Origin of the sequence: Loktanella sp. DSM 29012 (assembly GCF_900110705.1) — a bacterium.
GTDB lineage: Bacteria > Pseudomonadota > Alphaproteobacteria > Rhodobacterales > Rhodobacteraceae > Loktanella > Loktanella gaetbuli.
On the sequence record NZ_FOEJ01000001.1, the window covers coordinates 517905 to 571606 of the forward strand.

66 protein-coding genes and 1 tRNA gene (1 of these 67 only partly in view) are annotated in these 53702 nt (G+C 60.2%); 42 read left to right on the forward strand and 25 right to left on the reverse strand.

Features of this window, described 5'->3' with window-relative positions; translation table 11 throughout:
- Nucleotides 1-99: 99 nt before the first annotated feature.
- From BMX27_RS02520 to BMX27_RS02530, 3 genes are all read right to left on the reverse strand, one after another.
- The gene (locus BMX27_RS02520; RefSeq protein WP_177172628.1) at nt 100-1752 is read right to left on the reverse strand and encodes a sensor histidine kinase; all 1653 of its coding nucleotides are present in this window, start codon (nt 1750-1752) and stop codon (nt 100-102) included.
- Nucleotides 1753-1853: 101 nt separating this feature from the next.
- Nucleotides 1854-2408: an RNA polymerase sigma factor gene (locus BMX27_RS02525; RefSeq protein ID WP_371260057.1), complete on the reverse strand. Its 555-nt coding sequence runs from the start codon at nt 2406-2408 to the stop codon at nt 1854-1856.
- Nucleotides 2405-2563 (reverse strand): NepR family anti-sigma factor, encoded by a 159-nt coding sequence (locus BMX27_RS02530; protein ID WP_090158322.1) that lies wholly within the window; start codon nt 2561-2563, stop codon nt 2405-2407. The genes BMX27_RS02525 and BMX27_RS02530 overlap by 4 nt, the downstream gene beginning before the upstream one ends.
- A gap of 103 nt (nt 2564-2666) precedes the next feature.
- On the opposite strand from BMX27_RS02530, the gene BMX27_RS02535 reads away from it, so the two are divergent.
- Nucleotides 2667-3485: a response regulator gene (locus tag BMX27_RS02535; RefSeq protein ID WP_056030466.1), complete on the forward strand. Its 819-nt coding sequence runs from the start codon at nt 2667-2669 to the stop codon at nt 3483-3485.
- On the opposite strand, the gene BMX27_RS02540 is transcribed toward BMX27_RS02535, so the two are convergent.
- Nucleotides 3486-3947, reverse strand: coding sequence for an Lrp/AsnC family transcriptional regulator (locus tag BMX27_RS02540; RefSeq protein ID WP_090158323.1), 462 nt, complete (start codon nt 3945-3947; stop codon nt 3486-3488). It abuts the gene before it with no gap.
- Nucleotides 3948-4081: 134 nt separating this feature from the next.
- Here BMX27_RS02540 and ald point away from each other — a divergent pair, with 134 nt between their 5' ends.
- Entirely contained in the window at nt 4082-5200 is a 1119-nt protein-coding gene (gene ald, locus BMX27_RS02545) for an alanine dehydrogenase (protein ID WP_090158722.1), read from the forward strand.
- On the opposite strand, the gene BMX27_RS02550 is transcribed toward ald, so the two are convergent.
- Together BMX27_RS02550 and BMX27_RS02555 are read right to left on the reverse strand one after the other, a co-directional pair.
- Entirely contained in the window at nt 5190-6437 is a 1248-nt protein-coding gene (locus tag BMX27_RS02550) for a DUF2254 domain-containing protein (RefSeq protein ID WP_090158324.1), read from the reverse strand. The two genes, ald and BMX27_RS02550, sit on opposite strands and share 11 nt — an antisense overlap.
- Nucleotides 6438-7334, reverse strand: a complete 897-nt coding sequence (locus BMX27_RS02555) for a mechanosensitive ion channel family protein (protein ID WP_090158325.1) — start codon at nt 7332-7334, stop codon at nt 6438-6440. It abuts the gene before it with no gap.
- Between the two features lie 267 nt (nt 7335-7601).
- Here BMX27_RS02555 and BMX27_RS02560 point away from each other — a divergent pair, with 267 nt between their 5' ends.
- Both BMX27_RS02560 and BMX27_RS02565 read left to right on the forward strand, forming a co-directional pair.
- The gene (locus BMX27_RS02560) at nt 7602-7823 is read left to right on the forward strand and encodes an HVA1 family protein (protein ID WP_319004464.1); all 222 of its coding nucleotides are present in this window, start codon (nt 7602-7604) and stop codon (nt 7821-7823) included.
- The gene (locus BMX27_RS02565) at nt 7823-8830 is read left to right on the forward strand and encodes a DNA topoisomerase IB (RefSeq protein WP_090158326.1); all 1008 of its coding nucleotides are present in this window, start codon (nt 7823-7825) and stop codon (nt 8828-8830) included. The genes BMX27_RS02560 and BMX27_RS02565 overlap by 1 nt, the downstream gene beginning before the upstream one ends.
- Here BMX27_RS02565 and BMX27_RS02570 read toward each other — a convergent pair whose 3' ends face one another.
- Both BMX27_RS02570 and rpsU read right to left on the reverse strand, forming a co-directional pair.
- On the reverse strand, nt 8831-9559 hold the full coding sequence (locus BMX27_RS02570) for a Crp/Fnr family transcriptional regulator (RefSeq protein WP_090158327.1): 729 nt from the start codon (nt 9557-9559) through the stop codon (nt 8831-8833).
- Between the two features lie 146 nt (nt 9560-9705).
- Nucleotides 9706-9912 (reverse strand): 30S ribosomal protein S21, encoded by a 207-nt coding sequence (rpsU, locus tag BMX27_RS02575; protein WP_056030482.1) that lies wholly within the window; start codon nt 9910-9912, stop codon nt 9706-9708.
- A gap of 108 nt (nt 9913-10020) precedes the next feature.
- On the opposite strand from rpsU, the gene BMX27_RS02580 reads away from it, so the two are divergent.
- Both BMX27_RS02580 and BMX27_RS02585 read left to right on the forward strand, forming a co-directional pair.
- Nucleotides 10021-10716 (forward strand): COQ9 family protein, encoded by a 696-nt coding sequence (locus BMX27_RS02580; protein WP_371260080.1) that lies wholly within the window; start codon nt 10021-10023, stop codon nt 10714-10716.
- Nucleotides 10713-11687: an NAD(P)H-quinone oxidoreductase gene (locus BMX27_RS02585; RefSeq protein WP_090158329.1), complete on the forward strand. Its 975-nt coding sequence runs from the start codon at nt 10713-10715 to the stop codon at nt 11685-11687. Before BMX27_RS02580 ends, BMX27_RS02585 begins: the two co-directional genes overlap by 4 nt.
- A gap of 52 nt (nt 11688-11739) precedes the next feature.
- On the opposite strand, the gene BMX27_RS02590 is transcribed toward BMX27_RS02585, so the two are convergent.
- The 3 genes from BMX27_RS02590 to BMX27_RS02600 form a co-directional block, all read right to left on the reverse strand.
- Nucleotides 11740-12363, reverse strand: coding sequence for a trimeric intracellular cation channel family protein (locus tag BMX27_RS02590; RefSeq protein ID WP_090158724.1), 624 nt, complete (start codon nt 12361-12363; stop codon nt 11740-11742).
- Between the two features lie 23 nt (nt 12364-12386).
- Nucleotides 12387-12839, reverse strand: a complete 453-nt coding sequence (gene rnhA, locus BMX27_RS02595) for a ribonuclease HI (RefSeq protein ID WP_090158330.1) — start codon at nt 12837-12839, stop codon at nt 12387-12389.
- A gap of 79 nt (nt 12840-12918) precedes the next feature.
- Nucleotides 12919-13359: a DUF3429 domain-containing protein gene (locus tag BMX27_RS02600; RefSeq protein WP_090158331.1), complete on the reverse strand. Its 441-nt coding sequence runs from the start codon at nt 13357-13359 to the stop codon at nt 12919-12921.
- Between the two features lie 173 nt (nt 13360-13532).
- On the opposite strand from BMX27_RS02600, the gene BMX27_RS02605 reads away from it, so the two are divergent.
- Complete coding sequence (locus BMX27_RS02605) at nt 13533-13964, forward strand: cupin domain-containing protein (protein ID WP_090158332.1); 432 nt, start codon at nt 13533-13535, stop codon at nt 13962-13964.
- Nucleotides 13965-13976: 12 nt separating this feature from the next.
- Here the strand turns inward: BMX27_RS02605 and ispH are convergent, their stop codons facing one another.
- Both ispH and BMX27_RS02615 read right to left on the reverse strand, forming a co-directional pair.
- Entirely contained in the window at nt 13977-14927 is a 951-nt protein-coding gene (ispH, locus tag BMX27_RS02610; RefSeq protein WP_090158333.1) for a 4-hydroxy-3-methylbut-2-enyl diphosphate reductase, read from the reverse strand.
- Between the two features lie 132 nt (nt 14928-15059).
- Nucleotides 15060-15638, reverse strand: a complete 579-nt coding sequence (locus BMX27_RS02615) for a LabA-like NYN domain-containing protein (RefSeq protein WP_090158334.1) — start codon at nt 15636-15638, stop codon at nt 15060-15062.
- 114 nt (nt 15639-15752) lie between these two features.
- On the opposite strand from BMX27_RS02615, the gene folK reads away from it, so the two are divergent.
- The 13 genes from folK to BMX27_RS02680 all read left to right on the forward strand — a co-directional run bounded on the left by folK (nt 15753) and on the right by BMX27_RS02680 (nt 25370).
- Nucleotides 15753-16343, forward strand: a complete 591-nt coding sequence (folK, locus tag BMX27_RS02620; RefSeq protein WP_090158335.1) for a 2-amino-4-hydroxy-6-hydroxymethyldihydropteridine diphosphokinase — start codon at nt 15753-15755, stop codon at nt 16341-16343.
- Between the two features lie 88 nt (nt 16344-16431).
- On the forward strand, nt 16432-16785 hold the full coding sequence (gene rpoZ, locus BMX27_RS02625) for a DNA-directed RNA polymerase subunit omega (protein WP_056030505.1): 354 nt from the start codon (nt 16432-16434) through the stop codon (nt 16783-16785).
- A 40-nt stretch (nt 16786-16825) separates the two neighbouring features.
- Nucleotides 16826-18949 (forward strand): RelA/SpoT family protein, encoded by a 2124-nt coding sequence (locus tag BMX27_RS02630; RefSeq protein ID WP_090158336.1) that lies wholly within the window; start codon nt 16826-16828, stop codon nt 18947-18949.
- 62 nt (nt 18950-19011) lie between these two features.
- A complete protein-coding gene (locus tag BMX27_RS02635) occupies nt 19012-19620 on the forward strand; it encodes a DUF2062 domain-containing protein (protein WP_090158337.1) in 609 nt (202 codons plus the stop codon).
- A gap of 29 nt (nt 19621-19649) precedes the next feature.
- On the forward strand, nt 19650-20393 hold the full coding sequence (locus BMX27_RS02640; RefSeq protein ID WP_090158338.1) for a pyridoxine 5'-phosphate synthase: 744 nt from the start codon (nt 19650-19652) through the stop codon (nt 20391-20393).
- Nucleotides 20390-20857, forward strand: a complete 468-nt coding sequence (locus BMX27_RS02645) for a nucleoside deaminase (protein WP_090158339.1) — start codon at nt 20390-20392, stop codon at nt 20855-20857. The genes BMX27_RS02640 and BMX27_RS02645 overlap by 4 nt, the downstream gene beginning before the upstream one ends.
- A complete protein-coding gene (gene acpS / locus BMX27_RS02650) occupies nt 20854-21270 on the forward strand; it encodes a holo-ACP synthase (RefSeq protein WP_090158340.1) in 417 nt (138 codons plus the stop codon). Before BMX27_RS02645 ends, acpS begins: the two co-directional genes overlap by 4 nt.
- 56 nt (nt 21271-21326) lie before the next feature.
- On the forward strand, nt 21327-22163 hold the full coding sequence (lepB, locus tag BMX27_RS02655; protein WP_177172629.1) for a signal peptidase I: 837 nt from the start codon (nt 21327-21329) through the stop codon (nt 22161-22163).
- Nucleotides 22160-22840, forward strand: coding sequence for a ribonuclease III (gene rnc, locus BMX27_RS02660; protein WP_090158341.1), 681 nt, complete (start codon nt 22160-22162; stop codon nt 22838-22840). The genes lepB and rnc overlap by 4 nt, the downstream gene beginning before the upstream one ends.
- Nucleotides 22837-23751, forward strand: coding sequence for a GTPase Era (gene era / locus BMX27_RS02665; RefSeq protein ID WP_090158342.1), 915 nt, complete (start codon nt 22837-22839; stop codon nt 23749-23751). The genes rnc and era overlap by 4 nt, the downstream gene beginning before the upstream one ends.
- 3 nt (nt 23752-23754) lie before the next feature.
- Complete coding sequence (locus BMX27_RS02670) at nt 23755-24081, forward strand: DUF1491 family protein (protein WP_090158343.1); 327 nt, start codon at nt 23755-23757, stop codon at nt 24079-24081.
- Nucleotides 24082-24090: 9 nt separating this feature from the next.
- The gene (recO, locus tag BMX27_RS02675; RefSeq protein WP_090158344.1) at nt 24091-24816 is read left to right on the forward strand and encodes a DNA repair protein RecO; all 726 of its coding nucleotides are present in this window, start codon (nt 24091-24093) and stop codon (nt 24814-24816) included.
- Between the two features lie 59 nt (nt 24817-24875).
- Nucleotides 24876-25370, forward strand: coding sequence for a DUF421 domain-containing protein (locus BMX27_RS02680; RefSeq protein ID WP_090158345.1), 495 nt, complete (start codon nt 24876-24878; stop codon nt 25368-25370).
- On the opposite strand, the gene BMX27_RS02685 is transcribed toward BMX27_RS02680, so the two are convergent.
- The gene (locus BMX27_RS02685) at nt 25371-27056 is read right to left on the reverse strand and encodes an acyl-CoA dehydrogenase family protein (RefSeq protein WP_090158346.1); all 1686 of its coding nucleotides are present in this window, start codon (nt 27054-27056) and stop codon (nt 25371-25373) included.
- A gap of 147 nt (nt 27057-27203) precedes the next feature.
- Between BMX27_RS02685 and BMX27_RS02690 the strand changes: the two genes are divergently transcribed.
- Entirely contained in the window at nt 27204-27974 is a 771-nt protein-coding gene (locus tag BMX27_RS02690) for a sulfite exporter TauE/SafE family protein (RefSeq protein ID WP_090158347.1), read from the forward strand.
- A gap of 3 nt (nt 27975-27977) precedes the next feature.
- On the opposite strand, the gene BMX27_RS02695 is transcribed toward BMX27_RS02690, so the two are convergent.
- Both BMX27_RS02695 and BMX27_RS02700 read right to left on the reverse strand, forming a co-directional pair.
- Entirely contained in the window at nt 27978-28511 is a 534-nt protein-coding gene (locus BMX27_RS02695; RefSeq protein WP_090158348.1) for a DUF3859 domain-containing protein, read from the reverse strand.
- A 38-nt stretch (nt 28512-28549) separates the two neighbouring features.
- Entirely contained in the window at nt 28550-30148 is a 1599-nt protein-coding gene (locus tag BMX27_RS02700) for a phosphoenolpyruvate carboxykinase (protein WP_090158349.1), read from the reverse strand.
- 290 nt (nt 30149-30438) lie between these two features.
- Between BMX27_RS02700 and BMX27_RS02705 the strand changes: the two genes are divergently transcribed.
- The 7 genes from BMX27_RS02705 to BMX27_RS02735 are packed head-to-tail and all read left to right on the forward strand — an operon-like array spanning nt 30439 to nt 35761.
- On the forward strand, nt 30439-31140 hold the full coding sequence (locus BMX27_RS02705) for a response regulator transcription factor (protein ID WP_056030551.1): 702 nt from the start codon (nt 30439-30441) through the stop codon (nt 31138-31140).
- Between the two features lie 4 nt (nt 31141-31144).
- Nucleotides 31145-32854 carry a sensor histidine kinase gene (locus BMX27_RS02710; protein WP_090158350.1) on the forward strand — a complete coding sequence of 570 codons (1710 nt, stop codon included), beginning with the start codon at nt 31145-31147 and terminating at the stop codon, nt 32852-32854.
- Between the two features lie 25 nt (nt 32855-32879).
- Nucleotides 32880-33299, forward strand: a complete 420-nt coding sequence (locus tag BMX27_RS02715) for an HPr kinase/phosphorylase (protein WP_090158351.1) — start codon at nt 32880-32882, stop codon at nt 33297-33299.
- Nucleotides 33292-34218 carry an RNase adapter RapZ gene (gene rapZ / locus BMX27_RS02720; protein WP_090158352.1) on the forward strand — a complete coding sequence of 309 codons (927 nt, stop codon included), beginning with the start codon at nt 33292-33294 and terminating at the stop codon, nt 34216-34218. The genes BMX27_RS02715 and rapZ overlap by 8 nt, the downstream gene beginning before the upstream one ends.
- The gene (locus tag BMX27_RS02725) at nt 34215-34607 is read left to right on the forward strand and encodes a PTS sugar transporter subunit IIA (protein ID WP_090158353.1); all 393 of its coding nucleotides are present in this window, start codon (nt 34215-34217) and stop codon (nt 34605-34607) included. Before rapZ ends, BMX27_RS02725 begins: the two co-directional genes overlap by 4 nt.
- Before the next feature lies 1 nt (nt 34608).
- The gene (locus tag BMX27_RS02730) at nt 34609-34878 is read left to right on the forward strand and encodes an HPr family phosphocarrier protein (protein ID WP_056030568.1); all 270 of its coding nucleotides are present in this window, start codon (nt 34609-34611) and stop codon (nt 34876-34878) included.
- Entirely contained in the window at nt 34871-35761 is an 891-nt protein-coding gene (locus tag BMX27_RS02735) for a lysophospholipid acyltransferase family protein (protein ID WP_256212372.1), read from the forward strand. Before BMX27_RS02730 ends, BMX27_RS02735 begins: the two co-directional genes overlap by 8 nt.
- Here the strand turns inward: BMX27_RS02735 and BMX27_RS02740 are convergent.
- Nucleotides 35728-36603, reverse strand: coding sequence for a 3-hydroxybutyryl-CoA dehydrogenase (locus BMX27_RS02740; RefSeq protein WP_090158726.1), 876 nt, complete (start codon nt 36601-36603; stop codon nt 35728-35730). The two genes, BMX27_RS02735 and BMX27_RS02740, sit on opposite strands and share 34 nt — an antisense overlap.
- Nucleotides 36604-36749: 146 nt before the next feature.
- Here BMX27_RS02740 and BMX27_RS02745 point away from each other — a divergent pair, with 146 nt between their 5' ends.
- Entirely contained in the window at nt 36750-37601 is an 852-nt protein-coding gene (locus BMX27_RS02745; protein WP_090158355.1) for a DUF6473 family protein, read from the forward strand.
- A gap of 54 nt (nt 37602-37655) precedes the next feature.
- On the opposite strand, the gene BMX27_RS02750 is transcribed toward BMX27_RS02745, so the two are convergent.
- From BMX27_RS02750 to BMX27_RS02775, 6 genes are all read right to left on the reverse strand, one after another.
- A complete protein-coding gene (locus BMX27_RS02750) occupies nt 37656-38582 on the reverse strand; it encodes an electron transfer flavoprotein subunit alpha/FixB family protein (RefSeq protein ID WP_090158356.1) in 927 nt (308 codons plus the stop codon).
- The gene (locus BMX27_RS02755; RefSeq protein WP_090158357.1) at nt 38582-39340 is read right to left on the reverse strand and encodes an electron transfer flavoprotein subunit beta/FixA family protein; all 759 of its coding nucleotides are present in this window, start codon (nt 39338-39340) and stop codon (nt 38582-38584) included. The genes BMX27_RS02750 and BMX27_RS02755 overlap by 1 nt, the downstream gene beginning before the upstream one ends.
- 140 nt (nt 39341-39480) lie before the next feature.
- Entirely contained in the window at nt 39481-40053 is a 573-nt protein-coding gene (locus tag BMX27_RS02760; RefSeq protein ID WP_090158358.1) for a cob(I)yrinic acid a,c-diamide adenosyltransferase, read from the reverse strand.
- Between the two features lie 2 nt (nt 40054-40055).
- Nucleotides 40056-40259 (reverse strand): twin transmembrane helix small protein, encoded by a 204-nt coding sequence (locus BMX27_RS02765; protein WP_056030581.1) that lies wholly within the window; start codon nt 40257-40259, stop codon nt 40056-40058.
- Nucleotides 40260-40316: 57 nt separating this feature from the next.
- On the reverse strand, nt 40317-41141 hold the full coding sequence (locus BMX27_RS02770) for an SDR family NAD(P)-dependent oxidoreductase (protein ID WP_090158359.1): 825 nt from the start codon (nt 41139-41141) through the stop codon (nt 40317-40319).
- A gap of 38 nt (nt 41142-41179) precedes the next feature.
- Entirely contained in the window at nt 41180-41740 is a 561-nt protein-coding gene (locus tag BMX27_RS02775) for an SH3 domain-containing protein (RefSeq protein WP_177172630.1), read from the reverse strand.
- Between the two features lie 142 nt (nt 41741-41882).
- Between BMX27_RS02775 and BMX27_RS02780 the strand changes: the two genes are divergently transcribed.
- The 3 genes from BMX27_RS02780 to BMX27_RS02790 all read left to right on the forward strand — a co-directional run bounded on the left by BMX27_RS02780 (nt 41883) and on the right by BMX27_RS02790 (nt 46093).
- A complete protein-coding gene (locus BMX27_RS02780; RefSeq protein WP_090158361.1) occupies nt 41883-44225 on the forward strand; it encodes a DNA topoisomerase IV subunit A in 2343 nt (780 codons plus the stop codon).
- 122 nt (nt 44226-44347) lie between these two features.
- Complete coding sequence (gene tuf, locus BMX27_RS02785; RefSeq protein WP_090158362.1) at nt 44348-45523, forward strand: elongation factor Tu; 1176 nt, start codon at nt 44348-44350, stop codon at nt 45521-45523.
- Between the two features lie 123 nt (nt 45524-45646).
- Entirely contained in the window at nt 45647-46093 is a 447-nt protein-coding gene (locus tag BMX27_RS02790) for an acyl-CoA thioesterase (RefSeq protein ID WP_056039502.1), read from the forward strand.
- Between the two features lie 58 nt (nt 46094-46151).
- Here the strand turns inward: BMX27_RS02790 and BMX27_RS02795 are convergent, their stop codons facing one another.
- Nucleotides 46152-46652, reverse strand: coding sequence for a ferritin-like domain-containing protein (locus tag BMX27_RS02795; protein WP_090158363.1), 501 nt, complete (start codon nt 46650-46652; stop codon nt 46152-46154).
- Nucleotides 46653-46794: 142 nt separating this feature from the next.
- Between BMX27_RS02795 and BMX27_RS02800 the strand changes: the two genes are divergently transcribed.
- The 7 genes from BMX27_RS02800 (at nt 46795) to rplA (ending at nt 51053) form a co-directional block, all read left to right on the forward strand.
- The gene (locus tag BMX27_RS02800; protein WP_143056773.1) at nt 46795-47763 is read left to right on the forward strand and encodes a hypothetical protein; all 969 of its coding nucleotides are present in this window, start codon (nt 46795-46797) and stop codon (nt 47761-47763) included.
- 62 nt (nt 47764-47825) lie between these two features.
- Nucleotides 47826-47901 (forward strand) — tRNA-Trp (locus BMX27_RS02805).
- 21 nt (nt 47902-47922) lie between these two features.
- Nucleotides 47923-48834, forward strand: a complete 912-nt coding sequence (locus BMX27_RS02810) for a hypothetical protein (protein WP_090158365.1) — start codon at nt 47923-47925, stop codon at nt 48832-48834.
- Nucleotides 48835-48889: 55 nt separating this feature from the next.
- Nucleotides 48890-49087 (forward strand): preprotein translocase subunit SecE, encoded by a 198-nt coding sequence (gene secE / locus BMX27_RS02815; protein ID WP_056039512.1) that lies wholly within the window; start codon nt 48890-48892, stop codon nt 49085-49087.
- Between the two features lie 201 nt (nt 49088-49288).
- Nucleotides 49289-49822 carry a transcription termination/antitermination protein NusG gene (gene nusG / locus BMX27_RS02820; protein ID WP_056039550.1) on the forward strand — a complete coding sequence of 178 codons (534 nt, stop codon included), beginning with the start codon at nt 49289-49291 and terminating at the stop codon, nt 49820-49822.
- 104 nt (nt 49823-49926) lie between these two features.
- On the forward strand, nt 49927-50352 hold the full coding sequence (gene rplK / locus BMX27_RS02825) for a 50S ribosomal protein L11 (protein ID WP_056039517.1): 426 nt from the start codon (nt 49927-49929) through the stop codon (nt 50350-50352).
- Complete coding sequence (gene rplA, locus BMX27_RS02830) at nt 50352-51053, forward strand: 50S ribosomal protein L1 (RefSeq protein ID WP_056039520.1); 702 nt, start codon at nt 50352-50354, stop codon at nt 51051-51053. The genes rplK and rplA overlap by 1 nt, the downstream gene beginning before the upstream one ends.
- A gap of 54 nt (nt 51054-51107) precedes the next feature.
- On the opposite strand, the gene BMX27_RS02835 is transcribed toward rplA, so the two are convergent.
- Complete coding sequence (locus BMX27_RS02835) at nt 51108-51761, reverse strand: MarC family protein (protein WP_090158366.1); 654 nt, start codon at nt 51759-51761, stop codon at nt 51108-51110.
- 383 nt (nt 51762-52144) lie between these two features.
- On the opposite strand from BMX27_RS02835, the gene rplJ reads away from it, so the two are divergent.
- From rplJ to rpoB, 3 genes are all read left to right on the forward strand, one after another.
- Complete coding sequence (rplJ, locus tag BMX27_RS02840) at nt 52145-52657, forward strand: 50S ribosomal protein L10 (protein ID WP_090158367.1); 513 nt, start codon at nt 52145-52147, stop codon at nt 52655-52657.
- A 71-nt stretch (nt 52658-52728) separates the two neighbouring features.
- Complete coding sequence (rplL, locus tag BMX27_RS02845; protein ID WP_056039529.1) at nt 52729-53103, forward strand: 50S ribosomal protein L7/L12; 375 nt, start codon at nt 52729-52731, stop codon at nt 53101-53103.
- Between the two features lie 239 nt (nt 53104-53342).
- Nucleotides 53343-53702 carry the 5' end (the start) of a DNA-directed RNA polymerase subunit beta gene (gene rpoB / locus BMX27_RS02850; RefSeq protein WP_090158368.1) on the forward strand. Its footprint extends 3780 nt past the window's final position, so only the first 360 of its 4140 coding nucleotides appear in the window; its start codon is at nt 53343-53345; the stop codon falls past the right edge of the window.

Genomic DNA, 53702 nt, shown 5'->3' on the forward strand with positions numbered 1-53702 from the left:
GACCCAACCCAGCGGCAAATGGATTGTTCCGACCAATACCAGTTAAAGTTTTTGTGACAGTGCACAGAGGCGATCATGCAACACATCGTCGCGCTTCACTCAGTAGTCCAGCGCGTCCGGAATGTTCGATGTGATTGCAAATGACAGTGTCCGGGTTCGGATGCCGTCACTTTCTGTCGTCTCGAAGTCGCTGCCAAGCTGCATCGCAAAGGCTCGCATCAATTGCGCCCCGGTCTTTACTTCGGTCGTCGCCCGATGGTCCGGCTTTACGACGTAGGGACTGCGGCAAATGATGAGCGCGGTGCCGGGCGACACGATCTTGAGACTGATATGCAGAAAACCGGGATTTTCGGCAGTCGGCACCGGCATGTCGCGGACGGCCTGCGCGCCAGTTTCGCCGATGAACAATGACATGGGAACGGCCTGATCGGGGATCAGGCTAAAGGTGTCACAGGTCAGCCGCGTATCCGCCTTTGGATGGGTGGCGGACAGCGCGTCGAACAGCGTGCTCGACACCTCTTGCATCAGTGGTTCGGCCTCTGCACGTCCGAGGTTATCGCTCTTGTACAAAAGACGATGCACGGTCGCGAGGCCAATGATCCGGGCGTGCAAACGCTTGAGCGTGTTGCGTGCGAAATTATCGTCACTGGCGCGGATTTCCATGTTGATGATCGAAGAGATCATCTGAAGATTATTTTTGACCCTGTGGTGGATTTCCTTCAGCAGGACGTTCTTTTCACGCAAGGAATCTTCCATGCGGGCCTCGTCATCCATGAGGTCGTAGGCCATGTTGCCAAAGGTTTTTTCCAGTTCGAACAATTCCGTCGGAAGGCGTTCCATCTGGTTGGTGTTGGGCAGCGACCTGTTCACGGCAAACAGCCGCATGCGTTTTTGCAAGTCCCGGATGGGGGCGACGACCAGGCGGTGGACGGCAAAATAGGCGACCAGCAGGCTGGCGAACCACATCAGAACCGGCAGCGAAAATGTCGGCAGCACCGTTCCGGGAGGTTGCAGTCCCGCATGGGCGGGATCCCAACTGCCGACGGCGTAGGCCACACCCGGGATCAGGGACGCGGTCGTCAGAACCTGGTGATGACCGTCAGGTCTCTGGTTGCGCACGACCCGCCGTTGCGGGTCAAAGATCGATCCGTTTTTTTGGGGTTCGACAAGCGATCTGACGACGGCCGGGTCCAGCGGTTCGCCCTGGGTGGAAATGACATCGCCGGCCTGATTGTAGATCACCATCGACAACGGCTGATCATCGATCGTCATATCCTGCTGCTGGGTCAGAACATCGGTCGGGATGGCGATCGCGACCTGCCCTACAACGGCGTCACCATTCAGGATCGGTTGCAGCAGGACCGCGAAACTGCGCCCATTGCCGGTGATATCACCAAGCGGCACGATAGATTGCACTGCCGACGAAGAACGTGACCGAATTTCCTCGTCGATCAGCTCTTCGCTGATCGGGGCGCGCAAGGACGAGCACAGGATCGGCGCACCAACCGGCACGAAGCCGATAAAACTGTAGATCGGACTGTTTTCGACCAAGCGGCTGACGGCGGCAGAGCATCGTTCGGGATCGCCAATCAGCTCTGGATACATTTCCGCGATGGCAGCTGCGGACCCGATCCCGCTTTGGATTGCGCGGCGTTCACCCGAAGATCCAAGTTCGGTCCGCGCGATCAGGCTCAGTTCGGTGCGTTCGCGCAGGGTCTCGTCCAGGTCTTTTGTTTGCCAGATGGCCAACATGCCGATCGGCAAAAGAGCAAGCGAAAGGAATGCGACGACGCGAAACGGAAGCCCGCGGAGGAACCGAAACGATTCCTCGCTATCCGGCCGCCCCTGGGGCATCAGAATGCAGAGCTGCCATTGCTGCTGACGACCGCGACAGTCGCCTTGTCGGTCAGTTCCACGGGGCCATCCTCGTCCAGAAACATCAGCTCTGCCAGGCGCTTGCGCCCCCGGTTGGCCCGACTCTTGATCGTTCCGACAGCCACGCCGCACATTTCTGCGGCCTCTTCATAGGAAAAACCTGATGCACCGACCAATATCAGGGTCTCGCGTTGTTCGTCAGGCAATTTGGCAAAGGCCGTCTGGAAATCCGCCATCTGCAAGTGGCCGTCATGGGCCGGTTTTTCAGCCATGTTTTCGGTGAAAATGCCGTCGACATCAGCAACTTCACGCTTTGCCTTGCGTCGACTGGAATAGAACGTGTTGCGCAAGATCGTAAACAACCAGGCGCGCATGTTGGTGCCCGCTTCGTATTTGTCGATGTTCGTCCATGCCTTGACCACGGTATCCTGCACCATGTCGTCAGCCGTCGCACCATTCCGCGTGAGCGAAATCGCAAAGGCCCTCAATGCAGGAAGATGGATCACGAGTTCGTCGCGTGGATCGGTGTTCACGATGCATCACCGGTTTGACTGTCTTGCGCCTTGAGCTGTTCGAGAAGCTGTTTGAAACGGTCAGGCAATTCAGCTTCTTCCTGAGCCTGAAAAACGCGCTTTAGATTCTCGTCGATCTGCTGTCGCGCTTTTTCGCTGCTTGGGTCGTTGGACATTGGTTAGACCGTCTTTATGTTTGGTTTCTGCAATTGCTTGCGGAACCCAAACGCGCCACAGCGCGTTAGGTTCCCACGAACAGGGACAAGATTGGAATAATATATGGCGAGCGCGTCTGCCAACCAGGATATCACAACCGCAATTGGGACGTATCTCCCCTATCTGCGTCGCTACGCGCGGGCACTGACCGGATCGCAATCGAGCGGTGACGCCTATGCGGCTGCCACGCTCGAGGCCATTCTGGAAGATCGCAGCATTTTCGACATGCAGATTTCGGCCAAATCGGCTTTGTTCAAGACGCTGCACATGATGTGGTCCAGCACCGACCTGTCCGGCCCGGGCGAAAGCCCTGTCGGCATCGAAGGTGCAGCCCTGCGGCATCTGGCGAAGCTGACGACAAACACGCGCGAGGCGCTGTTGCTCAACACAATCGAAGAATTTTCCTTTGCCGAGATTGCCGACATCATGTCGATCGACGAGGCCGAAGCGGAACATCTGGTCAGCGTGGCACATCGCGAAATGGCTGACAGCATCGCGGGCCGCATCCTGATTATCGAGGACGAGGCAATCATTGCCATGGATCTCGAGGCGTTGGTGTCCGACATGGGCCACAAGGTGACGGGCATCGCTCGCACCCATGAGGGCGCTGTCAAGCTGGGCACGTCGGAAAAGCCGGATCTGATCCTTGCGGATATCCAGCTGGCAGACAATTCTTCGGGCATCGACGCTGTGAACGAGCTGTTGCAGACGTTTGGTGACATGCCGGTAATTTTCATCACTGCCTTCCCAGAGCGGCTGCTGACGGGCGACAAGCCAGAGCCTGCCTTCCTGATCGCCAAGCCTTACACTGAAGAACAAGTACGTTCAGCGGTCGCACAGGCGATGTTCTTTTCGTCGACCGAGACGCTGAACGCAGGCTGATCAGATCGGCAGGGCTGTCGTTGATCTGACGGTCCGCAACGCGAAACTAGACTGCATCTGCGCGACGCCGGGAAGGCGCGCCAGATGCTGTCTGTGGATGCGGGCGAAATCCTCGGTGTCGCGCGCGACCACCTTCAGCAGATAGTCCGCTGATCCTGCCATCAAATGGCATTCCAACACATCTGGGATCAGACGCACGGCCCGTTCGAATGCGTCCAGCAGTTCATCGGCCTGCCCGGACAGTGTGATTTCGACAAATACCGTGGTTGACAGGCCGATGTTGCGTGCATTCACGATTGCAACGTATCCGCCGATCACCCCCAGTTTTTCCAGACGCTGCACCCTACGATGGCAGGCCGAAGCGGACAGGTGCACCTTGTCCGCCAGTTCCGCATTCGTCATGCGGCCATCGCGCTGCAATGCCGCCACCAGTCGAAGATCTGTCGCGTCCAAATCCGTCATGCGCAAAAATGTCCCGAAATAATGCGTATAGACGCATAATTTTACAAATGTGATCGCTATCAGCGGTAATGAATTCGACAAATTTTCGCAAGGGCGGCGCGACAGTGTGGCAAATGCAAACAGTGGAGTCCCTCATGCACATCGGCTGCCCCAAAGAAATCAAACCCCAAGAGTTCCGTGTCGGCCTGACGCCGAATGCAGCGCACGAGGCGGTGTTGCACGGTCATACGGTCACCGTCGAAACAGAAGCAGGCGTCGGGGCGGGTTTCAGCGACGCTGATTACATCGCGGCAGGTGCCCAGATCGCGGCAAACGCAGCCGATGTCTTTGCCGCAGCGGATATGATCGTCAAAGTAAAAGAACCCCAGCCGGTCGAACGCCAGATGTTGCGCGAGGGGCAGATCCTGTTCACCTACCTGCATCTTGCGCCTGATGCGGCACAGACGCAGGACCTGATCGCCTCTGGTGCGACCTGCATCGCCTATGAAACCGTCACGGACCGCAACGGCGGCTTGCCGCTGCTGGCCCCCATGTCCGAAGTCGCCGGTCGGCTGGCCCCGCAAGTCGGTGCCTGGACCCTGCAAAAGGCGAATGGTGGCAGGGGCGTTCTGATGGGTGGTGTGCCGGGTGTCGGACCCGCGCGCGTTGCCGTCATCGGTGGCGGGGTCGTCGGAACGCAGGCCGCGCGGATCGCCGCTGGCATGGGTGCAGATGTGACGGTGCTGGACCGGTCGTTACCGCGTCTGCGCTATCTGGATGACACCTTTGCCGGGGTGTTCAAAACCGGCTTTGCCAGCGCGGGCAACACGATCGAACTGGCGATGCAGGCCGACATGATTATCGGTGCCGTCCTCATTCCCGGTGCCGCTGCGCCCAAGCTGATCAGTCGCGCGCAGCTTGCCGATCTCAAGCCGGGTGCGGCCCTGGTCGACGTGGCGATCGATCAGGGCGGTTGCTTTGAGACATCGCGGGCGACGACACATCAGGATCCGATCTATGATGTGGATGGGATCATGCACTATTGCGTGGCCAATATGCCGGGTGCGGTTGCCCGCACCAGCACCATCGCGCTGGGAAATGCCACGATGCCATTCATGCTGGCGCTGGCGGATAAGGGGTGGCGGCAGGCCTGCAGTGACGATCCGCATCTGTTGGCGGGCCTGAACGTGCACGCGGGTCAGGTTACCTATGCCGCAGTTGGCGCTGCATTGGGGATCGTCACCATCGACCCGCAGGATGCGCTTAGACAGTAATATCTTCTTCCGGCTGGTCGAGCGTTTTGACCAGCCGGTCCAGCCTGTGTCGCTGGGCATGGTCGGATGGCATCCGTGCGATCAACGACTGGGCAAGGTCACGGTGCCGCAAACGCGCCATGCGGTCCGTGACCGTATAGGGGGCCGCGCGTTCGAACGGCCCCAGAAGGTCGCCGAAATCGGTATGATGGATCGCGACCCGCTGTGGCGTGATCGGGTGTAGTCCGCCCTTGTACAGCAGCCCGTCCATCAGTCCTGCATGCAGCCAGTTCAGGCAGTTCATCGCGGTGAACGGATCGTTGAACCCCGGCGACAGCGCGCGCGCGATCATCTCGCACAGTTGATCGCCGATAAAGGGCGTCGCCTGATCTTCGGTGCGGGCGTTTCCCGTCGCAAAGGCGTCGCGCAGCCCTTGCAGTTGTGAATCCGTCAGCGCCTTTGACGATTTGACCGACGCCACCGACACATGGGGGCTGATAAACGTCCCGGGGGCGTGCATCACGTCGATCAGCCAGTCATGGCTCTGCGCCTGTTCGTTCAGTGCGGCCACGTCCATCTGTTGGATGTAACCGGCTGTTTTCAAGTGCAAATCGGTCGTGATCTGGTCGGTGCGCGGTGAAATCTGTTCGACCTCGATTGTCGGGCGGGTCTCGATCAGCCGGCGAATGTCGCGGCCGAAACGATGCCCCAGATCAGACGCGATGTTCGATACGTTGATCGTCTCGGGGACATGGTGGACGTAGTAGATCATCGTAAAAATGGCGATCACCATCAGCACCATTGCAACCACCATGGCATACTGCGCAACAAACGGTGCCTGACCGTCTATCGGCCCTTTTATCGCGCGCAGGATGAACATGTTGTAGGTAAAGACGCCCAACAGCAGACCAAAACTGATCTGCGTCCCGCGATCGCGCATGAAATTTCCGATCAATCGCGGCCCAAAGGTATCAGCAGCAAAACTGACGGCGACCAGTGTCATCGAAAACATGACCCCGGCCACACCAATGATCGCGGTCGCCATGGTGGCAAGGGTCTGGCGGGCACCGTCGCCCTGCGTGTCAATCCATGCATCGGGAAGCGCGAATGGCAGATCTTGTGCGTTGCGGTCGATCCATTCCATGCCGAATGCCAGGATCAGTGCCGTGATGACGAAACCTGATGGCACAGCCCAGTAGCTGGCGCGCACATCATCCAGCAGCTTGCGGACCAGGGCGCGTCCTGGCACGGCGGCCATTTATCCCTGCGCCTTTTCGGGTTGTGCTGTCGCAATCTGTTCAATCTGGAGGGGCTCGTTGAATGTCAGCGTCTGGTAGGTGAACGGGATCTCGATGCCCGCATCGTCCAGGGCACGTTTGACTGCGCCGACGACCTGATCACGGCTGGTGCGAATGTCGATTGGCCGCGATCCAGTCCACCAGGTCACTTCGAAATCAATGGATGACGCACCAAAGGCCTGCGCGAAAATCTGGACATCCTTGACGTCGTCCCGGACGGTTTCCACGTTTTTGACCGCCCGCGTGATGACGCTGCGCGCCTCGTCCACGTCAGCATCATAGGCCACGCCGCACATCACCGTCGTCCGGCGCAGATCCCGGTTGGTGCGCACGGTCACGGGGTTCGAAAACAGCGTATGGTTCGGCATGACGATCAGCTGGCCATCGGTCATGCGTACCCGACTGTCCCGGATCGTGATGTCCTCGATCCGGCCTTCATGCCCGTCGACCTCGATGTAGTCGCCGATACTGAAAGGCTCTCGCAGCAGGATCAGGATGCCGGCAAGAAAGTTTTCGAACGTATCCTTGAACGCGAAACCGATCGCCACGGACCCAAGGCCCAGTGTCGTCAGTGCCTTGCCGGGGGTAATGGACGGAAATACGACGGCAAGCGCAATCAGGATGCCGATCAACCAGATTGCCGTAGAGGCAACGAGCGCGAAGACGTCCTTGAGGTTCTGGCGCAAATTCAGTCTGCGGCCAAACTTGCCGATCAGCATCCGAACGATGGCGACAGCGCACCACGTCAGCAGGATCAGCGCCAGCGCAAGTCCGATCCGGGGCAATGCCGCAATCAGACCGTTGATGTAATTGCTCAAGGTGGCAAAGAGCGTTTCAGTCACGTCGATGTTATTCATGACTGCCAACGCGCCCTGACCCTGCCCGGTTCCGATCGTTCAAACCCAGCCCGCGGAAAAAACCTGACATTTGTTGGGAACCAAGCGTGGGGTCTGGTGTTCATGTCATATCAAGGCGGTGTCCCCTGACTTGATGATATACGGCCGGTCCGGGTTCTCCTCCCCGATTATTGCCGGTTCGGCTGTTGCATTCCTCCCTCCGACGTTTCGTCGACTGATCCGGAACCCATGTGGTTCCGGATCTTTGGGCGGTGACCACAGGAGAACATGACCATGTCAAATATTACCGAAGGCGACAAAGTGCAGTGGAACTGGGGCAATGGCACCGGTACCGGCACTGTGACCAAGGTCTACACACAAAAAAGAACTCTCAAGATCGACGGTGCAGAGGTGACTCGCGACGCCAGCGAGGATGAACCATCATTCTACATCGAGCAGGAGGACGGCAGCGCCGTCTTCAAGTCCGTCACAGAGGTAGAGCGCGCCTGATGTCATTCGCGGACCTGCAAGGTCAGACAGACCTGATCTATTATCCTGACAGTGAACCGGGCATTCGTCGCAGGCGCGCGGGACGTGGATTCAGCTATCTTGCACCTGACGGGACCCGCATTGATGACCAGGCAGAGCGCGCCCGGATCGGTGCTTTGGGCATTCCACCTGCGTATGATGATGTCTGGATCTGTCCGCTCGACCTTGGGCATCTTCAGGCGACAGGGTTCGACGAAAAAGACCGCAAGCAATACCGCTATCATGCCGAATGGACAGAATTGCATGCGCGCCTGAAATTCGACTGCCTGAATGAACTGGCAGACAGGCTTCCTGCATTGCGACGGTGGATCGAAACGCGATTGCGCGGTGATGTCGGTGATTTCGAAACGGCCCTTGCCGCCACGCTGGCGCTGATTGATCGCGCATCGATGCGGGTCGGACACAGCACCTATTCATCCGAAAACGGCAGCTACGGGGCAACGACGCTATTGCCGGAACACCTTGCGGTAGAGGATGGCCATCTGAGGCTGGATTATGCCGCCAAAGGTGGCAAGCAGGTCGAAAAGGATCTGTATGCACCCCGCCTGGCCGCAGTCCTTGAGGATTGTCAGGATCTGCCGGGGGCGACGGTGATCAGCTATCTGGACGACAGTGGCGACGCCCATGCCATCCGATCAGAGCATATCAATACATTGCTGCGCGACATCTGCGGTGAGGACGTGACTGCCAAGACACTGCGCACCTGGAACGGGACCCATGCTGCGTTTTGCGCCGCACAGGATAACGATACTTTCACAATCAAGGCCATGAGCGAGGCTGCGGGCGCGCGATTGCACAATACGGCGACCGTGGCGCGCAACAGCTACATTCATCCTGCCGTGATTGCGTTGACCGAAATGACGCCCGAGGCGCGGCTGAAACTGTTTGCACGTCTGGACGATGTCCCTTCGGTCGACGGCTTGCGTGCGGGCGAGGCCGCATTGGCGGCATATCTGCGCACCGGATGATCACATCAGCGGACGGCGCGGCACCAGATCGGTTTCCACACCGGCGACAGCCGCCAGTTTATCCGTGTCGTTGATTGTCAGCTGACCGTCGGACCAGTTCACCAACTGACTCTCGCGCAGATGGCCGAGGGTCTTGTTGGTGTGAACCAGCGACAGCCCCAGCGCATCGGCAATATCCTGTTGTCTGAACGGCAGATCCATGGCGCGGTTGCGCACCAGCCCGATCATCCGGCCACGTTCGAAAATCCGCAGCAGCGCCCATGCCAGTGATTGTTTCGCCGTCCGCTGCCCGACTGTTGTCAGAGCTTCGCCCAGAAAATGTTCCTCGACGGCGGCCAACCACGTGATGTCAAAGGCGCGTTCTGGGTGGGATTTGAAGAAACTGAACAGCTCTGATCGATTGAAAACGCACAACGTCATTTTCGACCGGGCCTCGACCGAATGGGACATTTCATTCATGAGCCCGGATTGCAGGCCGATGAAATCCCCCGGAAAAACAAAGTTCACGACTTGGCGACGCCCGTCCGCGGTCGTCTTGTACCGGATCGCCATGCCGCGCAACGCTGTGAACAGCTGCGGACTGTTCGAGCCTTCGATCAGCAGGGGTGTGCCGGGATCGACACTCAATTCGCCTACCTTGAATTTCTGCATCGTCTGCACGTCGCTGTCGGACATGCCGACGAACAGCGGCTGTTTGCGCAGGGGGCAGTTTTCGCAAAGTGTTGCCATGATCCGTCTCCTCGGGCACCGGTCCATTTGTCAGGGCGGACCGGGCTGTCATCCGTATTGTGAGGACGCGGTGGGACTTGTCCATGAAAAAACCCCCGCCCGTTGCCGGGCGGAGGTCAGTGCGTTCAGTCGAAAAAGGGGATGCCTTACAGCAAACCTTCGCGCTGGGCCTTTTTCCGTGCCAGCTTGCGCTGACGGCGGATCGCTTCGGCCTTCTCGCGTGCCTTCTTGACGGAGGGCTTCTCGAAATGCTGCTTGAGCTTCATTTCACGAAACACACCTTCACGCTGAAGTTTTTTCTTCAGAGCACGGAGCGCCTGATCGACGTTGTTATCACGAACACTAACCTGCATGTGGTTTTCACCACCTTTCTAGTCAGATTTGCAAAAATTGCAGGAGTTGGTCCTATAGCCGCGCTGCACTAACTTGTCTAGTCTGCTGACAGGCAAGGAGAACCGATGATGTATACCGATCCCGCCAAGCGCGCGCTACTTGACGCGATACTGCCGCATGTCGCCTTTGATGGTTGGTCCGAAGATGCGTTCAAGGCCGCGATCGCGGCGTCTGACGTGACGCCGGACCGGGCCCGGTCGCTGTGTCCGCGCGGTGCGACCGACCTTGCCGTGCTGTTTCACACCGAGGGCGATCGCAAGATGAAAGAGGCGCTGGCCGAGGCTGATCTGGCAGATCTGCGGTTTCGCGATCGGGTCGCCCGCGCATTGCGCATCCGCCTTGACGTGACCGAAGACAAGGAGGCGGTGCGCCGCGGCACGACGCTGTTTGCGTTGCCGCATCTCGCCCCCGAAGGTGCCAAACTGATGTGGGGCACGGCCGATGCGATCTGGACCGCGCTGGGCGATACATCCGACGACGTGAACTGGTACACGAAACGCGCCACGCTGTCGGGGGTCTGGGCGTCTGTCGTGCTGTATTGGCTGGGCGATCAGTCGGTGGATCATACGGCAACGGATGATTTCATCGACCGCCGCATCGACGAGGTCATGCAGATTGAAAAGCTGAAGGCCAAGGTGAATGCGAATCCTTTGCTGAAACCGCTGACCGGTCCGCTGGGCCGGCTGGCCGGAATGGTCCGTGCACCAGCAGCGCGGCAGGATTTCAAGGTGCCGGGCATGTGGCGCAAGGCCGGACCACGATGATGCAGGCCGTTGAAATCGCCAAACCCGGTGGCCCGGAGGTTCTGACCTTGACCGACCGCCCCATGCCGGTGGCCGGGGCAGGGCAGGTGGTGATCAAGGTGGCCTATGCAGGTGTGAATCGCCCCGACGCGCTGCAACGTGCCGGTGCCTATGATCCGCCGCCCGGGGCATCCGACCTGCCGGGTCTGGAATGCGCAGGCGAGGTCTACAGCGTCGGGCCCGACGTGACCGGGCTGTCGGTTGGCGATGCGGTTTGCGCGCTGTTGCCCGGCGGGGGCTACGCGGAATACGCAGCAACCCCGGCGGCGCATTGCCTGCCGGTACCTAAGGGATTGAGCCTGAAACAGGCAGCTTGTTTGCCCGAAACTTTCTTTACCGTGTGGTCCAATGTGTTCCTGCGCGGTGGCTTGCGGGCCGGTGAACGTTTCCTCGTGCACGGCGGATCATCGGGTATCGGAACCACGGCCATTCAATTGGCCCATGCGTTCGGGGCGCGGGTATTCACGACGGCCAGCACCACGGCCAAGCTGGACGCCTGCCGTGACCTAGGGGCAGAGGTTCTGATCAACTATCGCGATGAGGATTTCGTCAAGATCGTGCGACAGCACGGCGGGGCCGATGTCATTCTGGATATGGTGGGCGGCTCTTATATCCAGCGCAACATTGCTGCGCTGGCCGATGATGGGCGTCTTGTGCAGATCGCCTTCTTGGGTGGGGCAAAGGCCGATGTGAATTTCGTGCAGATGATGACCCGTCGATTGACCTTGACGGGCAGCACCCTGCGCCCGCAAAGCGATCTGGCCAAGGCACGGATTGCCAGCGATCTGCGCGAACGGGTCTGGCCGCTTCTGGCGGCAGGCCGCATCGGTCCCGTGATGGACCAGGAATTTGCCCTGGCCGAAGCGCACGCGGCGCATGCCCGTATGGAAGCGGGCGATCACATCGGCAAGATCGTGTTGCGGGTCGGCTAGACGACGCGCGTGCATCGGACTGCGCCCGGCACGACGCCCCGCCCGCCGTCCCCTACTGGCGGGGAGGGAAACCTTTGTAGACAGGCAGACGCCAACCCAGTGTGATGCTGCCAGCCCGCAGGGCGAATGTTGTCAATGCGCAGACGAGCAATGGTGCAGCCCCATTCAGGCCGAACGCCTGACAGGTCACCGCAGCCACCGCCCCCGCGAGGGCGCAGGTCACGTACAGCTCTCCTTGTTTCAGGACCAGCGGCACTTCGTTGCAGACAACGTCGCGCATCAGGCCCCCGAAACATCCCGTCGCGATGCCCATGATCAAAACGATTGGCCAGTCCATACCCATGGCGCGCGCCACGCCGACGCCTGCGGGCACGGCGACAGCCAGTGCCAAGGCATCGAACCAGACGATCCCGGCATAGCGGCTTTCGAGTCGGTGGGCGGTGAAAAATACGATGATCGCAGCGATCCCCGCGACGGCGATATAGGTGGGGTCCGCGATCCAGAACACCATGTCACGGTTCAACAAGACGTCGCGTAGCGTGCCGCCGCCGGTCGCCGTCAGGGCCGCAACGAAAACAAACCCCACCACGTCAAGCTGCGCGCGGCTGGCGACCAACGCACCGGTAATCGCAAAGATGAACACAGATGCATAGTCAAGTGCGACCAGCATCGGCATCAGGTCGGGCAGGTCTACCGCGATCATGGTTTGAAGGGTGCCATGCCGGCCCGCGCAAGCGCATCGGCGCGTTCGTTTTCAGGATGGCCTGCGTGCCCCTTGACCCATTCCCAGCTGACGTCATGGGATTGGGTCGCGGCATCAAGCCGTTTCCACAGTTCTTCGTTCTTGACGGGTTTTTTGGCTGCGGTCTGCCAGCCGCGCTTTTTCCAGCCGTGTATCCAGGTCGTGATCCCATCCTTGACGTAAGAGCTGTCTGTCACGATCGTGATCGCACTTCGTTTCGTCAGGGATTCCAGAGCGCTGATCGCTGCCAGCAGTTCCATCTGGTTGTTGGTCGTCTTGACGGCACCGCCCTGCAATTCGCGTTCCTTGATCACGGTGTCGCCTTCGCGTGCGATCAGCAGGCAGCCCCATCCGCCGGGGCCGGGATTTCCGGAACAGGCACCATCTGTATAGGCAAAAAGCTTGGGCATGGATCAGGTCTTTCGGCGGGTAAAGCTGGGCCTCTCATCAAGGTATGTGGTCGCGGTGTCCAGTCCCGGGCGCGTTGCGTTACAGGATCAGCGGCAGGAAACTGATCACGACGATGCCCGTCAGCAGGGCGCGCAGTTTCATCCACCATGGTGGGGCCCAACCGGCCTTTGCAAATTGCCAGTCCAGCAGCAGCAGGCCGACAAAACCCGCAACCAGGTTGATCGCGGCCGTTGTCGGTCCGCCGCCGACCATGAAGAATGCCCAGAGGGCGGGAATGACCGACAACGCATAGGGCAACCAGCGGTCCTGTCGCGTGGCAAAGCCCCACAGGACACCGGACATGAACGACAGGATCACACTGCCGTATGACAGCTGCACAAAGGGTGCGGTGAACCGTCCGCCCAGCGTCAGCAGGGCCCAGTCGCCCAGTGCTGGTACCATTGCCGTCAACGCGCCCCATAGAAACGGCAAAAGCCCGGCAAGGCCCAGGACAAGTGGTCCGGTCGGAATGCGAAACATCAGGGTCGGCCTTTGTGCTTGGATGGATCAGATAGGCGTTTGATAGATGATCTGCCGGGCGTTGCACAACGCGACACGTCGTTTTGTCGCCTTTGGTGTCGGAAATAGTGCGGACATGGCGATGAGTCGCGATCCAAATACCTGCGAGGGTGAACCAGCGAGGAGGCGTTGGCATGGATTTTCTGACACAGGCGGTTGCGACCGTGGCAAATGCTGATCACGCACCGCTCGAGGCTTTTGATGACCCCCGGCGCGGTACCGTACAGTGGCGGACGTTGTTTTCCGGCGACCGGACCCAGACATCCAGCCTGACGCTGGGGGTGGCGGAATTCGGACCGGCGGGCACATTGCATTCGCACCGCCATTCACCGTGCGAGTTCTACTTTTGCCTGTCGGGGCAGGGGATCGTCACGATCGACGGAATTGACCACGATTTGCGACCGGGCGTTGCCTTGTACATCCCCGCCGATGCCGAACATTGCGTTGTGGCAGGCGAGGACGGGTTGCGGTTCCTGTATGGTTTTCCACAGGATCGGTTCTCAGACGTCGAATACCGTTTTTCCGCCGAAGCTGATCCTGTCTTGCAGGCCGCCATCGCGATCTGACGGGTGGTCCCCTCAGGCTGGTTCGCGCAAAACGCGTGGCACCTTGAATTCGACATTTTCGACCGCGGTTTCGACCATTTCGACCGTCACCTCGTAACGATCCCTGAAGGCCTGGATGACTTCTTCGATCAGGACCTCGGGTGCAGATGCCCCGGCGGTGATGCCCATTGACGTGATCCCGTCCAAGGCGCGCCAGTCGATATCTGCCGCGCGTTGGACCAGCTGGGAATAGGGGCAACCTGCCTTGGTTCCGACTTCGACGAGGCGTTTCGAGTTGGACGAATTCGGCGCGCCGACAACCAGCATGGCGTCACATTTCGGGGCCATCGCCTTGACCGCCTCCTGGCGGTTTGTCGTAGCGTAGCAGATGTCTTCCTTGTGGGGGCCGACGATTGCCGGGAACCGGGTTTTCAGTGCCTCGACGATGTCGATGGTGTCATCCACAGACAAAGTGGTCTGCGTCACAAATGCCAGCCGTTCGGGGTCGCGCACATCCACATGTGCCACGTCCTCGACCGTTTCGACCAGCAGCACATCACCCTCTGGCAATTGCCCCATCGTGCCGACTGTTTCGGGATGGCCTGCATGGCCGATCATGATCATCTGCAACCCGTTGTCCGCGTGGCGCTGCGCCTCGATATGGACCTTGCTGACCAGGGGGCAGGTTGCGTCCACATAGACCATCTCGCGTTTGGCGGCAGCGGCGGGGACCGCCTTGGGGACACCATGCGCGGAAAAGATGACAGGCCGGTCATCGGGGCATTCGTCCAGCGTTTCGACAAAAACCGCACCCTTGTCGCGCAAACCGTCGACCACGAATTTGTTGTGCACGATCTCGTGCCGGACGAAAACGGGCGCACCCCATTTGTCCAGCGCCATTTCCACGATCTTGATCGCGCGGTCGACACCGGCGCAGAACCCGCGCGGCGCGGCAAGGTAGAGTGTCAGGGGCATCTTTGACATGGGGTGCCTTTCGGTCCGTGTGCTGTCTAGATAGGCGGGCTTATGCAGCAGGTCCAGTGTGCGGTTCTACCCAAACAAAAGGCCCGCAGGATCATGCTGCGGGCCTTGCATCGCTCGTTCGGTCTACGCGGGTCAGTCTGCTTCGGTTATTGCTTGGTCTTCGTCTGATTGCCCGCGTGGCTCGCGCGGTGGGCGGCCAATGACATCGCGCAGTTCATCCAGTTCGATGAAATTGTCGCACTGGCGACGCAGTTCGTCTGCAATCATCGGGGGCTGGCTGCGAATGGTCGAAACCACGGAAACGCGCACACCTTTGCGTTGGAGGGATTCAACAAGCGGGCGAAAATCACCATCGCCGGAAAACAGTACGATATGATCGACATGCGGGGCTAGTTCCATTGCATCGACGGTCAGCTCGATGTCCATGTTGCCCTTGATCTTGCGACGGCCCATGGAATCCGTGAATTCCTTGGCCGGCTTGGTCACCATGTTGAAACCGTTGTAGTTCAGCCAGTCGACCAGCGGACGGATCGGAGAGAAGTCGTCATTTTCCAAAAGCGCCGTGTAGTAGAATGCGCGCAGCAGCTTGCCACGCCGCATGAATTCCGCGCGCAGCAGTTTGTAGTCGATATCAAAGCCGAGCGCTTTGGCTGCAGCATAGAGATTCGCCCCGTCTATGAAGAGGGCCAATCTTTCGTCGCGGTAAAACATCACGTAGCCTTTTTGAAAGCCGTTAAAAATTTTCAGAAACAGAGGCTGACATCTGCCAAAGTAGCGAAGAGACTGGTTCTATATGAGAGCGGGTAATGAGGTTGCAAGCAGACCGTGACGGCACCAAGCAGAATCGCGCTTGTCGCATTGGGGGGCAATGGGTCTGACGCTTCGAGCGAGCGTCAGCAGGCTGTTTCAATCGCTGCGAGAGCCGTCGCTGTCGCCTTGGAAGGCGGTCCGGACGTGCGGCTGTCTGCGCTTTATGACACTGACGCCTATCCTGTTGGAATTGGTTCGGATTTTACGAATGCGGCGATGGCGGTGCCGACGCTGCTCGAACCGGAAGATATCTTGGCACGCCTGCATGAGATCGAGGCTCGCGCAGGGCGCATACGCCAGAAAAGATGGGGTCCGCGACCGATTGATCTTGATCTGATCGGATTGGGTGACCTGATATTACCTTGCGTCACAACGCAGTCGGCATGGCGCAACATGTCGTTGGAGGATCAGCAGGAGCATTGGCCTGTGGAACTGATCCTGCCGCATCCGCGGGTTCAGGATCGGGGATTCGTGCTGATTCCTCTGTGCGACGTGGCACCCGATTGGGTTCATCCGGTGCTGGGTAAATCCGTTCGGCAGATGTGCGCCGAACTGCCGGCGGACCAACGCAAAGGTGTCGTGCGGTCTGACCGACAAGAGGCTTGACAGGACGGGAAATCGGGTTGTCTTTCGGGGCGATGCGTGGCATGAGCATGGCTTGCTATCCATTTCGGACAACAACAGGAGTGTGCCGATGGCCCGCGTTACCGTCGAAGATTGTGTCGACAAGGTCCCGAACCGGTTTGAACTCGTCATGCTGGCCGCGCATCGTGCGCGTGAAATCGCAGCAGGTTCGCCCGTGACCGTTAGCCGCGACAACGACAAGAACCCTGTCGTGTCCCTGCGCGAAATCGCAGACGAGACTCAGCAGGCCGACGATCTGCGCGAGCGCATGATCGAGGCGAACCAGACCCAGATCGAAGTCGATGAACCCGAAGAGGACCAGATGGCCCTGCTGATGGGTGCCGAATCGGACAAGCCGGTCGAGGACGATATGTCCGAAGAAAAGCTGCTGCGCGCCTTGATGGAAGCGCAGGGTCAACGCTGACGGCCGGCCCCCGGCCCAGACATGAGAGTGCCGGACCACGATGACGACAGCCGATGACCTGATCGCACTGGTCCGCACCTACAACCCCCGCACGAATTCAGCATTGATCGCCGACGCCTATGCGTTCGGCGATCAGATGCACGAGGGGCAATTTCGCCATTCCGGTGAAAAGTATTTCACACATCCCGTCGCCGTGGCCGAATCGCTGGCCAAGATGCAGATGGACGATGCCACGATCATCACGGCCCTGCTGCATGATACGATCGAGGATACGCCAGCCAGTTTCGCCATCGTGCAAAAACGGTTCGGTCAGGAAATTGCGGAACTTGTGGATGGCGTCACGAAACTGACAAACCTCCAGCTCAACAGCCGTGAAACCAAAGAGGCCGAGAATTTTCGCAAGTTGTTCATGGCGACCAGCCGCGACCTGCGTGTGACCTTGGTCAAATTGGCCGACCGTCTGCACAACATGCGCACCATCAGGTCGATGCGCCCGGAAAAGCAGGCCCAGAAATCGCGCGAAACCATGGATATCTATGCGCCTCTCGCGGGGCGGATGGGGATGCAATGGATGCGCGAGGAACTCGAGGATCTGGCGTTTCGCGTGCTGAACCCTGAGGCCCGCAATTCGATCATCCGCCGTTTCATCATGTTGCAGCGCGAATCGGGCGATGTGGTGAACCGCATTACGTCCGATATCCGGGTCGAGTTGGAACGCGCCGATATCGATGCCGAGGTCATGGGGCGCGCCAAGAAGCCCTATTCGGTCTGGCGCAAGATGCAGGAAAAGGATCAGGGGTTTTCCCGCCTGTCCGATATTTATGGATTCCGGATCGTCACCGCGACCGAAGGCGATTGCTACCGCATCCTTGGCGCGATCCATCAACGTTGGCGCGCGGTGCCGGGGCGTTTCAAGGACTATATCAGCCAGCCGAAAACCAACGGTTATCGGTCGATCCATACGACCGTGTCCGGCCGTGACGGCCGCCGGGTTGAGGTTCAGATCCGCACGCGCGAAATGCACGAAGTCGCCGAAACCGGCGTGGCTGCGCATTGGTCCTACAAGAACGGCGAGAGGGTCGAGAACCGATTTGCGGTCGACCCGGTGAAATGGATCAGTGCACTGACCGAACGACTGGAGGACGACGAGGATCACGACGCCTTTCTCGAGGCGGTCAAGCTGGAGATGTACACCGACCAGGTGTTCTGTTTCACGCCCAAGGGCGAAGTGATCAAGCTGCCGCGTGGTGCCACGCCAATCGACTTTGCCTATGCCATTCACACGCGTATCGGCACAACCTGTCAAGGGGCCAAGGTCGACGGCCTGCGCGTGCCGCTATGGACCCGCCTGAAAAATGGCCAATCGGTCGAAATCATCACCGCTGCCGGACAGACGCCGCAATCGACATGGATCGACATTGCCGTGACAGGTCGTGCCAAGACGGCCATTCGCAAGTTCCTGCGCGAAGAGGATCGTGATCGCTACGTGCGATTGGGACGCGAGCTGGTCCGTGTCGCCTTTGAGAATGCAGGCAAGAAGATGACGGAAAAGGCCCTGCGCACGGCGGCAAAGACGCTGGCGATGGGATCGGCCGACGACATGCTGGCCAGCTTGGGCAGCGCAGAGATTTCGGCGCGCGACATCGTGCGCGCCATCTATCCCGATCTGGACACACGTCCGACCGGTGAGGTCGACGCTAGCCGCGCTGTCGTGGGTCTGCGGGACGACCAGAAGTTTCAGCGTGCAGCCTGCTGTCAGCCCGTTCCGGGCGAGAGGATCATCGGGATCACCTACCGTGGCCAAGGCGTGCGGGTGCATGCCATCGACTGCGAGGCACTGGTCGACTACGAGGATCAGCTGGACCGTTGGGTTGATCTGCGGTGGCAAGAGGGCCAACATAAACCCGTTCATGCAGTGACCCTCGACATCTCGATCACGAACGATGCAGGGGTGCTGGGACGGATCTGTACGCTGATTGGTGAACAGGACGCGAATATTTCCGACCTGAAATTCATCGACCGCAAGCCGGATTACTTTAGGTTGCTGATTGACGTGGATTTGCGGGACGCCGACCATCTGCACCGCGTCGTCACCGCCATCGAGGCGGACAGCAATGTGTCCAACCTGTCGCGGCAGCGTGATCCGGGGCAATCTGGCGCTTAACCGACGAGGCGAGGGGAAACCGGGTGTTCAAACGCAGGGACAGGCGACCGGCCTGGCGGGTCATGGCCTCTGCCGTGTATCCCGACGGGGGTTGGCGTCGGGCGTTCTGGTATGTCCAGCGCCGCCTGCAACGCCTGCCGGACACCCCTGAAAAAATCGGTCGCGGCGTCTGGGCTGGTGTTTTTACCACCTTTACCCCGTTCTACGGCCTGCATTTCGTGATCGCAGCGCTGATCGCACGTCTGATGCGCGGGAATATTCTGGCCGCGCTCATGGCGACGTTCTTTGGCAATCCGCTGACCTATCTGCCGATTGCGGCTGCGTCACTGGGGTTCGGGCGCTGGATTTTCGGGTTGGGTCCGCATCAGGACCCCCATTCGATCGGCACAAAGTTCATGAACGCGGGCAAGGACCTGACCCATAACCTGTTGGCGCTCTTTTCGCCGGCCAAGCCGGACTGGCATGGCCTCGCGATTTTTTACGACGACATTTTCCTGCCCTACCTCATCGGTGGCCTGGTGCCCGGTGCGATCTCTGCCACGCTTTGCTATTTTCTCGTGGTGCCAGTTCTGAGGGCGCAGCAGAACCGGCGGCGCAAACGGCTCCGGGCCAAGCTTGAAAGGTTGGCGCTGCCGAAATCCGGGGATGGCGAAGCAGGGAATTCGGACTAGGTTCCAGCCAGTACCGATTGGAGACAGTGATGACCGAAAAACTGCGTCTTGGCGTGAATATCGACCACGTGGCGACCGTGCGCAACGCGCGCGGCGGGGACAACCCCGACCCCCTGCGCGCGGCCCTGATGGCGCAGGATGCTGGCGCAGACGGCATCACGGCACACCTGCGCGAAGATCGTCGCCACATCCGGGATGCCGATATGGCAGCCCTCAAGGACAAGCTGTCCATCCCGCTGAACTTCGAAATGGCGGCAACAGCCGAGATGCGCGACATCGCCTTGCGCACCAAACCGCATGCCGTTTGCCTGGTTCCCGAAAAGCGCGAGGAACGCACCACCGAAGGCGGTCTGGAGGTCGCCCGACAGGCAAATGTGCTGGCGGATTATTTCGCCCCCCTGCAAGAGGCGGGATGTCGTATCTCTTTGTTCGTGGCCCCCGACCGCGATCAGGTCGAGGCCGCACACCGCATCGGTGCGCCCGTGATCGAACTGCACGCCGGTGCATATGCGGATGCATGGGCCGAGGGGCGTTGGGCCGACCGTGACGCTGAACAGAAACGTCTGGTCGATATGGCGATCTACGGGCATCAGCTGGGTCTTGAGGTGCACGTGGGTCACGGTCTGACATTCGACAGCGTTGGCCCGATCGCGGCGCTGCCGCAGGTGCGCGAACTGAACATCGGTCATTTCATCATAGGCGAGTCCATTTTTATGGGGCTGGATGGTGCGATCCGCGAGATGCGCGCGCGCATGGACGCAGCCCGCGCATGATCCCCACGGATGCCGAACGCGACGCCATGCGCGGCGTGGCCGATCACGCGCTGGACCTGCACGCGCAGGGCAAGGACATCGTTTTTACGGCTGCCGTAGTCAAAGACGGGCAGGTGATCGCCACGGCCCGAAACGAGGTTGGTGACACCAACGACGTGTCGCGCCACGCCGAGGTGGTCGCCATCGCCCGTGCGGCCGATGCGCTGGGTGATCGTAGCCTCAAGGGGTGCACGTTGCTGGCGTCCTGTCAGCCCTGCGAGATGTGCCTGTCGGCAATGCGCTGGGCGGAAATCGACCGGGTGATCTTTGGCGCGCAACAGGCCAACAGTGCCGCTGCCTTCTTTCGGTTTCCAAAGCTGAAGATCAGCGATTTTCACGCCGCCTGCGACGGGGCATTCGAATACCTCGGCGGGGTCGAAGAGGACCGCCTGCACGTCATTTACGCGCCCGAGGGCCAGAAATGATCCTCGGGATCGGGACGGATCTGGCCAATATCGACCGGATCGCAGGCACGCTGGACCGATTTGGTGACCGGTTTCGCAACCGCGTCTTTACCGAAACCGAACAGGCCAAGGCTGAACGCCGCCACGACACCCCCGGCACCTATGCCAAGCGCTGGGCGGCCAAGGAGGCCTGTTCAAAGGCATTGGGCACGGGGTTGCGCATGGGGATCGCGTGGAAGGACATGTCCGTCACCAACCTGCATACCGGTCAACCCGTGATGCAAGTGACCGGCTGGGCCAAGGACCGGCTGGACCAGATGACGCCACCGGGACACCGGGCCGTGATCCATGTCACGCTGACGGACGATCATCCTTGGGCACAGGCCTTTGTCCTGATCGAGGCGCTGCCGGTCACCGCAGACCCTGCGGCTTGACAGATGCAGGCCGTGCGATCATTTAGCCGTTCAGAATAAGGGACGGGATTGATCACATGGCCGAAAAGAATGGCATCGTCGCAAGCGTGATCGAGACCGTCAAAACCATTGTCTACGCGCTGCTGATTGCCGGCGTTTTCCGCACCCTCTTCTTTCAACCATTCTGGATTCCGTCAGGGTCGATGAAGGACACGCTGCTGATCGGCGATTTCCTGTTCGTCAACAAAATGGCCTACGGGTATTCCTACGCCTCTTGTCCGTCGATCCTGATTCCGGCGCTGGGTGTTGATATCGGTGCCGATGATTTCTGCGGCATGTTCGAGGACAGCGACGATCGCCTGTTCGGGTCCGATCCCGAACGCGGTGATGTCGTCGTGTTCCGCCACCCCGTGACCGGGCGTGATTTCATCAAACGCCTGATCGGTCTGCCGGGCGAGCGCATCCAGGTTGTCGACGGTCAGCTGTTCATCAATGACGAAGCGGTCCCGCAGGTCGAGGCGGGGATCTTTTCCGAAATCATGGAACCGCAGGGGTCCGGTCGCCAGCGGCCGCAATGTTTCAACGGTGCCGTCGGCGATGGTGCGGAATGCATCAAGCAGAAATTCGTCGAGACGCTGCCGGGGGGCATCAGCCACGACATTCTGAACATCGGAAACCGGGCGCTGGACAACACCGGCGTGTTCACCGTGCCCGAGGATCATTTTTTCTTTATGGGTGACAACCGTGACAATTCGACCGACAGCCGCGTCGCCCAGGTGGCGGGTGGTGTGGGCTTTGTCCCGCGCAAGGATATCGTGGGCCGCGCTGACCGCGTGATCTTTTCCTCGGCCGGGCGTTCGATGCTGGCGTTCTGGACCTGGCGCGGCGACCGCTTCTTTGAGAAGGTCGAGTGAAGGTCTCGGCGCAACTTGACGCGTTTCAGAAGCGCCTTGGGCACAGGTTTTCGGACGTGCGCCATTTGTTGCAGGCCGTCACCCACCCCTCGATGGCCAGCCCGCACCGCGACGACAACCAGCGGCTCGAATTCCTGGGCGACCGGGTTCTGGGCCTGACGATTGCAGAGGCACTGCTGAGGGCGGATCCCGCCGCGGCAGAGGGGTTGCTGGCACCGCGCTATAATGCGCTGGTCCGCCGTGAAACCTGTGCAGAGGTCGCGCGAAGCATCGATCTGGGCGAGGTCATGAAACTTGGCCGGTCCGAGATGAAATCAGGTGGACGGCGCAAGGACGCGCTCTTGGCCGACGCGATGGAGGCCGTGATCGCGGCCGTTTACATGGACGGCGGGTTTGATGCCGCGCGCGATACGGTGCTGCGCCTGTGGTCCGATCGGATCACCAATGTCGCAGAAGACGCCCGCGACCCGAAATCTGCGCTTCAGGAATGGGCGCAGGCCCGTGGCGAGGCACCGCCCGTCTATACAGAGGTCGCCCGGTCCGGCCCCGACCATCAGCCCGATTTCACGATCGAGGCGCGACTCCAAAGCGGTCAGACGGCACGCGCCACCGCGCGCGCGAAACGACAGGCCGAACAAGCGGCAGCCGCCGCATTGCTGGAAAAGGTATCCCAATGACCGAAAACACGCGCGCCGGTTTCGTCGCCCTGATCGGGGAACCGAATGCTGGCAAATCCACTCTTTTGAACCGGATGGTCGGCGCAAAGGTCAGCATCGTGACGCACAAGGTGCAGACCACACGTGCCCGGATCCGGGGGGTGATGCAGGCGGATCAATCGCAACTGGTCTTTGTCGATACGCCCGGTCTGTTCGCCCCGCGCCGCCGTCTGGATCGTGCGATGGTCGCCGCTGCGTGGTCAGGGGCAGGGGACGCCGATGTGGTCGTCCTGCTGATCGAGGCGCACCGTGGCCTGACGCCGGGTGTGCAGGCCATTCTGGATGTGCTGGCCGAACGTGTGGGCAAGGCGCGGGTGGCGCTGGCGATCAACAAGATCGACCGCGTGCAGTCGGAAACCCTGCTGGCCCTGACCGCCAAGATGAATGCGGCCTATGATTTCGCAGAGACCTTTATGATCTCTGCCGAACGCGGACATGGTTGCGACGCGCTGCGGGACTGGCTGGCATCCGAGGTCCCAGTGGGGCCCTGGCTGTATCCTGACGATCAGATCGCCGATGCGCCGCTGCGCAACATTGCCGCCGAGATCACGCGCGAAAAGCTGACCCTGCGCCTGCATCAGGAACTGCCCTATCAGCTGACGGTGGAAACGGAAAACTGGGAAGAGCGTAAAGACGGCTCTGCCAAGATCGACCAGCTGATTTACGTGATCCGCGATGGTCACAAGGGGATCGTGCTGGGCAACAAGGGCGAGACGATCAAGGCCGTGGGTCAGGCCGCACGTGTCGAGATCGAGGAATTGCTGGGCCGCAAGGTGCACCTGTTCCTGCAAGTCAAAGTCCGGTCCAACTGGCTCGAGGACAAGGAACGCTACTCCGAGATGGGCCTCGATTTCAAAGACGGCGACACCTGAGCGATGCGTCTGACCGCTGACTTTTGGGTCGCGGCCTATCTGGCACGGTTGAGGGGCGCGGATATCCCCGCCTTTGTCGTGGCGCGCGGCGATGCGACGGCGGGTGCGGTGCTGGTGAAACTCAATACACTGGACGGGAACGCACAGGCGTTTCAGCGCAGTTTTGATCTGATGACCGGTGATCGGGTCTGGGTGACGCTGGCGGATGGTCCCGAAACGGATGTCGATGCGTCCATCGCCAGACAACGTGGCTTTGACAGCGATCTGTGGGTGATCGAGGTCGAGGACCGCGCCGGGCGGCATCTGCTGGACCAGCCGGGATTGGAATAGGGGGCAGCGATGATCGCGTGGCGTGACGAAGGCATCCTGTTGTCGACCCGCCCGTTCGGCGAAACCTCTGCGATCATCGACGTGTTCACCCCCGACATGGGGCGGCACGCAGGTGTCGTGCGTGGTGGTGTCAGCCGCAAGATCGCCCCGATCCTGCAACCCGGTGCGCAATTGTCCGTCGCATGGAAGGCGCGGCTTGGTGAACATCTGGGATCGTTCACCGTTGAACCTGTGCGCAGCCGCAGTGTTGCGGCGATGGGGGACAGGCTGTCGTTGGCAGGACTGAATGCAGTCTGTGCCCTGTTGTCACGCATACTGCCGGAACGCGAACCACACGGCCCACTGTATGACCGGACGACGCAACTGCTGGATCTGCTCGGCCAAACCGACGTCTGGCCCTTGGCCTATCTGCGGTGGGAACAGGCCTTGCTGTCCGAGATGGGGTTCGGCATGGACCTCTCTGCCTGTGCCGTACGTGGCACGAACGAGGATCTGGCCTTTGTATCTCCGCGGACGGGACGCGCTGTCAGCAGGCAGGCCGCGGGCGAATGGGTGGACCGTCTGCTACCATTGCCGCCCGTGTTGGCGGGGCAGGGTGATGCGACCAACGACCAGATCGTGATCGCCCTGACGACGACCGGCTATTTCATCGAACACAGGCTGTTGCGGTCGTTGGGCCATGACACGTTACCGCCAGCACGCGATCGGTTGGTGTTGGCGATCGGTCGGGTCTGATCGCGCGTCGGAACTTAAAGGCTCAACAGATTGTTATCCTGTGAATAACGGGGACAAACATGGCTGATATTTTCAACATTCTGGTGCGGTGCGTCATCATGGTGCCGTTCATCGTGATTTTGACCCGCATCGCTGGCTTGCGGTCGTTTTCCAAAATGTCAGGGTTTGACTTTGCGGTCACGGTCGCCAGCGGTTCTGTCCTCGCCGCAACCGTGATGACACCGTCGACGCCAATCTCGCACGGCATGGCGGCGCTTATCGGTCTCTTTATCGTTCAGATGGTCATCGCGCGCGCGCGCGCCTACGCGCAGCAGGTGCCCGGCCTCGTTGATAATGATCCGCTGTTGGTCATGCGGGACGGAGAGTTCCTGATGGAGAACATCAAGAAATCCGGCATGACCAAAGCCGACGTCATCGGCAAGCTGCGCGAGTCCAACGCGCTCGAATTCTCGAAGGTACGGGCCGTGATCTTTGAACCCACCGGCGATATCAGCGTGCTGCACGGTGACACCTTCGATGATACGCTGCTGGAAGGCGTCCGCGACAGCGTCTGATCAGGACAAAAGGCGCCGCGCAATCACCTGCGCCTGAATTTCGGCAGCCCCCTCAAAGATATTCAGGATACGTGCGTCGCACAGGATGCGGCTGATCTTGTATTCCAACGCGAACCCGTTGCCGCCATGGATTTGCAGCGCATTGTCGGCACAGGCCCAAGCCACGCGTGCGCCCAGCAGCTTGGCCATGCCGGCCTCCAGGTCGCAGCGGCGGTCGGCGTCTTTTTCGTGGGCGCTGAAATAGGTCAGCTGGCGGGCGACCATGATTTCGACCGCCATCATGGCCAGTTTGCCGGACACGCGGGGGAAATCGATCAGCGATTGGCCAAACTGTTTGCGGTCCTGCGCATAGCGCATCCCTTCGTCCAGCGCGGATTGCGCGACACCGATGGCGCGGGCGGCCGTCTGGATGCGGGCCGATTCGAATGTCTGCATCAGTTGCTTGAAACCCTTGCCGGTCTCGCCGCCCAGCAGATTTTCACCGCTGACCTTGAACCTGTCAAAGGCAAGTTCGTATTCCTTCATGCCGCGATAACCCAGCACCTCGATCTCGCCGCCGGTGATGCCGTCGTCGGGGAATGGTGCCTCGTCCGTGCCGGGCGTCTTTTCCGCGAGGAACATCGACAGCCCGCGATAGTCGTCGGTGTCGGGTTCCGTGCGCGCGAGAACCGTCATCACATGGGTGCGGGCGGCGTGGGTGATCCAGGTCTTGTTGCCGGTGATCTGCCAGTCGTCGCCATCGCGTGTCGCCCGAGTGCGCAGCGCGCCCAGGTCGGACCCGGTATTCGGTTCGGTAAACACGGCCGTCGGCAGGATCTCACCGGATGCGAGACCGGGCAGCCATTTTTCCTTTTGGGCATCGGTGCCGCCGCAGATGATCAGTTCTGCCGCGATTTCGGACCGGGTGCCAAGTGACCCGACACCGATATAACCACGCGAGAGTTCCTCTGACACGACACACATTGCAGCCTTGGACAGACCGAAACCGCCGTGCTCTTCGGGGATTGTCAGGCCGAATACGCCCATTTCGGCCATCTCGTTGATGATTTCCATCGGGATCAGATCATCATTGAGGTGCCAGTCATGGGCATGGGGTTCGACCCGTTCGCGGCTGAAGCGGCGGAATTGGTCGCGGATCATCTCAAGCTCTTCATCCAGACCGCTGCGGCCCACGGTCAGATCGGCGCTGCGGTCCTGCATCAGCTGGGCCAATGCGGTGCGGGCCGCCTGCGTATTGCCATGCGCCATCAGGTGCTGGACAGGTGTCGTCAGGTATGTGGACTGATCGTCCTGGCCAAGGCCCAGATCGCCCAGGCGCAGCACCTCGGTCTGGTTCATCGGAATGCCGCCAGCGATCTGGGACAGATATTCACCAAAGGCGATTTGGTGAATCAGTTGTTCGACCTCGCTGAATGTGCCGTCCGACGCCAATCTGTCCGCCCAGTGCTGCATCTGGTGCAGGGCCTGCGCATAGGTCGCAAGCCAGGCCAGCCCGTGGGTCGCGGTCTGATGCGCCTCGATCAGGCGGGCCGACACACGCCCGTCCAGCGTGACACGTGCGCCGACGACGGCCTTGGCGCGGTTCAGAACGGCATCCACGGCAGTCAGTGCCGCACGCGTGGTGTCCAGCAAGTCGATCAGTACCGGGTTCGTGTCCAGATCCAGCGTTTGTCCATCGTGCGGCATGGGAAGCTCCGTCATTTATGCATGTGCAGCACTACCGTCTTTGCGATCGCAGCGCAATATTGATGCGAATAAATATCCACTTTCGCACAAAAGTGTCGCACGCGATTCGCGGTGGTGTGTCCCGCCGGTCTGGCGCAATGTGCGGCCATGTCATTGTTCACAGATATTCTCCCCCTCGGTCTGATCCTGTTTGCCTGTGGCGTCACGCTGCTGGGCGGCTTTGTCAAAGGTGCGGTCGGCTTTGCCATGCCGCTGATCATGATCTCCGGAATGGGCATTCTGATTGATCCGAAACTGGTGGTGGCGGGCATCATCTTTCCGATTGTGGTCAGCAATGGCTGGCAAGTGCTGCACGCCGGACTTGGGCAGGCGCGCGAGGCGGTGCGCGACCACTGGCGCTATGTGCTGGTGGTCTGTGTGATGATCCTGATATCGGCGCAATTCCTGACGCTGATACCAACGCGGGTGATGTTCTTCATCCTTGGCGTTCCGGTTGTCGTTCTTTGCGCGATCCAGTTGTTGGGATGGAGGCCCCGTATTCCTGCGCAACGACGCAGGGTGTTCGAATGGGGGGCCGGATTTGCCGCCGGCACCTTGGGCGGGCTGGCGGGCACGTGGGGGCCGCCGACGGTGCTGTATCTGCTGGCGCTGGATACGCCACGCGCACGACAGATGGCCGTGCAGGGGGTCATCTATGGGGCGGGTTCAGTCATGCTGCTGCTGGGGCATCTGCAATCGGGCGTCATGAATGCCCAGACCTGGCCATTGTCGGCGCTGCTGGTCCCGCCTGCGCTGGCCGGGATGTGGCTGGGTTTCAAGCTGGGCGACAGATTCGATCAGAACCGATTCCGCCGCATGACGTTGCTCGTGTTGATCATTGCAGGCGCAAATCTGATCCGGCGGGGCGTGATGGGCTAAGGCTCAGGATAGCAGGTGTTCAAACCCGCAGACCTGCGCCAGTCCAGGAACCTGATCGGGTGCGACGACCTCGAAGGTCGTGCGATACAGAATTTCGCCATTTTTTGACGCCTCGATCTGCCAGACGCCCTGAACCAGTTCGTAATCGTAGTCGAACTGGTAGAATGTCAGCGACGGTTCCATGGAATCGATGCGCGACAAGAAGGTCTGCCGCACCGTGTTGTCAGCCCCCATTGGCGGGTGCGTGACCATGATCGTCACGTCGGGAATACCCAACAACCCCCCGGTGGTTGATTTGACGCCAAACCCTATTCCCAAAACCGCCGGAACACGCCGCGACTGCGCGACAAAGGGCGGCTCCTCCTCGATCAGATGGGTTGTGCCTGCGACGGTGCCGGGGGCTGCAACCTCGCCGACCGAGGGCGGGGGACAGATGATGCCTGCCTCGAAATAGGACAAGAGCGGACTTGTCTTGTCCGGGGCCTGTGCCGCCAGAGGTGTCGCGAAGATCAGGCAAAGAAAAAGGGTCAGGCGCATGGCCTGACCCTAGCAAATGATCGGTGCTGCGTCACGGCCTAGCCGATGGCGGCCGCTTTCACGTCATCGTCAATGAACGGGACGTATTTGGCAAAGTTCTCGGAGAACATCTCGACCAGCTTTTGTGCCTGCGCATCATAGGCCGCGGGGTCCGCCCAGGTGCGGCGTGGGTCCAGCAGCATGTCGTCGACGCCGTCGGCGGCCAGCGGCACATCGAACCCGAAGTTCGGATCCTTGCGGAAGGTGCTGTCGACCAACGTACCGTCCAGTGCAGCCGACAACAGGGCGCGGGTTGCCTTGATCGGCATGCGGCTGCCGGTGCCATAGGCCCCGCCGGTCCAGCCGGTGTTCACCAGCCAGCAAGTTGCCCCATGGCTTGCAATCTTGTTGCGCAGCAGCGCACCATAGGCTTCGGGGCGGCGCGGCATGAACGGCGCGCCAAAGCAGGTCGAGAACGTAGGTTCCGGTTCCGTCACGCCACGTTCCGTTCCCGCCACCTTGGAGGTGAAGCCGGACAAGAAGTGATACATCGCTTGTGCCGGGGTCAGGCGGCTGATCGGTGGCAGCACGCCAAAGGCATCACAGGTCAGCATGATGATGTTCTTGGGGTGGCCCCCCAGTGCAGTATCCGACGCGTTCGGAATGTAGTGCAGCGGATAGGCGCAACGCATGTTGGCTGTCAGGCTGTCGTCGTTGAAATCCAGTTCCATCGTCGCCGAGTCGTGGACCATGTTTTCGATGACCGTGTTGGGCATCGCGCAGGTCGCATAGATTTCCGGCTCTGCCTTGGGGTCGAGGCCGATAGTCTTGGCGTAGCAGCCGCCTTCGAAATTGAACACGCCACGGTCCGACCAGCCATGTTCGTCGTCACCGATCAGCGTCCGGCTGGGGTCGGCGGACAGTGTCGTCTTGCCGGTGCCGGACAGGCCAAAAAATACGGCCGTATCGACCGGGTTATCCTTGGCGTGGTTGGCAGAGCAGTGCATCGGCATGATGCCTTGGTCGGGCAACAGGTAGTTCAGCAGCGTGAACACCGATTTCTTGTTTTCGCCGGCATATTCCGTTCCGGTAATCAGGATGATCTTCTTTTCGAAGTTCAGCGCGATCACCGTGTCGCTGCGGCACCCGTGCCGCGCCGGGTCCGCCTTGAAGCTGGGGCAGTTGATGATCGTGAAATCGGGGGTGAACGTCGCCAGTTCTGACAAGTCCGGACGCCGCAGCAGGTGGCGGATGAACAGGCCGTGCCATGCCAGTTCGGTCACGACGCGCACGTCCAGCCGGTAGGCGGGGTCCGCGCCGCCGAACAGATCCTGCACATAGGCCGTGCCGCCTGACATATGCGCCAGCACATCGGTGTAGAGCGTGTCGAAATCCGCCGGATCCATCGGCGGATTGTTTTCCCACCAGATCGTGTCCTCGACATCAGGGGTACGCACGACGAACTTGTCCTTGGGGGACCGGCCCGTGTGTTTTCCGGTAGTGACGAGGAATGTGCCACCCTTGCCCGTGATACCCTCGCCGCGCGCCACGGCGGCTGCATGCAGCGCGTCTGCATCGTCGTTATAATAGACCGCTGCCAGTCCGCTGATGCCTTGATCTTCAAGTCTCATCTTGGGGTTGACCGTGCCGTGGTCCATTGGGGAATCTCCTGTAAATGCCTGATTTGGCTAAGCCCCACTAGCATTGCTGCCCGACTGGCGCATACCCCATCCTGTCAAAGTTAGCGCAACCACGGTGATGTTAACGCAATCAGTCACCCTCGCGGCGCAGTATTATTTCGTTGTGAACCCTTCTTTACCGTTTAGGGGCGCAAATAAGGCACACTCTGTTTCCGATTCGTTATCCGGGGGTTGATTCGACATGCGAACCAAGGGAAAGATTCAGAAAAAAGCAGGCAATAATAACATAGAGCAGTAGGGGAAAACCCATGTCCAAAATCGCTTTGGTGGACGACGACAGGAATATCCTGACGTCCGTATCCATGACTCTCGAGGCCGAAGGTTTCGAGGTGGAAACTTATAACGACGGTCAATCCGCACTCGACGCATTCAATCGCAGCATGCCCGATATGGCGGTCCTAGATATCAAGATGCCGCGCATGGACGGCATGGATCTGTTGCAGCGTTTGCGTCAGAAAACATCGATGCCGGTCATTTTCCTGACGTCCAAGGACGACGAAATCGACGAGGTGCTCGGCCTGCGCATGGGTGCAGACGATTACGTCAAGAAGCCGTTCAGTCAGCGTCTGCTGGTCGAACGCATCCGGGCGCTGCTGCGCCGGCAGGATGCAATCGGCGGCGAGGTCATCGACGAGACCGAAGAAACGAAAGTCATGGTGCGTGGTGATCTGACGATGGATCCGCTGCGGCATGCCGTGAAATGGAAAGGTCGGGATGTTTCCCTGACCGTGACGGAATTCCTGCTGCTTCAGGCACTTGCGCAGCGTCCAGGCTTTGTCAAATCGCGCGACCAGCTGATGGACGTCGCCTATGACGATCAGGTCTATGTCGACGACCGCACGATCGACAGCCACATCAAGCGTCTTCGCAAGAAGATGCGCACCGCCGACGATGAGTTTTCGGCGATCGAGACGCTGTACGGTATCGGTTATCGCTACAACGAAGACTGATCCGATGACCGATGCATCCGGCCACATCGACGTGCGTGACCTGAACTCGGTGCGTCAGGCGGCCCAACAGCCACGATTGCTGTTGGGCGACGACTGGGTTGCGCCGCAATCGATGCTGGAACGCGAAATCGCGGATCGACGCAGGGGGCGGCATTTGTTGAACCTGCGCAGGTCTCCGATCGCGCGCAAGATCATCACGTTCAACCTCTTTGCCATGATCCTGCTGGTTGCCGGGGTCCTGTATATCAACCCGTCGCGCGAAAACCTCGCGTTTCAACGGGCCAATGGTCTGATCAGCGAGGCCGAACTGATCGCTGACGTGCTGGAGGTGCGGCTGCCGGCCTCTGCTGCCAGCAACCTGAGCAGCGGAAATGGCCTTGATGTCGCGTTGACCTTGCAGGCTATCGCGCTGCGCGGTGGTATTGATGTCAATGTTTACAACACGACAGGGACGTTGGTCGCGCAGTCTGCCGGTGCGGTTTCGGATGCCATCGCTGACGATCGGACATTCATCCTCGACTTGTTCACTTCAATCTGGGGCGGGTTGCAGAAAATCGTGACCCCCGTCACCACGCAGATCAGCGATACGACACTGACTGCGGACGATATTGCGTCTGTGTTGTCAGACGGCACCGATTTGCGGACACTTCAGACCGTGTCGGGCACGAATTTTCTGGTTGTTACGCCGATCATGCAGGCCGGGCAGGCGATTGGCGTGGTATCTGTCAGTAGCGCCCCGGGCGAGCTGGACGCATTTCTGCGGCGTGAACGCGAGCAGGTCTTGCGGCTGTTTTTTGTCAGCATCCTGATCAGTGTCTCGCTCAGCCTTGTGCTTGCTTCGACCATCGCGAACCCTTTGGCTGATCTGGCGGCAGCCGCTGAACTGGGCCGGGACAAGAACGCGCGCAAGATCGCGCCGACCCGCATCCGCATTCCTGATCTGACAGCCCGCCCTGACGAGATCGGGCGTTTGTCGGGCGCACTGCGCGGGATGGTTCAGGCGCTGTACGAAAGGATCGAAGGCAACGAGCAGTTCGCGGCTGACGTGGCTCACGAAATCAAGAACCCACTGGCATCCCTGCGGTCGGCCGTCGGCACGATGCGCGTGGCCAAACGCGACGATCAGCGCGAAACCCTGCTCAAGGTCATCGAGCATGACGTCAACCGGCTGGATCGCCTGGTCAGCGATATTGCCAATGCATCGCGGCTTGATTCAGAACTGGTCAAGGAAGAAGAAGAAACCTTTGACCTGGTCAAGATGCTGGGCAACCTGAACGAGTTTCTGGCCAAGGAAGCCGCCGAGAAGAAGGTCGAATATATTTCCGATCTGCCGGATCAGCCGCTCCTTGTTCAAGGCCTCGAAGGTCGTCTGGCGCAGGTCTTTGTGAACCTGATCACCAACGCGATTTCGTTCTGCGAGGACGGCGACGCGATCCGCGTCTGGGTGCGCCGCCGCGAAAACCGCGTGTTGGTCGTTGTCGAAGATACCGGCCCCGGCATTCCCGACGGTGCGCTGAAAAAGATTTTCACTCGCTTCTATTCCGAACGCCCCGCGGGTCAGTTCGGAAACAACTCTGGCCTGGGACTGGCGATCAGCAAACAAATCGTCGAGGCGCATAACGGTGTGATCTGGGCCGAAAACATTCGCCCCACACAAGCCGACATCACGTCAGAGCCGCTGGGCGCGCGTTTTGTCGTCGGTCTTCCGATCTGATGCGCATCACGCGTCACGGCTGAGAATGACAAGTGTACTCTTGCACGCCAGCAGTGTTGCGCTGGCTGGCCGCGCAATATTGATTGTCGGGGCGTCAGGGCGCGGCAAATCTGCGTTGGCAATCCAGCTGATGGCGCTGGGCGCAGGTTTGATTTCTGATGATGCGACGCGTGTCAGCCTGCGCGATGGTAGCCTGTTCGCCGCGGCCCCACCGCGCCTTGCCGGGTTGGTCGAGGCCCGTGGCATCGGTATTCTGTCGGTCCCAGCCGCGCTTTCGGCGCGGGTGGCGTTGATCGTGGACATGGACATCGATGAAACTGATCGCCTGCCACCGCGCCGCACGCGAGAGGTGCTGGGTTGCGCACTGCCCTTGATCTACCGCGGTGACCCGACCACATTTGCCAGTGCATTAATTCTCTTGTTGCAGGGCCACCGCCATGCCTGACCTCGCCGACACGCCGCTTCAGACCGATCGCAGTGTGCAGACGCTGTTGGTGACCGGGCCGTCCGGCGCGGGCCGGTCAACCACGATCAATGCTCTCGAAGACATCGGTTTCGAGGTGATCGACAACCTGCCGCTTTCGCTGTTGCCGATCCTGCTGAGGCGCAAGGCAAAGGTGCCTCTGGCGCTGGTTCTGGACGTCAGGAACCGCGATTTCAGTGTCGACGCCTTGATCGGGGCCATCGATCAGCTGACGCTGGATCTTGGTGATGCGGGGCAGGTTCTCTATCTGGATGCCGAAAACGCGGTTCTCGAACGCCGCTATTCAGAGACACGCCGCCATCATCCGATGGCCCCGGCTGGCCCGCCACTGGTCGGCATTACCGCCGAAAAAGAGCTGCTGGCCCCGATCCGCGCGCGTGCTGACCAGTTGATCGACACCTCACACATGAGTCCCCACGACCTGAGGGCCGAGATCGAGGGACACTTTGCCCCCGGACAGGGCAAGCTGCTGGGGGTGTCGGTGCATTCCTTTTCCTACAAACGCGGGCTGCCGCGGGGCCTGGACATGGTTCTGGATTGCCGTTTTCTGCGGAATCCGCATTGGGACGCTGCATTGCGCCCGCTGGATGGCCGGGACGCCAGTGTGGCAACCTACGTCGGCCAGGATCCGCGCGCGGATGAATTCTTTGGTCGGGTCAACGATCTCGTTGCGCTCTTGCTGCCCGCGCACAAGGACGAGGGACGGGCGCATCTGGCAATCGGTTTCGGCTGTACCGGAGGACAACACAGATCCGTTGCCATGGCCGAAAGACTCGCCACGTCCCTTGCGCAGGCGGGCTGGCCCGTGTCTATTCGCCACCGAGAGTTGGAGCGTCGCGCACAGGCTGGCGTCGGCACAAATCAAGGATCGTCAACTTGATCGGTATCGTGATCGTTGCACATGGCAATCTGGCCAAGGAATACCTTTTGGCCGTCGAACATGTCGTGGGCCGTCAGGATGGCATGATCGCGGTCACCATCGGCCCCGAGGACGACCGTGCGGCCAAGCAGCAGGAAATCTGCATCGCCGCCGATGACGTTGATACCGGTGACGGTGTCGTCGTGGTCACGGATATGTTCGGCGGTTCGCCCAGCAATCTGTCACTGCGTGCGTGCAGCGTCGACAACCGCCAGATCCTCTATGGTGCGAACCTGCCCATGTTGATCAAGCTCGCGAAATCCCGTCGCAAATCAGTGCCGGACGCCGTCAGCGCGGCCATCGACGCGGCACATCGATATATCAACGCGCACAGCGTAGGACCAAAATAATATGGCCAGCCGACATCTGGAAATCACGAACATCAAGGGCCTGCACGCCCGCGCATCGGCCAAGCTGGTCGAGGTGGTGGAAAACCACGATGCGACGGCTGTGGTGCGCAAGGATGGCATGAATGCCGGTGGCGACAGCATCATGGGTCTGCTCATGCTGGCGGCAACAATCGGAACGTCGATCGAGGTCGAAACCAGCGGTCCGGAGGCTGACAAGCTGATGGATGCCATTGACGCCCTCGTTCGCGATAAATTCGGTGAAGGTGACTGAAGCCGTACCGGACCAGCCGCGCAGATCCGACACGGTCGCCTATGACCGTCGCGCGCTCAGCTATGCCGCGTCATTTGACAGCCCGGCCCGTCGGGCGTTTGTGCGGGGCGTGGAATGGCTGACGGGCAAGTTGGTCGTGCTGCGTATGGTGCGGACATTCGAACAAATGGGGCCTGTAACCGGACTGGGATTCTGGCAGGCTGCCTTGCAGGCGCAAGGCATTACGATCACCACCCCGGCCGAACAGATCGCACGGATTCCGGACTCGGGTCCTGTTGTTCTGGTGGCAAACCATCCGCACGGCATGGTCGATGGCATGGCGTTGGCCGCGCTGATCGGTCAGCGTCGCGATGATTTCAGAATCCTCAGTAGATCGCTGTTGGCAGGACTTGATGCAGAGGCCGCGCGTTACATGATCCCAGTTCCGTTCCCCGATCATCCCGACGCGCATCTGGACATGATCGCAATGCGCCGTGCGGCAATGGCGCATCTGGCAGACGGCGGTCTCATCACTCTTTTTCCGGCTGGCGTTGTTGCGACGTCGGACAGCCTGCTGGGGCCTGCAATCGAGGCCGACTGGAAGGTTTTTACCGCAAAGATGATCCGACTGTCGGGGGCAACGGTCGTGCCGTGCTATTTCCCCGGTGCCAATTCGCGTGCCTATCAGATTGCGAACCGCATCTCGCCATTACTGCGTCAAAGTCTGCTGCTGCATGAAATCGTACGTCTGCGAAATACTGCGATGGCACCGGTTATCGGCGCCCCAATTCCATTTGCACAGCTCGCGCCCCGCCTGGGTGATCCGCGCAGCCTGATGTCATGGCTGCGTGCGCAGACACTGGCGCTGGGTCAGCGGGTCGGAACGGGCACGTCACCGCGATAGTCATAGAAACCGCGTTTGGATTTGCGACCCAACCAGCCTGCTTCGACATATTTGGTCAGCAGGGGGCAGGGGCGGTATTTCGTGTCGGCCAGCCCGTCATGCAGCACATTCATGATCGCAAGGCAGGTATCCAACCCGATGAAATCCGCCAGTTCCAGTGGCCCCATCGGGTGATTGGCCCCCAGTTTCAGGGATGTGTCTATGGATTGCACCGACCCCACGCCCTCGTACAGGGTATAGATCGCTTCGTTGATCATCGGCATCAGGATGCGGTTCACGATAAAGGCGGGGAAATCCTCTGACGCGGTGCTGGTTTTCCCCAGGCGTTCCACGACCTGTTCGCAGGCGGCAAAGGTGTCCTGATCGGTGGCGATACCGCGGATCAATTCCACAAGCTGCATGATCGGCACCGGGTTCATGAAGTGGAACCCCATGAATTTTTCGGGCCGGTCGGTGCGGCTGGCCAGGCGGGTGATCGAAATAGATGACGTGTTCGATGTCAGGATCGTGTCGGGTTTGATATGCGGGATCAGATCCTCGAAAATCGCTTGCTTGATCGTCTCGCGTTCCGTTGCGGCCTCGATGATAAGATCCGCGCTGCCCAAATTGGTCAGCTTGGGGGTCGTGGTGATCCGCTTCATCGCGGCGACCTTGTCCGCATCGCTGATCATGTCGCGCGTGACCTGCCGCGTGAGGTTGCGGTCAATCAAGGCGACGGCCTTGGTCAAGGCATCCTCGCTGACATCGGTCAGCAGAACGTCATAGCCTGCGACCGCGAAAACATGCGCAATCCCATTACCCATCTGACCGGCACCGACGATTCCGACTTGTTCGATTGCCATCAATTCACCCCAGCTGCTTTGGCGTACCATAGGCTGTGGTGGCTACTGCCTTCAAGGCATCATGGCTGACGCATCCGCCTTAGGGATTTGGCAATGGGTTTGCCCCAGTCTGGCAAAAGTTGTTGCTGGGCGAACGGGATCTGCCGATGAAACAGGATGTGTTCGATACGGAAAATCTGGACAGGTTATCGTGTCGATATGGCATGTCGCGGCTGCAATGCCGCGGCCCGCAACGCAGTCTGGACGGGGATTACATCGCATTTGTGGGTGGGACGGAAACCTATGGCAAACTGATCGACCAGCCATTTCCGGCCCGTGTGGAACATCTGGTGGGCATGACATGCGTGAATTTCGGATGTGTCAACGCGGGTGTCGATGCCTTTGTCAACGATCCGACTGTCATGCGGGCCTGCGCACAGGCGCGGATGACAGTCGTTCAGGTGATGGGGGCCAACTACCTGTCCAACCGTTTCTATTCGGTTCATCCGCGCCGAAATGACCGGTTCTTGCGGGCGTCCACCGTCTTGCAGGCCATCTATCCAGAGGTGGATTTTTCGAATTTCACCTTTACGCGGCACATGTTGGGTGACTTGCTGGACAAATGCGCCGACCGGTTTGACATCGTCGTCAGCGAACTGCGTGCGGCCTGGGTGGCACGCATGCAAAGTCTGCTGGGACAAATCGGACCGAATGCGGTCCTGCTGTGGTTTTCGACCGAAACGCCAGATGACACGCCCTGGCAGGAACGTTCAGCCTTGCTGAGTGCGGAACCGTTGTTCGTGAACGCCACCATGATTGATGCTTTGCGTCCGCTGGTGCACGACCTGGTAGTTGTCCAGCCGCCGCGCCGGGGTGGTCCTGTCGGAATGCGCGGCATGTTTTTTTCGGCACAACAGCGTCAGGCCGTATCGGAACTGATGGGTCCTTCTGCCCATGCGGATGCAACTGTTGCACTGACACAAAAACTGGGGGCCTTGCTGGGCGTCACCACCACATGAAAAAGGGGCGCACCGTTCCCGGCACGCCCCCTTGGGACACTGATGGCAGTGAACCTACAATTTGCCGGTCAACTCGGGCACGGCGTCAAACAGATCCGCGACAAGTCCATAGTCGGCAACCTGAAAGATCGGTGCTTCTTCGTCCTTGTTGATCGCCACGATGATCTTGCTGTCCTTCATACCGGCAAGGTGCTGGATCGCACCGGAAATGCCGACAGCAACATACAGATCAGGTGCCACGACCTTGCCTGTCTGACCAACCTGCCAGTCGTTCGGCGCGTAGCCGGAATCAACCGCCGCGCGCGATGCGCCAACGGCGGCACCCAACGTATCGGCCAGTTTCTCGATCATCGCAAAGTCTTCTTCGGACCCGACGCCACGGCCGCCGGACACAACGATACCGGCGCTGGTCAGTTCGGGGCGGTCGCTCTCTGCGACCTTGTCCTCGATCCATGTCGACAGGTCGGATGCGTTTGCACCGTCGATGTTTTCGACGGCTGCGGACCCGTTCATACCGGCGGCGTCGAATCCGGCTGTGCGGATCGTCATGACCTTTTTGGCATCAGCGGATTTCACTGTTTGCACGGCGTTGCCCGCATAGATCGGACGTTCGAACGTGTCGGCGTCAACCACGCCAGTCATCTCGGAAATGATCTGCACGTCCAGCAGGGCCGCCACACGTGGCATGACGTTTTTCGCATCCGTCGTGCCCGGTGCAGCGATATGGCTGTAGTCGGCGGCCAGTTTCACGATCAGGTCCGCAGTCGGTTCCGCCAGGCGGTGACCAAGTGCTGCATCCTCGGCGCAGAGCACGCGAGCCACGCCGTCGATCTTGGCCGCATCGGCGGCGGCGGCACTGGCAGAGGCACCAGCGCACAGCACGGTCACATCGCCCAGACCGGCGACAGCGGACACGGCCTTGCCTGTCGCATCAACGTTCAGTGCACCATCGGTCACTTCGGCAATCAGAAGAACAGCCATTACACAGCCCCCGCTTCTTTGAGTTTTTCGACAAGTTCATCGACAGATTTCACCATGATCCCGGCGGCACGTTCTGCGGGTTCGGTCGTTTTGATGATTTCCAGACGCGGGCTGACGTCGACGCCGTAGTCGGCAGGTGTCTTTTCATCCAGCGGTTTTTTCTTGGCCTTCATGATGTTCGGCAGCGACGCGTAGCGCGGTTCGTTCAGGCGCAGATCGACGGTCACGATGGTCGGCATCTTGACCTTGATGGTCTGCAATCCGCCATCGACCTCACGCGTGACGGTGGCGTGATCGCCGTCAACATCGACCTTGGACGCAAAGGTCGCTTGCGACCAGCCCAAGATCGCCGCCAGCATCTGGCCCGTCGCGTTCATGTCGTTGTCGATCGCCTGCTTGCCGCACAGCACGAGGCCGGGCTGCTCTTCGTCGACGATCCCCTTGAGGATCTTGGCGACGGCCAGCGGTTCGATGTCGTTGTGCACATCGTCAGACGCCAGCACGAGGATCGCACGGTCAGCGCCCATTGCGAGGGCGGTGCGCAGCGTTTCCTGGCACTGCTTGACGCCGATGGATACGGCGACGACCTCTTCGACCTTGCCTGCCTCGCGCAGACGGATCGCCTCTTCGACGGCGATCTCATCGAACGGGTTCATCGACATTTTGACGTTGGCCAGATCGACACCCGAACCGTCCGCCTTGACGCGGACCTTTACGTTATAGTCGATGACGCGTTTGACCGGTACCAGCACCTTCATCGCGGCTCACTCCCATGCAATTTTATCTCGCACCTTTGAGATAACGACAGGGCACAAATTACAATAGGACAAAGCGCCGTTTCGCGTTTCGGACGCGACGTTGTTTACGCGCACGTCAACGAATGTGGGCGTTTGCGGTCCTAGCGGTTTGCGCCCGGCACCCACAAAACGTCGTCGCGGCCATCGTCGTTGGCGATGCGGCTTGCCTGAAAAAACCAGTCCGACAGCCGGTTGAGGTATTTGGTGGCTGCCGGATTGACGTCCTCGGCCGCAGCCAGTTCGACGCACAGACGTTCGGCGCGGCGGCTGACGGTGCGGCACAGATGCAGATGCGCCGACAGGGCAGACCCACCCGGCAGGACAAAACTGCGCAGCGGTTCGACCGCTTGGGTCATCGCGTCGATTTCCTGTTCCAGACGGTCAACCTGCGCATCGCTCATGCGCAGCGGCGGATATTCTGCCTTGGCGTCGTTGGCCATGTCCGGGCGGCACAGGTCGGCCCCCAGATCGAACAGGTCATTCTGGATGCGCGCCAGCTGCGCGTCGACATCGCCGCTGGCATGCAGGCGGGCCATCCCGACAGTGGCGTTCACCTCGTCCACAGTGCCGTAGGCGTTGACGCGATCCGCGTATTTCGGAACGCGTGTGCCATTGCCCAACGCGGTATCACCCTTGTCGCCGGTGCGGGTGTAGATCTTGTTCAATACGACCATGTTCAGTTGCCTCCACGCAGAAATACGAACAGCAGAATCAGCAGCACCGCAACGAACTGTGCGCCGATCCGCCAGCGCATGATCTTGTTTGCGTTGCGTCGGTTGAATTCGCCGCCCTTGCCAAAGGACCCGACACCCAGAATCAGGATGCCCAGCACGATCAGGCAGGCGAGGGCTGCGAGGAGAAAGAGGGGATCACTGGCCATGGGCGCTCCTATCGTTGTAGCCCGGACATAGCAGGCACATCGTCAAAGACCAGCGGATCATCCGCGCGAAATCACCGCATCCAGCAGTCGCGTGGACAGCATCCGGCGCGCGATGCCTGCAAAATAGGTCGGTGTTGTCACGTAATAGCGTGGTTTCGGGCGCGGGTGTTCAAGCGCGTGGCGCAGCTTGGCGGTCACGGCGCTGGCGGGCAGTTGGAACTTGTCGGCACCGTCGTGATACAGCCGCTGTTTCAGCGCGTCGTACTGCGTCCGGCGGGCCGAATTTTCGGTATCGAACCAGCGCTCGAAGTGCGGGATCGCGTTTTCGCGGATGCGGCTGGCGATCGGGCCGGGTTCCAGCAGGATGACCTTGATCGGGGTGTCAGCCATTTCCAGCCGCAGCACGTCGGTCAGTCCTTCCAGCGCGAATTTAGTGGCGACATAGGCACCACGCCATTTCATGCCCACCAGCCCCAGAACAGACGAACAGTTCACGATGCGGCCATGTCCCTGCGCCCGCATGACCGGGATGACCTGCACGGTCAGGTCATGCACGCCGAACAGATTGGTCTGGAAAATCGCCTCCAGCCCGCCGCGCGGCAAATCCTCGACTGCGCCGGGGCAGGCAAAGGCACCGTTGTTGTACAGCGCATCCAGCGTGCCGCCCGTGGCGTCCAGCACCGCGGCCAGTCCGTCGCGGATGGTCTGCGGATCGGCATAGTCGATCAACGGTGCATCAAAGCCCATGCCGCGCAAGCGGTCGCAATCCGATTGTTTGCGGCACGATGCAAACACCCGCCAGCCTGCGTCGCGCAGACCAATCGCTGCATCATAGCCTATGCCGGACGAACAGCCTGTGATGAGGACGGTTTTTTGCGTCATGCCGCTTGATGCCGGGACAACAGTCGCGGCGCAAGGGGTCAGCCGGCTGTCAGCAGGCGTTCTGCCATCCACCCGGTCTGGCCGGTGCCGGGGATATAGACCCGCACCCATCCGGTGCCGTCACTGTCCATGATTTCAGCCTGCGTGCCCTGCGGCAGCGTGTCGATCACGTCAAAGGCCGTGCTGGGGCCGGACCGCATGTTCACAGCGCGTGCGGCAACCTCGCGGATCGGATTGATGGCACCAAGATCGGCACCACCCGTCCCTGACAGGGATGCGAAGGTGGGCTGCGTGTCGATGCCGATGACCTCGGTCGTGCTGCCTGTCGATGGCGTCGCCACGGGCAAGGCTGCCGCCTCTTGCTGGGATGCGGTGACCGGTTGTGCGGCGACCTGTGTCAGTTCGGCAGTATCTGCGCGGGTGGGTTGTTCCGGCAGATCCGGTACGGGCGCCGCGGCGACGGTCTGGGTGTCAGGTTCTTCCGGCTGGACTGCAGGGGCCTGCGCGATCCGTTCCTCGGGCACAAAATCCGCGCCGCCCGACAATTCGTAGAACGCGAATGCGAGTATGGCAAATGTACCGATAATGAATTTGCCCATGAGGCCCCCCGGTCGAATCGATCTTTGGCAGTTGCAGTCCAAACACCTTATCGTAATTCTTTGTTCCCGGTTGTCGGAAAATGCGCCCATGCTGTGCTTGCGTTGCCTTTACGCACCTCTGCGGCTTCGCTAGACCGTCGCCATGACAGACCCCACCGATGACACGCTTGGCCCGAATGATGTGACGGAAACGCTGCGGAGCGCCATTGGCGACCGCTATCTGACCTACGCGCTGTCCACGATCATGCACCGCGCCTTGCCGGATGCGCGCGACGGTCTGAAACCCGTGCACCGCCGCATCCTGTATGCGATGCGCGAATTGCGATTGTCCGCCACGGGCGGTTTCCGCAAGTCGGCCAAGATTTCGGGCGATGTGATGGGCAACTATCACCCCCACGGTGATGCCGCGATCTATGACGCGATGGCGCGTCTGGCGCAGGATTTCAACGTCCGCTACCCGCTGGTGGACGGTCAGGGCAATTTCGGCAACATCGACGGCGATAACCCCGCGGCCGCCCGTTATACAGAGGCGCGGATGACGGCCGCAGCCGAGGCTCTGATGGAAGGGCTGGCTGAAAACGCGGTGGATTACCGCCCGAACTATGACGGCACGCTCGAGGAACCGGTCGTGTTCCCCGCGGCCTTTCCGAACTTGCTGGCAAACGGGTCGTCCGGGATTGCCGTTGGCATGGCGACAAACATTCCGCCGCATAACCTGCATGAATTGATCGACGCCTGCCTGCATCTGATCAAATCGCCCAACGCAGGTGACGATACCCTGCTGCAATATATTCCGGGTCCGGATTTTCCGACGGGTGGCGTGATCGTCGAATCGTCCGAAAATATCGCCAACGCCTATCGCACCGGGCGCGGGTCGATCCGCCTGCGCGCGCGCCACGAGGTCGAGGACCTGGGCCGCGGTCAATGGCAGATCATCGTCACGGAAATCCCCTATCAGGTTCAGAAATCCAAGCTGATCGAAAAGCTGGCCGAGATCATCCAGACCAAAAAGGTGCCCTTGCTGGCCGATGTGCGCGATGAATCCGCCGATGACGTGCGCATCGTGCTGGAGCCGCGTGCGAAAACGGTCGATCCCGACATGTTGATGGGCATGCTGTTCCGCAATTCCGATCTGGAAACGCGATTCAGCCTGAACATGAACGTGCTCATCGACGGCCTGACGCCCAAGGTATGCAGCGTCAAGGAGGTGCTGCGCGCGTTCCTCGATCACCGTCAGGATGTGTTGCTGCGCAGGTCCCGGCACCGGCTGGCCAAGATCGATCACCGGCTCGAGGTGCTCGAAGGTTTCATCATCGCGTTCCTCAATCTGGACCGCGTGATCGACATCATCCGTTACGATGACGACCCCAAGCGCGCTTTGATGGCCGAGGACTGGGCGCAGAGCCATGTCAGGGCGACCGACGAAAAAGACTATGTCTCGCCGCTGGTTGCGGGTGCTGACCCCGAGGTCAGCCTGTCCGAGGTTCAGGCCGAAGCCATTCTGAACATGCGTCTGCGCAGTCTGCGTCGCCTCGAAGAGTTGGAGCTGATCGCCGAACGCGACGCCTTGATGGAGGAACGTGCCGGGATCGAAGACCTACTGGAGGACGAAGGCCTGCAGTGGAAACGTATCGCCGAACAACTGCGCGAAACCCGCAAGCAATTTGGCAAGGACAGCCCCGGCGGCGCGCGGCGCACCACATTCGGCGAGGCAGGAGAGGTGGCGGACGTCCCGATCGAGGCAATGATCGCGCGCGAGCCGATTACAGTCGTCTGCTCGCAGATGGGCTGGATCCGGGCCATGACGGGTCACGTCGCGCTGGACAAGGAACTGAAGTTCAAGGACGGCGACGGGCCGCGATTTGCGTTCCATGCCGAAACAACGGACCGGCTGCTGGTCTTTGGGTCGCTTGGGCGGATCTATACCTTGCAGGCCAGTCAGCTACCCGGCGGGCGCGGCATGGGCGAACCGCTGCGCCTGATGATCGACCTGCCCAACGATGCGGCGATCGTTGATATTCTCGTGCATCGTCCGGGCGAAAAACTGCTCGTTGCCTCGACCGAAGGTGACGGCTTTGTCGTGCCGGAAAACGATGTGATCGCGCAGACCAGGGCGGGCAAGCAGGTGCTGAACGTCAAGGAAGGTGCCGCCAAGGTCGTTCGCCGCGTTCAGGGTGACACCGTGGCCGTCGTGTCGGAAAACGGCCGGTTTCTGGTGTTCCCGGTTGCAGAGCTGCCGGAAATGGCACGCGGCAAGGGGGTGCGTTTGCAAAAATACAAACGGGTGTTCGGCAAGCAGGGCACGCTCGAACTGGACGGCGGTTTGGGGGATGTCACGACCTTTGACTGGGACAAGGGGTTGTCGTGGACGATGGGCGGCGGCAAGACCCGGACAGAAGAAGACATGTCCGAATGGAAAGCCGCCCGTGGCGGCGTCGGCAAACGCGCACCACACGGTTTTCCGAAATCAAACCGGTTCGACTAGACACGGCTCTGGTTCGGATTGGTGGGGAAACCTGCGCTTGATTTCCCGTGCGATCCACAATACATCGCCCGCGATGTTCAAAACGGGCCAGCAGCGGCCCCGCAAATCAAAAGGTGCCCGTCATGGCTAAGGCAAAGTTCGAACGTAACAAACCGCACGTTAACATCGGCACGATTGGTCACGTTGACCACGGCAAGACGACGCTGACGGCAGCGATCACCAAGTATTTTGGTGACTTCCGCGCCTACGACCAGATCGACGGCGCGCCCGAAGAGAAGGCCCGTGGCATCACCATCTCGACCGCGCACGTCGAGTACGAGACCGAAGGCCGTCACTACGCCCACGTCGACTGCCCCGGCCACGCCGACTACGTCAAGAACATGATCACCGGTGCCGCCCAGATGGACGGCGCGATCCTGGTCGTGAACGCAGCCGACGGCCCCATGCCGCAAACGCGCGAGCACATCCTGCTGGGTCGCCAGGTGGGCATCCCCTACATGGTCGTCTACATGAACAAGGTCGACCAGGTTGACGACGAAGAGCTGCTGGAACTGGTCGAAATGGAGATCCGCGAGCTGCTGTCCTCCTACGACTACCCCGGCGACGACATTCCGATCATCCGTGGTTCGGCCCTGCACGCCATGAACGGCACGCAGCCCGAAATCGGCGAAGAGTCGATCAAGGCGCTGATGGCAGCCGTTGACGAGTACATCCCGACACCGGCACGTGCGGTTGACCTGCCGTTCCTGATGCCAATCGAGGACGTGTTCTCGATTTCCGGCCGTGGTACGGTTGTGACCGGCCGTGTGGAACGTGGCGTGATCAACGTCGGCGACAGCATCGAGATCGTGGGTATCCGTGACACCAAGACGACGACCTGCACGGGCGTCGAGATGTTCCGCAAGCTGCTGGACTCCGGCCAGGCTGGCGACAACGTGGGTGTTCTGCTGCGCGGTATCGACCGTGAAGGCGTGGAGCGCGGCCAGGTGCTGTGCAAGCCCAAGTCGGTTGCACCGCACACCAAGTTCGAGGCCGAGGCCTACATCCTGACCAAGGAAGAGGGTGGCCGTCACACGCCGTTCTTTGCGAACTACCGTCCGCAGTTCTACTTCCGCACGACGGACGTGACCGGCACGGTTGTGCTGCCCGAGGGCACCGAAATGGTGATGCCGGGCGACAACCTGAAGTTCAACGTCGAGCTGATCGCACCGATCGCAATGGAAGACGGCCTGCGTTTCGCCATCCGTGAAGGCGGCCGCACCGTCGGCGCTGGCGTGGTGTCCAAGATCGTCGAATAAGCCGCACCGCGGGCATCGCCCGCAGCGACACACATCCGAAAGGCCGCCCCCGAAAGGAGGCGGCCTTTTGCTTGGCGGTGGGTTGCGTCATGATTGTCCGGGCAACAGCAAGAGGATAGGCCGATGGATCGCCGCATGTTGGAAATGACCGTGCTCATGACGCCGGACATGGCGAATTTCAGTGGCAAGGTGCATGGCGGCGCATTGCTGAACCTGTTGGACCGTGTCGCGTTTTCCTGCGCGTCCCGCTATTCAGGGCAATACGCCGTGACGCTGTCGGTGGACCGGGTCGTTTTCAAGGAGCCGATTTCAGTGGGCGAATTGGTCACTTTTCGTGCCAGCGTGAACTATGCGGGCCGAACCTCCATGGAAATCGGGATCAGGGTCGAGGCCGAGGATATTCGCGCAGGCACGCGCAGGCATACGAATTCCTGCTACTTTACGATGGTGGCGGTGGATGATGCGGGCAGGCCCTTTGCCATCCCGGCGTTGGAACTGGATTCGGAACTGCGCACTCAACGGTTCAAGGCGGCAGAGCGCCGGCGGGCGCAGGCGCGCGCGGCGGGCTGAACACGAAAAAGCCGCCCCGATGACAGGGCGGCCAATGTACGTTCGGTCCGTATTGCGATCAGGCAACGGCGTCCTGGTTGACGCCGCCTGTCGTCGCGATGTCCGTCATGCGGCGGTCACCGTCATAGGTGTCGTCCAGGCATTTTTGCAGCACGGCCGCATCGCCATCCAGCCCGAGACGATTGGCAAAGGCGACCAGCGTGCCGTAGCCCGCAAGCGCGTAATGCACCATGCGCTGATATTGCGGAATGATTGCGGCATCGCGCACGTCTGCGTCAGCAATATCGTTCGACAGGCCGTGTGCACGTGCCTCGGTCACCAGACCTTCCATGCCCTTGCAGTGCTCTGCGTTCGGCTTGATCCCGTGATCGGCACACAGTTGTTCGATAGCGGCGATCCCGTCGGAAATACCGGTGCCGCCCGCGATCAGCGCTTCGGACAGGTCCTTGTCCTTGGCCGCGCGGCCCAGTTCGGTCACAACCTGCAGGGATTGTGTGTTCGCGCTCCAGATATCCTGAAGTTGATCGAGGTAGATGTCTTTCAGTGTGGTCATTGCCATGTGGCACGTCCTTTCATTTGCTTGTCGAACCAACGGACAGCCTTGCAAGATGTTCCGGGCCTGGCCCGAAAGGTTGCGATTTCGCCTGTTTTTCGCCCCAATCGGCCCGTAGATTTGAAACAAATCAAAGTGGAGCAGTTTTTTGTCCAAGCCCACGGACCGACCCGTTGCTGCCGTGTTCATGGTCGAACCCGGTCACTACGAATGGCCTGCGATTCTGCTGGCGGCGTCGCTGCGGGCGTTCGCGACCGATGACATCCGGCTCTATGCCTATTGTCGTGAAACCCTGATTGACCAGCTGCACCCTCGCACCCTCGGATTTTTTGAGGCAAACGATGTGGTGCTGCGCCCGATCGCGCCGCGGTTCGAGGTGACCTATCCGCAGGGTAACAAGCTTTATGCCTGTGCCGATCCCCGGCCCGAGGATGTGACCATGCTGTTCGATACCGACATGTTCATGCTGCAACCGGCGCGGTTGTCGGAAACCATCGTGCCCGGCTGCGTGTCGGGGCGACCGACAGGCAGCTGGATGTGGGGAACGACGCCACAGGATTGGGCACCTGCCTATGCGAGTGTCGGCCTTGACCTGCCGCGCAACAGGATGTCGCGGCCGGATGGCACATTCACCTGCCCGTCCATCTCGGCCGGGTTTGTGGCTTACGACGACCCTGAATTCGGTGCGATCTGGCGTGACGTTGCGCTGGTGATCGAAAACAAGCGGCTTGCGCGGGGTATCTATCCGACATTGGATCAGATCAGCCTGCCGGTTGCCGTCGAATTGGTCGGGCTGCGGCTGAACATGATTGACGTGAAATGGAACAAGGCCGGCAAGATTACGGCGCAGGCAATCCGTAATATCGTGAGCTACCACTACCAAAAAGCGGAAACCCTGCTGCAACTGCCAGTGAAATGGTTGGCCGACCAACTGCTTGTCGCGTTTTCGGATTTTAAAAACGTAGAGGACCTGCTGGATTTCTACGACCGCGAAGCAGCGCGACCAGCCGCTGTGATTCACAATGAAGGATGGAAAGCCGCAATTCTGGCCGAGCAGCAAAAGGCGGATGACGTCACTCATGCGCAGGCAATCGGGCTGCACAAACCCAAAGGCTGATGATGGATGACAAACCCCTCTTGATCCTGCTGCGGTCCTCGGCTACGTCGTCACTCGGACGTAGGGGTATAGCTCAGTTGGTAGAGCGACGGTCTCCAAAACCGTAGGTCTGGAGTTCGAGTCTCCATGCCCCTGCCAGTCCACCAAAGGTGACGCACCATGTCCCAATCTCCGCTAGACATCGTTTTCCATATCGGCGCGCACAAGACGGCGACGACCCATTTGCAGCATTCGATCGGAAACGTAAGCGACAAGCTGGCCGAGGCGGGGATCCAGTTTTTCGGGCCGCAGTCGCTGCGCCAGCCCGGCAAGCGGTTGGAGGCGCGATTCAACCTGCCGTTCAACCCGCGCAAATCGAACGCCGATCCCCGTCCCAGCGACGTGGTGCTGGACGAGATGGTGCAGGGCGGCCACCGGCTTTTGCTGTCAGAGGAAAACTATATCGGTGTCCTGTTTGACCGGTCGACGGATGGGCCGATGCACCGGATTGCAGCGCCGCTCTATCCCACCGCTGGCGAGAGGCTGATGGCATTGGCGCACAAGATTGCGCCCCAGGGCATAGATGTCTGTCTGGGCGTGCGCGAACCGGCGGGCTTTCTGAATTCTGCCTACGGTCAGGCGTTTCTGGCGGGTCATTTCATCCATGTGAACAAGTTCAAGCAGCAAAATCCGCTTAGTCTGGTAGACTGGGCTGATCTGGTGGCGCGCCTGCGCATGACCCCGGGCGTTCGTAACATCACGGTCTGGCGGCAAGAGGACTATCACCTGTGTACCGACCAGATCCTGCGCGTGATGCTAGGCGATGCCGCGCGGCACGTCGTCCCGATCCGTCGGTTGGTCAATCCCGGCCTGTCACAAGCGGCTGTCCAGCATGTGCTGGATATGCGCAGCGCCGGTCATGACGGTCCGTTGGCCCATCTTGCGCGGGCGGAATTCCCGATTGGTCCCACGCGTCCGGCCTATCAGGCATACGACCGTGAAGAACGCGCGCTTTCGTCCGAGTTCTACCAGGCGCAGATCGCGGCACTTGACCTTATGGACGGCGTGACGCTGCTGCGTCCGCAGGGTTGAACTGGACCGCGCCACAGCGTATGTCGCACGGGTCTAACCGTCAGGAAATGCGCTCATGGCCACCAACCCCGTCAAGTTCATCAACGAGACTCGCGCTGAAATCGCCAAGGTCGTCTGGCCCACGCGTCGTGAGGTTGTGCTGACGACCATCATGGTTTTCATCATGGCGGCACTGATGGCGACGTTCTTCAGTCTTGTGGACCTGGGCATTCGTCAGGGCTTGCAGGTCATTCTGACCTACTTTGGCAGCTAGGCTTCGGGGGTGTAGAAACTGCACCCCGGCCCTTGAATTCACGACATTCGGGCGGTAAGAGCGCCCTCACGACCGGGATGGCGTGCGGCGAATCGAGTTGCACGCCAAAATTTATTGTCCCGACGGGTGGCGCGGATCATCCGGGAATTTTGATCATTGGCGGCGCATGCGCGGCGCCGCGAACGCGAGGTGACGAGGAACATGGCGAAACGTTGGTATTCGGTTAGCGTTCTGTCGAACTTCGAGAAAAAGATCGCAGAACAAATTCGTCAAAAGGCGCAGGAACAGGGTCTGGAAGATCAGATCGACGAGGTTCTGGTCCCGACCGAAGAGGTCATCGAAATTCGCCGCAACAAGAAAGTCACGACCGAACGTCGTTTCATGCCCGGCTATGTGCTGGTGCACATGGAACTGTCGGACGAAGCCTATCACCTTGTGAACTCGATCAACCGCGTGACGGGTTTCCTCGGTCCGCAGGGGCGTCCGATGCCGATGCGTGACGCCGAAGTGCAGGCGATCCTGGGTCGTGTCCAAGAGGGTGAAGACAGCCCGCGGACGCTGATCCACTTTGAGATCGGCGAAAAGGTCAAGGTCAACGACGGTCCCTTCGAGGACTTCGACGGCATGGTCGAAGAGGTCGACGAAGAGCACCAGCGCCTCAAGGTGACGGTCTCGATCTTTGGCCGGGCAACCCCGGTCGAACTGGAATTCACTCAGGTCTCCAAGCAGGGCTGAGTGCGTCAGACGTGGGAGCCGCACGCGGCCAACCACGGCAAGTTGCCCCATCATGGGGCGTTGTAGGGTGGGGTTCGCCCCGCCGCTGAAAAAGGAGAGGCCACATGGCCAAGAAAGTCGTAGGCACGCTGAAGTTGCAGGTTCCGGCCGGCAACGCAAAGCCCAGCCCGCCCGTCGGTCCCGCATTGGGTCAGCGCGGCATCAACATCATGGAATTCTGCAAGGCGTTCAACGCCAAGACAGCCGACATGGAAAAGGACGCACCTTGCCCGACCGTAATCACGTATTACGCGGACAAGTCATTCTCGATGGAAATCAAGACGCCGCCCGCGTCCTATTACATCAAGAAAGCTGCCAAGCTGTCCTCGGGTTCGAAAACCCCCGGCAAGGCAAGCGCAGGTTCCATCAACGCCAAGCAGGTGCGTGAAATCGCCGAAGCCAAGATGAAAGACCTGAACGCGACCTCGATCGAGGGCGCAATGCTGATCATCGCGGGCTCTGCTCGCTCTATGGGCGTCGAGGTGAAGTAATGGCAAAAGTCGGTAAGCGTACTGCGGCAGCCCGCAGCAATTTCGAAGGCAAGGTGAACGTATCCGTCGCCGAAGCCGTGTCGCTCGTGAAGAGCAACGCCAACGCAAAGTTCGACGAGACCATCGAAATCTCGATGGTTCTGGGTGTTGACCCCCGTCACGCTGACCAGATGGTCCGTGGCACGGTCACGCTGCCGAACGGCACCGGTAAAACCGTCCGCGTCGCCGTGTTCGCCCGTGGCGAAAAGGCAGACGAGGCCAAAGCAGCCGGTGCGGACGTCGTTGGCGCAGAAGACCTGATGGAACAGATTCAAGCTGGCAACATCAACTTTGACCGCTGCATCGCGACCCCTGACATGATGGGTATCGTGGGTCGTCTGGGCAAGATCCTGGGCCCGCGCAACCTGATGCCGAACCCGCGCGTCGGCACCGTCACGCCTGACGTCAAGCAGGCTGTCGAGGACGCCAAGGGCGGTCAGGTCCAGTTCAAGGCCGAGAAGGCCGGTGTGGTTCACGCCGGTATCGGCAAGGCCAGCTTTGACGCCAAGGCAATCGAAGAAAACCTGAAGGCGTTTGTCGAGGCCGTGTCCAAGGCGAAGCCGACCGGCGCAAAAGGTACCTACATGAAAAAGGTCTCCTTGACCTCGACCATGGGTCCGGGCGTTTCGGTTGACGTCGCATCGGCGACTGGCAACGTATAAGCCACTATCTTTCTGACGAAGGGGCGGCCCGGTGACGGGCCGCCCTTTTGCGTTTCAGGGGGCGGGGATGGCTGCCGGACTGATCTCGAACAGACCCAGCGATTCCAGCCCGACGAGCACGGCATCAACTGCGATTGTCGCCAGGATGATTCCCATGACCCGGCTGATCACGCTGATGCCGGTATGCCCGATCAGGCGAAAGATGTAGGTCGCCGCGAACATGCAGATCAGGGTCACGATCAGCACCAGCAACAACAGACCCGCAGTCACCGCCTGTTCAGGCAGGGTCTGCGTGCGGTTATCTGTCAGGACCACGATCCCCAGCATCGCACCCGGCGACGCGATGGACGGCATCGCCAGCGGAAACACGGCACCAGCCAAATGATCGCGATGTTTTTCGGCCTCTTCGATTTCCGTGTCGGATTTCGTGTCGCCAAAGATCATGGTCAGCGCGAACAGGAACAGCACGATCCCGCCTGCAATCTGGAACGACCCAAGGTCGAGGCCAATCGCCTCTAGTGCCAACTGCCCCAGGACCAGGAACCCGAACAGTACCAATCCGGCAATCAAGGTGGCGCGCAGCGCGAACCGTCGATGCAGCTTGCGCGGCACGGCTGATACGGCGAACAGGAATACCGGGATCGACCCGATCGGATCGACGAGAACGAACAATGTGACGAATTCACGTGACAGTGCGGTCAGGTCCATGTGAAATAGTACTCCAGAACGTATGCGGCGAGTGATGCTGTGCCTGCCGATGGGGGCGAGGTCCAGCGTCGGTATGATGTCAACCTGACGTGATCTGACCGTTAGGCGATAATCCACGCATAGGGGTTTCCTTTTTGCTGTCCCAGCCCTAAAGAGTGCTTAGCAACGCAGCGCATGATTCGTCGTGCGCTGTTTTGTTTCGTCCGAGACGGTGGGTTGGCCTTTGGTCATTAATTCCTGCCTGAGGCGGGTTACGACCGGATCGGCTGAGGCTCTCCTCGGTTTTACCCGGCTCATCCCGTGATTGCGGACCTCGACTGTCGGGCGGTTCGCCGCGCGGCAAAATTGAGCCGGGGGGAAACCCCCAAATTTGGAGTGAAACTGTGGATAGAGCACAAAAAGAAAAACTGGTCGAAGAGCTCGGCCAGATCTTTGAAAGCTCTGGCGTCGTTGTGGTTGCCCACTACGAAGGCATGACAGTTGCCGAAATGCAGGACCTGCGCGCATCCATGCGTGATGCAGGCGGGTCCGTACGCGTTGCCAAGAACAAGCTCGCCAAGATCGCCCTTGAAGGCAAACCCAGCGCATCTATTGCTGAGTACCTGACAGGGATGACGGTTCTTGCCTATTCCGAAGACCCCGTTGCTGCGGCAAAGGTGGTCGACGATTACGCCAAAAAGAATGAAAAACTTGTCATTCTGGGTGGTGCAATGGGCGAGAACGCATTGGATCCAGCCGGTGTGAAAGCCGTTGCCGGGATGCCAAGCCGCGAGGAGCTTATCGCTTCCATCGTGGGTTGCATCGGGGCACCTGCCAGCAACATCGCCGGGGCCATTGGCGCGCCTGCTTCGAACATCGCGAGCATTCTTTCGACCATCGAAGAGAAAGCTGCATAAGCAACCTGAGCCGCCTTGGGGCTTGATTGCCCTGACGTTGGAACACACTTAAGTAAACGGAAAGAAGTCAAATGGCTGATCTGAAGAAACTGGCAGAAGAGATCGTTGGTCTGACCCTGCTCGAAGCACAAGAACTGAAAACCATCCTCAAGGACGAGTATGGCATCGAGCCCGCCGCTGGCGGCGCTGTGATGATGGCAGGCCCCGCTGGCGACGCCGGCGCAGCTGCTGAAGAAAAGACTGAATTCGACGTCGTTCTGAAGAACGCCGGCGCACAGAAGATCAACGTGATCAAAGAAGTGCGCGGCATCACCGGTCTGGGCCTGAAAGAAGCCAAGGACCTGGTCGAAGCTGGCGGCAAAGTCAAAGAAGGCGCGTCCAAGGCAGAAGCCGAAGAGATCAAGGCAAAGCTGGAAGCAGCTGGCGCCGAAGTCGAGCTGGCCTAAGCCGGTTTGCGGGTTCGCCCGCACCAAAGAACAAGGCTGGACCTGCCCCTGCGCAGGTCCAGCCGCACCTGTCTTAAAGGGTGGTCAACGCAATTGACCTCCCTTTTGGGTAGGTGAGGTGATCGAGAGGTCTTCGGTGGGACGAAGGCCAGGAATAGATCGCTTGCTCCCGGTCATAAGCATCCGTCCCGCGGCCCGGGCGGAACGAGGTGCGACAGACAGATAAGGTGACACCACACATGGCTTCCTCCTTCCTCGGCCAGAAGCGCCTGCGTAAGTACTACGGCAAAATTCGCGAAGTTCTCGAAATGCCGAACCTCATTGAGGTTCAGAAATCCTCCTATGATCTGTTCCTGCGGTCCGGCGACAGCCCGACGCCGCTGGACGGCGAAGGCATCATGGGCGTGTTCCAGTCGGTTTTCCCGATCAAGGACTTCAACGAGACTGCGGTTCTCGAATTCGTCAAGTACGAGCTGGAAAAGCCCAAGTACGACGTCGAAGAGTGCCAGCAGCGCGACATGACCTACAGCGCACCGCTGAAGGTGACTCTGCGCCTGATCGTGTTCGATGTGGACGAGGATACGGGTGCAAAGTCCGTC

Excerpts from the sequence above, each read along its gene's own strand:
- BMX27_RS02645 (WP_090158339.1), top strand. The coding sequence starts at position 20,390 with ATGATCCCCACGGATGCCGAACGCGACGCCATGCGCGGCGTGGCCGAT.
- BMX27_RS02790 (WP_056039502.1), top strand. The coding sequence starts at position 45,647 with ATGGATCGCCGCATGTTGGAAATGACCGTGCTCATGACGCCGGACATG.
- BMX27_RS02530 (WP_090158322.1), bottom strand. The coding sequence starts at position 2,563 with ATGTCCAACGACCCAAGCAGCGAAAAAGCGCGACAGCAGATCGACGAG.
- rnhA (WP_090158330.1), bottom strand. The coding sequence starts at position 12,839 with ATGCCCAAGCTTTTTGCCTATACAGATGGTGCCTGTTCCGGAAATCCC.
- era (WP_090158342.1), top strand. The coding sequence starts at position 22,837 with ATGACCGAAAACACGCGCGCCGGTTTCGTCGCCCTGATCGGGGAACCG.
- BMX27_RS02680 (WP_090158345.1), top strand. The coding sequence starts at position 24,876 with ATGGCTGATATTTTCAACATTCTGGTGCGGTGCGTCATCATGGTGCCG.
- BMX27_RS02780 (WP_090158361.1), top strand. The coding sequence starts at position 41,883 with ATGACAGACCCCACCGATGACACGCTTGGCCCGAATGATGTGACGGAA.
- tuf (WP_090158362.1), top strand. The coding sequence starts at position 44,348 with ATGGCTAAGGCAAAGTTCGAACGTAACAAACCGCACGTTAACATCGGC.
- rplA (WP_056039520.1), top strand. The coding sequence starts at position 50,352 with ATGGCAAAAGTCGGTAAGCGTACTGCGGCAGCCCGCAGCAATTTCGAA.
- BMX27_RS02565 (WP_090158326.1), top strand. The coding sequence starts at position 7,823 with ATGTCATTCGCGGACCTGCAAGGTCAGACAGACCTGATCTATTATCCT.
- BMX27_RS02615 (WP_090158334.1), bottom strand. The coding sequence starts at position 15,638 with ATGTTTTACCGCGACGAAAGATTGGCCCTCTTCATAGACGGGGCGAAT.
- BMX27_RS02670 (WP_090158343.1), top strand. The coding sequence starts at position 23,755 with ATGCGTCTGACCGCTGACTTTTGGGTCGCGGCCTATCTGGCACGGTTG.
- secE (WP_056039512.1), top strand. The coding sequence starts at position 48,890 with ATGGCCACCAACCCCGTCAAGTTCATCAACGAGACTCGCGCTGAAATC.
- BMX27_RS02760 (WP_090158358.1), bottom strand. The coding sequence starts at position 40,053 with ATGGTCGTATTGAACAAGATCTACACCCGCACCGGCGACAAGGGTGAT.
- acpS (WP_090158340.1), top strand. The coding sequence starts at position 20,854 with ATGATCCTCGGGATCGGGACGGATCTGGCCAATATCGACCGGATCGCA.
- recO (WP_090158344.1), top strand. The coding sequence starts at position 24,091 with ATGATCGCGTGGCGTGACGAAGGCATCCTGTTGTCGACCCGCCCGTTC.
- BMX27_RS02585 (WP_090158329.1), top strand. The coding sequence starts at position 10,713 with ATGATGCAGGCCGTTGAAATCGCCAAACCCGGTGGCCCGGAGGTTCTG.
- BMX27_RS02580 (WP_371260080.1), top strand. The coding sequence starts at position 10,021 with ATGTATACCGATCCCGCCAAGCGCGCGCTACTTGACGCGATACTGCCG.
- BMX27_RS02640 (WP_090158338.1), top strand. The coding sequence starts at position 19,650 with ATGACCGAAAAACTGCGTCTTGGCGTGAATATCGACCACGTGGCGACC.
- BMX27_RS02715 (WP_090158351.1), top strand. The coding sequence starts at position 32,880 with ATGACAAGTGTACTCTTGCACGCCAGCAGTGTTGCGCTGGCTGGCCGC.
- BMX27_RS02795 (WP_090158363.1), bottom strand. The coding sequence starts at position 46,652 with ATGGCAATGACCACACTGAAAGACATCTACCTCGATCAACTTCAGGAT.
- BMX27_RS02745 (WP_090158355.1), top strand. The coding sequence starts at position 36,750 with ATGAAACAGGATGTGTTCGATACGGAAAATCTGGACAGGTTATCGTGT.
- BMX27_RS02700 (WP_090158349.1), bottom strand. The coding sequence starts at position 30,148 with ATGGACCACGGCACGGTCAACCCCAAGATGAGACTTGAAGATCAAGGC.
- BMX27_RS02695 (WP_090158348.1), bottom strand. The coding sequence starts at position 28,511 with ATGCGCCTGACCCTTTTTCTTTGCCTGATCTTCGCGACACCTCTGGCG.
- BMX27_RS02810 (WP_090158365.1), top strand. The coding sequence starts at position 47,923 with ATGTCCCAATCTCCGCTAGACATCGTTTTCCATATCGGCGCGCACAAG.
- BMX27_RS02605 (WP_090158332.1), top strand. The coding sequence starts at position 13,533 with ATGGATTTTCTGACACAGGCGGTTGCGACCGTGGCAAATGCTGATCAC.
- nusG (WP_056039550.1), top strand. The coding sequence starts at position 49,289 with ATGGCGAAACGTTGGTATTCGGTTAGCGTTCTGTCGAACTTCGAGAAA.
- BMX27_RS02690 (WP_090158347.1), top strand. The coding sequence starts at position 27,204 with ATGTCATTGTTCACAGATATTCTCCCCCTCGGTCTGATCCTGTTTGCC.
- BMX27_RS02630 (WP_090158336.1), top strand. The coding sequence starts at position 16,826 with ATGACGACAGCCGATGACCTGATCGCACTGGTCCGCACCTACAACCCC.
- BMX27_RS02750 (WP_090158356.1), bottom strand. The coding sequence starts at position 38,582 with ATGGCTGTTCTTCTGATTGCCGAAGTGACCGATGGTGCACTGAACGTT.
- BMX27_RS02570 (WP_090158327.1), bottom strand. The coding sequence starts at position 9,559 with ATGGCAACACTTTGCGAAAACTGCCCCCTGCGCAAACAGCCGCTGTTC.
- BMX27_RS02835 (WP_090158366.1), bottom strand. The coding sequence starts at position 51,761 with ATGGACCTGACCGCACTGTCACGTGAATTCGTCACATTGTTCGTTCTC.
- BMX27_RS02685 (WP_090158346.1), bottom strand. The coding sequence starts at position 27,056 with ATGCCGCACGATGGACAAACGCTGGATCTGGACACGAACCCGGTACTG.
- BMX27_RS02775 (WP_177172630.1), bottom strand. The coding sequence starts at position 41,740 with ATGGGCAAATTCATTATCGGTACATTTGCCATACTCGCATTCGCGTTC.
- BMX27_RS02755 (WP_090158357.1), bottom strand. The coding sequence starts at position 39,340 with ATGAAGGTGCTGGTACCGGTCAAACGCGTCATCGACTATAACGTAAAG.
- rapZ (WP_090158352.1), top strand. The coding sequence starts at position 33,292 with ATGCCTGACCTCGCCGACACGCCGCTTCAGACCGATCGCAGTGTGCAG.
- ispH (WP_090158333.1), bottom strand. The coding sequence starts at position 14,927 with ATGTCAAAGATGCCCCTGACACTCTACCTTGCCGCGCCGCGCGGGTTC.
- ald (WP_090158722.1), top strand. The coding sequence starts at position 4,082 with ATGCACATCGGCTGCCCCAAAGAAATCAAACCCCAAGAGTTCCGTGTC.
- BMX27_RS02740 (WP_090158726.1), bottom strand. The coding sequence starts at position 36,603 with ATGGCAATCGAACAAGTCGGAATCGTCGGTGCCGGTCAGATGGGTAAT.
- BMX27_RS02520 (WP_177172628.1), bottom strand. The coding sequence starts at position 1,752 with ATGTTGGCCATCTGGCAAACAAAAGACCTGGACGAGACCCTGCGCGAA.
- BMX27_RS02730 (WP_056030568.1), top strand. The coding sequence starts at position 34,609 with ATGGCCAGCCGACATCTGGAAATCACGAACATCAAGGGCCTGCACGCC.
- rplK (WP_056039517.1), top strand. The coding sequence starts at position 49,927 with ATGGCCAAGAAAGTCGTAGGCACGCTGAAGTTGCAGGTTCCGGCCGGC.
- BMX27_RS02710 (WP_090158350.1), top strand. The coding sequence starts at position 31,145 with ATGACCGATGCATCCGGCCACATCGACGTGCGTGACCTGAACTCGGTG.
- BMX27_RS02590 (WP_090158724.1), bottom strand. The coding sequence starts at position 12,363 with ATGCCGATGCTGGTCGCACTTGACTATGCATCTGTGTTCATCTTTGCG.
- BMX27_RS02600 (WP_090158331.1), bottom strand. The coding sequence starts at position 13,359 with ATGTTTCGCATTCCGACCGGACCACTTGTCCTGGGCCTTGCCGGGCTT.
- BMX27_RS02770 (WP_090158359.1), bottom strand. The coding sequence starts at position 41,141 with ATGACGCAAAAAACCGTCCTCATCACAGGCTGTTCGTCCGGCATAGGC.
- BMX27_RS02635 (WP_090158337.1), top strand. The coding sequence starts at position 19,012 with ATGGCCTCTGCCGTGTATCCCGACGGGGGTTGGCGTCGGGCGTTCTGG.
- BMX27_RS02555 (WP_090158325.1), bottom strand. The coding sequence starts at position 7,334 with ATGAATAACATCGACGTGACTGAAACGCTCTTTGCCACCTTGAGCAAT.
- BMX27_RS02535 (WP_056030466.1), top strand. The coding sequence starts at position 2,667 with ATGGCGAGCGCGTCTGCCAACCAGGATATCACAACCGCAATTGGGACG.
- BMX27_RS02560 (WP_319004464.1), top strand. The coding sequence starts at position 7,602 with ATGACCATGTCAAATATTACCGAAGGCGACAAAGTGCAGTGGAACTGG.
- lepB (WP_177172629.1), top strand. The coding sequence starts at position 21,327 with ATGGCCGAAAAGAATGGCATCGTCGCAAGCGTGATCGAGACCGTCAAA.
- rpoZ (WP_056030505.1), top strand. The coding sequence starts at position 16,432 with ATGGCCCGCGTTACCGTCGAAGATTGTGTCGACAAGGTCCCGAACCGG.
- BMX27_RS02550 (WP_090158324.1), bottom strand. The coding sequence starts at position 6,437 with ATGGCCGCCGTGCCAGGACGCGCCCTGGTCCGCAAGCTGCTGGATGAT.
- rpsU (WP_056030482.1), bottom strand. The coding sequence starts at position 9,912 with ATGCAGGTTAGTGTTCGTGATAACAACGTCGATCAGGCGCTCCGTGCT.
- BMX27_RS02705 (WP_056030551.1), top strand. The coding sequence starts at position 30,439 with ATGTCCAAAATCGCTTTGGTGGACGACGACAGGAATATCCTGACGTCC.
- BMX27_RS02540 (WP_090158323.1), bottom strand. The coding sequence starts at position 3,947 with ATGACGGATTTGGACGCGACAGATCTTCGACTGGTGGCGGCATTGCAG.
- rplL (WP_056039529.1), top strand. The coding sequence starts at position 52,729 with ATGGCTGATCTGAAGAAACTGGCAGAAGAGATCGTTGGTCTGACCCTG.
- BMX27_RS02765 (WP_056030581.1), bottom strand. The coding sequence starts at position 40,259 with ATGGCCAGTGATCCCCTCTTTCTCCTCGCAGCCCTCGCCTGCCTGATC.